This is a genomic window from Thermodesulfobium acidiphilum (assembly GCF_003057965.1).
GTDB lineage: Bacteria > Thermodesulfobiota > Thermodesulfobiia > Thermodesulfobiales > Thermodesulfobiaceae > Thermodesulfobium > Thermodesulfobium acidiphilum.
Map to the genome: position 1 here is coordinate 57672 of NZ_CP020921.1, position 57671 is coordinate 115342.

General features: G+C 35.2%; 51 protein-coding genes and 3 tRNA genes (3 of these 54 running past the window's edge). 39 read left to right on the forward strand and 15 right to left on the reverse strand.

What is annotated here, in order from left to right:
• A protein-coding gene (gene fabZ, locus TDSAC_RS00305) for a 3-hydroxyacyl-ACP dehydratase FabZ (protein ID WP_108307747.1) crosses the window boundary here: on the forward strand, positions 1 to 9 show its 3' portion. Its footprint begins 417 nt before the window's first position; 9 of the gene's 426 nt are visible here — the last part of the coding sequence; the start codon falls outside the window, past its left edge; it ends in the stop codon at positions 7 to 9.
• Positions 1 to 796, forward strand: partial view of an acyl-ACP--UDP-N-acetylglucosamine O-acyltransferase gene (lpxA, locus tag TDSAC_RS00310; protein WP_199919814.1) — the 3' portion only. 44 nt of this gene lie to the left of the window's left edge; 796 of the gene's 840 nt are visible here — the last part of the coding sequence; its start codon lies off the left edge, out of view; it ends in the stop codon at positions 794 to 796. The genes fabZ and lpxA overlap by 53 nt, the downstream gene beginning before the upstream one ends.
• The gene (kdsA, locus tag TDSAC_RS00315; protein WP_108307752.1) at positions 780 to 1589 is read left to right on the forward strand and encodes a 3-deoxy-8-phosphooctulonate synthase; all 810 of its coding nucleotides are present in this window, start codon (positions 780 to 782) and stop codon (positions 1587 to 1589) included. Before lpxA ends, kdsA begins: the two co-directional genes overlap by 17 nt.
• A 54-nt stretch (positions 1590 to 1643) precedes the next feature.
• Entirely contained in the window at positions 1644 to 2615 is a 972-nt protein-coding gene (locus TDSAC_RS00320; RefSeq protein ID WP_108307754.1) for a KpsF/GutQ family sugar-phosphate isomerase, read from the forward strand.
• 70 nt (positions 2616 to 2685) lie between these two features.
• Positions 2686 to 3210 carry a KdsC family phosphatase gene (locus TDSAC_RS00325; protein WP_199919815.1) on the forward strand — a complete coding sequence of 175 codons (525 nt, stop codon included), beginning with the start codon at positions 2686 to 2688 and terminating at the stop codon, positions 3208 to 3210.
• A gap of 128 nt (positions 3211 to 3338) precedes the next feature.
• The gene (locus tag TDSAC_RS00330; protein WP_199919816.1) at positions 3339 to 3710 is read left to right on the forward strand and encodes a hypothetical protein; all 372 of its coding nucleotides are present in this window, start codon (positions 3339 to 3341) and stop codon (positions 3708 to 3710) included.
• Positions 3711 to 3727: 17 nt separating this feature from the next.
• Here the strand turns inward: TDSAC_RS00330 and TDSAC_RS00335 are convergent, their stop codons facing one another.
• The gene (locus tag TDSAC_RS00335; RefSeq protein ID WP_108307761.1) at positions 3728 to 4909 is read right to left on the reverse strand and encodes an SAM-dependent methyltransferase; all 1182 of its coding nucleotides are present in this window, start codon (positions 4907 to 4909) and stop codon (positions 3728 to 3730) included.
• Positions 4910 to 5008: 99 nt separating this feature from the next.
• On the opposite strand from TDSAC_RS00335, the gene TDSAC_RS00340 reads away from it, so the two are divergent.
• Complete coding sequence (locus TDSAC_RS00340) at positions 5009 to 5902, forward strand: sulfite exporter TauE/SafE family protein (protein ID WP_108307763.1); 894 nt, start codon at positions 5009 to 5011, stop codon at positions 5900 to 5902.
• On the opposite strand, the gene TDSAC_RS00345 is transcribed toward TDSAC_RS00340, so the two are convergent.
• A complete protein-coding gene (locus tag TDSAC_RS00345; RefSeq protein WP_108307765.1) occupies positions 5892 to 6575 on the reverse strand; it encodes an MgtC/SapB family protein in 684 nt (227 codons plus the stop codon). The two genes, TDSAC_RS00340 and TDSAC_RS00345, sit on opposite strands and share 11 nt — an antisense overlap.
• A gap of 49 nt (positions 6576 to 6624) precedes the next feature.
• Positions 6625 to 7224 carry a hypothetical protein gene (locus TDSAC_RS00350; protein ID WP_108307768.1) on the reverse strand — a complete coding sequence of 200 codons (600 nt, stop codon included), beginning with the start codon at positions 7222 to 7224 and terminating at the stop codon, positions 6625 to 6627.
• Between the two features lie 175 nt (positions 7225 to 7399).
• Between TDSAC_RS00350 and TDSAC_RS00355 the strand changes: the two genes are divergently transcribed.
• From TDSAC_RS00355 to TDSAC_RS09000, 5 genes are all read left to right on the forward strand, one after another.
• A complete protein-coding gene (locus TDSAC_RS00355) occupies positions 7400 to 8014 on the forward strand; it encodes a peroxiredoxin (protein ID WP_108307771.1) in 615 nt (204 codons plus the stop codon).
• A 2-nt stretch (positions 8015 to 8016) separates the two neighbouring features.
• Complete coding sequence (locus TDSAC_RS00360) at positions 8017 to 10401, forward strand: Lon protease family protein (protein WP_108307773.1); 2385 nt, start codon at positions 8017 to 8019, stop codon at positions 10399 to 10401.
• A gap of 218 nt (positions 10402 to 10619) precedes the next feature.
• On the forward strand, positions 10620 to 11873 hold the full coding sequence (locus TDSAC_RS09150; RefSeq protein ID WP_234405747.1) for a hypothetical protein: 1254 nt from the start codon (positions 10620 to 10622) through the stop codon (positions 11871 to 11873).
• A gap of 92 nt (positions 11874 to 11965) precedes the next feature.
• Positions 11966 to 12109 (forward strand): hypothetical protein, encoded by a 144-nt coding sequence (locus TDSAC_RS08995; protein ID WP_199919817.1) that lies wholly within the window; start codon positions 11966 to 11968, stop codon positions 12107 to 12109.
• Between the two features lie 340 nt (positions 12110 to 12449).
• Complete coding sequence (locus TDSAC_RS09000; RefSeq protein ID WP_199919818.1) at positions 12450 to 12590, forward strand: hypothetical protein; 141 nt, start codon at positions 12450 to 12452, stop codon at positions 12588 to 12590.
• 23 nt (positions 12591 to 12613) lie between these two features.
• Here the strand turns inward: TDSAC_RS09000 and pap are convergent, their stop codons facing one another.
• The 7 genes from pap to TDSAC_RS00400 form a co-directional block, all read right to left on the reverse strand.
• Complete coding sequence (gene pap / locus TDSAC_RS00370) at positions 12614 to 14098, reverse strand: polyphosphate:AMP phosphotransferase (RefSeq protein ID WP_108307776.1); 1485 nt, start codon at positions 14096 to 14098, stop codon at positions 12614 to 12616.
• A gap of 140 nt (positions 14099 to 14238) precedes the next feature.
• Positions 14239 to 16674 carry a U32 family peptidase gene (locus TDSAC_RS00375; RefSeq protein ID WP_108307778.1) on the reverse strand — a complete coding sequence of 812 codons (2436 nt, stop codon included), beginning with the start codon at positions 16672 to 16674 and terminating at the stop codon, positions 14239 to 14241.
• Positions 16675 to 16722: 48 nt separating this feature from the next.
• Entirely contained in the window at positions 16723 to 20352 is a 3630-nt protein-coding gene (locus TDSAC_RS00380) for an AAA family ATPase (protein ID WP_108307780.1), read from the reverse strand.
• On the reverse strand, positions 20339 to 21589 hold the full coding sequence (locus TDSAC_RS00385) for an exonuclease SbcCD subunit D C-terminal domain-containing protein (protein ID WP_108307782.1): 1251 nt from the start codon (positions 21587 to 21589) through the stop codon (positions 20339 to 20341). The genes TDSAC_RS00380 and TDSAC_RS00385 overlap by 14 nt, the downstream gene beginning before the upstream one ends.
• Positions 21590 to 21635: 46 nt before the next feature.
• Positions 21636 to 22652 (reverse strand): TQO small subunit DoxD, encoded by a 1017-nt coding sequence (locus TDSAC_RS00390; RefSeq protein ID WP_199919819.1) that lies wholly within the window; start codon positions 22650 to 22652, stop codon positions 21636 to 21638.
• A 347-nt stretch (positions 22653 to 22999) separates the two neighbouring features.
• Positions 23000 to 23227: an Rpn family recombination-promoting nuclease/putative transposase gene (locus TDSAC_RS00395; protein ID WP_108307787.1), complete on the reverse strand. Its 228-nt coding sequence runs from the start codon at positions 23225 to 23227 to the stop codon at positions 23000 to 23002.
• Positions 23211 to 23417: an Rpn family recombination-promoting nuclease/putative transposase gene (locus TDSAC_RS00400; RefSeq protein WP_199919820.1), complete on the reverse strand. Its 207-nt coding sequence runs from the start codon at positions 23415 to 23417 to the stop codon at positions 23211 to 23213. Before TDSAC_RS00400 ends, TDSAC_RS00395 begins: the two co-directional genes overlap by 17 nt.
• A 372-nt stretch (positions 23418 to 23789) precedes the next feature.
• Here TDSAC_RS00400 and TDSAC_RS00405 point away from each other — a divergent pair, with 372 nt between their 5' ends.
• The 6 genes from TDSAC_RS00405 to TDSAC_RS00430 are packed head-to-tail and all read left to right on the forward strand — an operon-like array spanning position 23790 to position 32489.
• The gene (locus tag TDSAC_RS00405) at positions 23790 to 27371 is read left to right on the forward strand and encodes a nitrate reductase subunit alpha (protein WP_108307793.1); all 3582 of its coding nucleotides are present in this window, start codon (positions 23790 to 23792) and stop codon (positions 27369 to 27371) included.
• A complete protein-coding gene (gene narH, locus TDSAC_RS00410; RefSeq protein WP_108307795.1) occupies positions 27368 to 28804 on the forward strand; it encodes a nitrate reductase subunit beta in 1437 nt (478 codons plus the stop codon). The genes TDSAC_RS00405 and narH overlap by 4 nt, the downstream gene beginning before the upstream one ends.
• 2 nt (positions 28805 to 28806) lie before the next feature.
• Positions 28807 to 30108, forward strand: a complete 1302-nt coding sequence (locus tag TDSAC_RS00415; RefSeq protein ID WP_108307797.1) for an MFS transporter — start codon at positions 28807 to 28809, stop codon at positions 30106 to 30108.
• 6 nt (positions 30109 to 30114) lie between these two features.
• Positions 30115 to 30624 carry a nitrate reductase molybdenum cofactor assembly chaperone gene (gene narJ / locus TDSAC_RS00420; RefSeq protein WP_108307799.1) on the forward strand — a complete coding sequence of 170 codons (510 nt, stop codon included), beginning with the start codon at positions 30115 to 30117 and terminating at the stop codon, positions 30622 to 30624.
• Positions 30611 to 31300: a respiratory nitrate reductase subunit gamma gene (gene narI / locus TDSAC_RS00425; RefSeq protein WP_108307802.1), complete on the forward strand. Its 690-nt coding sequence runs from the start codon at positions 30611 to 30613 to the stop codon at positions 31298 to 31300. Before narJ ends, narI begins: the two co-directional genes overlap by 14 nt.
• A gap of 16 nt (positions 31301 to 31316) precedes the next feature.
• Positions 31317 to 32489 carry an FprA family A-type flavoprotein gene (locus tag TDSAC_RS00430; RefSeq protein WP_108307804.1) on the forward strand — a complete coding sequence of 391 codons (1173 nt, stop codon included), beginning with the start codon at positions 31317 to 31319 and terminating at the stop codon, positions 32487 to 32489.
• A gap of 15 nt (positions 32490 to 32504) precedes the next feature.
• Here TDSAC_RS00430 and TDSAC_RS00435 read toward each other — a convergent pair whose 3' ends face one another.
• Positions 32505 to 32678: a ferredoxin gene (locus TDSAC_RS00435; RefSeq protein ID WP_108307806.1), complete on the reverse strand. Its 174-nt coding sequence runs from the start codon at positions 32676 to 32678 to the stop codon at positions 32505 to 32507.
• 126 nt (positions 32679 to 32804) lie between these two features.
• On the opposite strand from TDSAC_RS00435, the gene TDSAC_RS00440 reads away from it, so the two are divergent.
• From TDSAC_RS00440 to TDSAC_RS00485, 10 genes are all read left to right on the forward strand, one after another.
• On the forward strand, positions 32805 to 33533 hold the full coding sequence (locus tag TDSAC_RS00440) for a Rossmann-like domain-containing protein (RefSeq protein ID WP_108307809.1): 729 nt from the start codon (positions 32805 to 32807) through the stop codon (positions 33531 to 33533).
• Positions 33534 to 33655: 122 nt separating this feature from the next.
• The gene (locus TDSAC_RS00445) at positions 33656 to 34774 is read left to right on the forward strand and encodes a linear amide C-N hydrolase (RefSeq protein ID WP_108307811.1); all 1119 of its coding nucleotides are present in this window, start codon (positions 33656 to 33658) and stop codon (positions 34772 to 34774) included.
• A 111-nt stretch (positions 34775 to 34885) separates the two neighbouring features.
• Positions 34886 to 35641, forward strand: a complete 756-nt coding sequence (locus TDSAC_RS00450) for a class I SAM-dependent methyltransferase (protein ID WP_108307813.1) — start codon at positions 34886 to 34888, stop codon at positions 35639 to 35641.
• A 149-nt stretch (positions 35642 to 35790) separates the two neighbouring features.
• Positions 35791 to 36606, forward strand: coding sequence for an electron transfer flavoprotein subunit beta/FixA family protein (locus tag TDSAC_RS00455; protein WP_108307816.1), 816 nt, complete (start codon positions 35791 to 35793; stop codon positions 36604 to 36606).
• An 11-nt stretch (positions 36607 to 36617) separates the two neighbouring features.
• A complete protein-coding gene (locus tag TDSAC_RS00460; RefSeq protein WP_108307818.1) occupies positions 36618 to 37652 on the forward strand; it encodes an electron transfer flavoprotein subunit alpha/FixB family protein in 1035 nt (344 codons plus the stop codon).
• Complete coding sequence (locus TDSAC_RS00465) at positions 37639 to 38940, forward strand: FAD-dependent oxidoreductase (protein WP_108307821.1); 1302 nt, start codon at positions 37639 to 37641, stop codon at positions 38938 to 38940. The genes TDSAC_RS00460 and TDSAC_RS00465 overlap by 14 nt, the downstream gene beginning before the upstream one ends.
• On the forward strand, positions 38937 to 39209 hold the full coding sequence (locus TDSAC_RS00470) for a ferredoxin family protein (protein ID WP_108307824.1): 273 nt from the start codon (positions 38937 to 38939) through the stop codon (positions 39207 to 39209). The genes TDSAC_RS00465 and TDSAC_RS00470 overlap by 4 nt, the downstream gene beginning before the upstream one ends.
• Positions 39210 to 39345: 136 nt before the next feature.
• Entirely contained in the window at positions 39346 to 41106 is a 1761-nt protein-coding gene (locus TDSAC_RS00475; RefSeq protein ID WP_108307827.1) for an AMP-binding protein, read from the forward strand.
• A 321-nt stretch (positions 41107 to 41427) separates the two neighbouring features.
• Complete coding sequence (locus TDSAC_RS00480) at positions 41428 to 41688, forward strand: thioredoxin family protein (RefSeq protein WP_108307830.1); 261 nt, start codon at positions 41428 to 41430, stop codon at positions 41686 to 41688.
• 4 nt (positions 41689 to 41692) lie between these two features.
• A complete protein-coding gene (locus TDSAC_RS00485; RefSeq protein WP_108307832.1) occupies positions 41693 to 42667 on the forward strand; it encodes a permease in 975 nt (324 codons plus the stop codon).
• A 3-nt stretch (positions 42668 to 42670) separates the two neighbouring features.
• Here TDSAC_RS00485 and tsaA read toward each other — a convergent pair whose 3' ends face one another.
• From tsaA to TDSAC_RS00505, 4 genes are all read right to left on the reverse strand, one after another.
• On the reverse strand, positions 42671 to 43378 hold the full coding sequence (gene tsaA, locus TDSAC_RS00490) for a tRNA (N6-threonylcarbamoyladenosine(37)-N6)-methyltransferase TrmO (protein ID WP_108307835.1): 708 nt from the start codon (positions 43376 to 43378) through the stop codon (positions 42671 to 42673).
• Positions 43379 to 43395: 17 nt separating this feature from the next.
• Positions 43396 to 43471 (reverse strand) — tRNA-Glu (locus tag TDSAC_RS00495).
• Between the two features lie 10 nt (positions 43472 to 43481).
• Positions 43482 to 43555 (reverse strand) — tRNA-Gln (locus TDSAC_RS00500).
• A gap of 6 nt (positions 43556 to 43561) precedes the next feature.
• Positions 43562 to 43637: transfer RNA gene (locus tag TDSAC_RS00505), tRNA-Phe, on the reverse strand.
• Between the two features lie 143 nt (positions 43638 to 43780).
• On the opposite strand from TDSAC_RS00505, the gene gltB reads away from it, so the two are divergent.
• The 11 genes from gltB to der all read left to right on the forward strand — a co-directional run.
• Positions 43781 to 48334 (forward strand): glutamate synthase large subunit, encoded by a 4554-nt coding sequence (gene gltB / locus TDSAC_RS00510; protein ID WP_108307837.1) that lies wholly within the window; start codon positions 43781 to 43783, stop codon positions 48332 to 48334.
• Positions 48335 to 48354: 20 nt separating this feature from the next.
• A complete protein-coding gene (locus tag TDSAC_RS00515; protein WP_108307839.1) occupies positions 48355 to 49827 on the forward strand; it encodes a glutamate synthase subunit beta in 1473 nt (490 codons plus the stop codon).
• A gap of 99 nt (positions 49828 to 49926) precedes the next feature.
• A complete protein-coding gene (gene efp, locus TDSAC_RS00520) occupies positions 49927 to 50496 on the forward strand; it encodes an elongation factor P (RefSeq protein ID WP_108307844.1) in 570 nt (189 codons plus the stop codon).
• Complete coding sequence (accB, locus tag TDSAC_RS00525; protein WP_108307846.1) at positions 50493 to 50948, forward strand: acetyl-CoA carboxylase biotin carboxyl carrier protein; 456 nt, start codon at positions 50493 to 50495, stop codon at positions 50946 to 50948. Before efp ends, accB begins: the two co-directional genes overlap by 4 nt.
• Positions 50949 to 51044: 96 nt before the next feature.
• A complete protein-coding gene (gene accC, locus TDSAC_RS00530) occupies positions 51045 to 52388 on the forward strand; it encodes an acetyl-CoA carboxylase biotin carboxylase subunit (RefSeq protein WP_108307848.1) in 1344 nt (447 codons plus the stop codon).
• On the forward strand, positions 52385 to 52789 hold the full coding sequence (gene nusB, locus TDSAC_RS00535) for a transcription antitermination factor NusB (protein ID WP_108307850.1): 405 nt from the start codon (positions 52385 to 52387) through the stop codon (positions 52787 to 52789). Before accC ends, nusB begins: the two co-directional genes overlap by 4 nt.
• 60 nt (positions 52790 to 52849) lie before the next feature.
• Positions 52850 to 53611 carry an imidazole glycerol phosphate synthase subunit HisF gene (gene hisF, locus TDSAC_RS00540; protein WP_108307853.1) on the forward strand — a complete coding sequence of 254 codons (762 nt, stop codon included), beginning with the start codon at positions 52850 to 52852 and terminating at the stop codon, positions 53609 to 53611.
• 11 nt (positions 53612 to 53622) lie between these two features.
• Entirely contained in the window at positions 53623 to 54915 is a 1293-nt protein-coding gene (purB, locus tag TDSAC_RS00545; RefSeq protein ID WP_108307855.1) for an adenylosuccinate lyase, read from the forward strand.
• A 25-nt stretch (positions 54916 to 54940) separates the two neighbouring features.
• On the forward strand, positions 54941 to 55636 hold the full coding sequence (purC, locus tag TDSAC_RS00550) for a phosphoribosylaminoimidazolesuccinocarboxamide synthase (protein WP_108307858.1): 696 nt from the start codon (positions 54941 to 54943) through the stop codon (positions 55634 to 55636).
• Between the two features lie 22 nt (positions 55637 to 55658).
• Complete coding sequence (ispH, locus tag TDSAC_RS00555) at positions 55659 to 56489, forward strand: 4-hydroxy-3-methylbut-2-enyl diphosphate reductase (RefSeq protein WP_108307860.1); 831 nt, start codon at positions 55659 to 55661, stop codon at positions 56487 to 56489.
• Positions 56486 to 57671, forward strand: the 5' portion of a protein-coding gene (gene der, locus TDSAC_RS00560) for a ribosome biogenesis GTPase Der (RefSeq protein WP_108307863.1). Its footprint extends 92 nt past the window's final position; 1186 of the gene's 1278 nt are visible here — the first part of the coding sequence; it begins with the start codon at positions 56486 to 56488; its stop codon lies beyond the right edge, outside the window. Before ispH ends, der begins: the two co-directional genes overlap by 4 nt.

Here is a 57671-nt window from a genome sequence, read left to right on the forward strand (position 1 = left end):
CCAAAATAATATGATTAGAGTTCATTCTACCTCAATAGTATCGCCTAAAGCTATAGTAGGAGAGGGAGTTGAAATTGGCCCCTTTTGTATTGTTGATGACGATGTTGTAATTGGAGACAATACCCGTTTAGCTAATAATGTCCTACTCAAAAATGGTACTAGAATTGGCAAGAGCTGCTATATATCTACTGGTTCTTGTCTAGGGCAAGAACCTCAGGATTTCCACTTTAAAGGTGAAAAAAGTTTTGTAAGAATTGCTGATAACGTTACTATAAGAGAATATGTAGTTATACACAAGGCTACAGGTGAAGGAGAAGAAACATACGTTGGTGAAAACTCTTATCTAATGTGTTTTACTCACCTTGGTCATAATGCAAAAGTTTATGAGAATTGCACGTTAGCTGCATATGTGGTGCTGGGAGGCCATGTAGTTGTAGAAAGGGAGGCATTTTTAGGTGGGGCTTCTGCATTTCATCAGTTTGTAAGAGTAGGAAGGATGTGTATGGTAGGCGGGCTTGCAAAGGTAGTTCAAGACATCCCCCCGTTTGTGATGTGTGACGGAAATCCTGCAAGGCCAAAGGGATTAAACCTGGTAGCTTTAAGGAGAAATAATTTTTCTCAGGAAAAAATAAGCGCAATAAAAAGAATATATAAGATTTTAGTAGAGGAGGTTCACTCAAAAGAAGAATTGATAGAAATCTTAAAACGTGACTTTTCAAAATATGAGGAACATAAAGATTTTGTTGATTTTATTATAAAAAGCAAAAGGGGTTTTAGGCGTGTTCAAGATAAATGATGTAGAAATTGGCGGTAAAGATTTGTTTTTTATATTAGGACCATGTGTTATTGAAAGCGAAGAACATGTAATAAAAATGGCAAACATTATTAAAGAAATTTCAAAATCACTTAATATACGGGTGATATTCAAGAGTTCTTATGACAAAGCAAATAGGACTTCTCTTTTTTCCTATAGAGGACCTGGAATTAAAGAGGGATTACGAATTTTAGAGAGAGTAAAAAAAGAAGTAGGGTTGCCAATAACTACTGATGTACATAACATAGAAGAAGTGACCCTTGCCTCAAATGTTGTTGATTTAATTCAATTACCTGCGTTTTTATGTAGACAAACTGATCTGCTCGTGTCTGCAGGAAAAGCAAAAAAACCTGTAAACATCAAAAAGGGGCAATTTGTCGCACCCCACTCTATTGGCCCTATGATTGAAAAGGTGAAATCTGCTGGGGAAGAAAGAGTTTGTATTACGGAAAGAGGATATACCTTCGGGTATAATAATTTGGTTGTAGATATGAGGTCAATTCAAATAATGAAATCATTTAATATACCAGTTATATTTGATGCAACTCATAGCGTTCAATTACCTGGCGGCTTAGGGGATTCTTCTGGAGGAGAAAGACAATTTGTTCCTACTCTTGCTCGGGCTGCTGTAGCGGCTGGTGCTGATGGTATATTTATGGAATGTCATGATTGTCCTGAATGTGCTCTTTGTGATGGGCCAAATTCAATACCAGTTAACGAGGTTGAAGGCTTATTAAGGAGTCTTATTGCGATTAAGGGGGTTATAAATTCCTAAGATAATTATGGGGTATTTATTTGATTTAACCCTTTAAATTTTTTGGAGGAACTTATGGACAAAGAAGATATTTTGTCGCTTGCCAAAGAAGTTTGCTTTATTGAAAAAGAAAGCGTGGAGCAACTGTGTAATAAAATTGATAAATCGTTTTTAGATGCCATTGACCTTATTCTTAGTTGTGAAGGAAGAGTAATAATTACAGGAATGGGAAAATCTGGGATCATTGGAAGGAAAATTGCAGCGACTCTTTCAAGTACAGGCACCCCATCTTTATTTTTACATCCTGCTGAAGGTATTCACGGCGATCTAGGCATGGTTACTGGTAAAGATCTTGTAGTTGCGATATCTTATAGTGGTGAAAATACGGAACTTATTACAATATTGCCCGTTTTAAAAAGGATTGGAGTTAAAGTAATTGCTATGACAGGCAATCTAACCTCGACATTGTCTACATTTGCAGATATTGTTCTTGATATAGGCGTAAAAAAGGAAGCCTGTCCTTATAATATTGTTCCCACCTCTTCTACAACAGTAACTTTGGTCCTTGGAGATGCCATTGCAATTTGCCTTTTAAAATTAAGAAATTTCAGGCCTCAAGATTTTGCACTATTTCATCCGGGAGGCGCGCTTGGCAGGAGCTTGATAACCAGGGTGTGTGATCTTATGCACAAGGGTGAAGAAAATCCTGTAGTTTCTCTTGAAACTGTTGTTAGAGAAGCCCTCTTTGAGATAAGCAAAAAGGGTCTTGGGGCAGTTTCTGTTGTAGATAAGAACGGCATATTAAAAGGCATTATAACTGATGGTGATATAAGGAGAAAGATAGAAATTGACGATATGTTTTTGAAGAGGCGCACGGAAGAAGTAATGACAAAAAATCCAGTTTATATTAATAAAAACCGCTTAGCTACTGAAGCGCTTAAGATTTTACAGGATAAAAAAATAAACTTATTGCCAGTTGTAAATAGGAATTTAAAAGTAGTGGGGATGATTCATTTGCACGATATTTTAAAAGCTGGCATAGTGTAGATCTTTTAAACATTTGATAAAATTAACAAATGTGATCAGTTTTTAAATGAGTAAAAAAGGAGTTATACAGATGAGCCTGGAAGATAGGATCAAAAATATTAAATTAATGGGTTTTGACGTAGACGGCGTTCTAACAGATGGGAGCATATTGTTAACACCGGATGACGAAATAAAGATTTTTAACGTTAAAGATGGTCTTGGCATAACGATGGCAAGGAAATTAGGGTTCATAATTATATTTATTAGTGGCAGAAAGTCTTTATCTCTTGAGAAAAGAGCAAAAGAATTAAAAGTAGACTATCTCATAACAGATTGTGATGATAAGATATCAGAACTTAGTAAGATTTTAGAAGAATTAAATATGGATTATGAAAACCTCGCTTATATGGGTGATGACTATAACGATCTTTCACTATTAGAAATTTGTGGCGTTAGCGCATGCCCAGGCGATGCACTTGAAGCTGTGAAAGAGCGCGTAGATATGGTTATTGAAGATTTTGGCGGCAAGGGTGCGGTCAGATCCTTTATTGAGAAGATATTGAGAGTTCAAAACAAGTTAGATCAGGGAATCAAATTTTATTTTAAAGATTATTAAAGGTGTATAAAAAACTTTTGCTAATAATAATTTTAATTTTTGCACTTTTTGCATTTTTAGCCTTATTTACCAATTTTTTAATTCTACACAAAGGCAGTGTTTTAAATAAAAATAATAGCGAAAATTTAATGAGTAGTTTTCAAGATATTCAGCTGCCTTTCAAAATAATGGCCAAAAATGTTTATGATACTCCAAATGAGATTATTGGGGAAGATTTTGAAATGAACTATAACAAGAAGGAGTCACTTTTTATCACCGGGGAAAAGGCTGTTTATGACAAAAAGACTAAGATAATTGATATTATATCTGGAACTATTTCTTTCAACGATTATATAATGTACTTTAAGTCGGGATATTTTAATACTAATAATGATACTTTGAATTGCATGGATTTTAGTCTAAGGGGCAAAGACGAACAAATGAGTTCAAGAACTGCTATTATTGATTTTGCGCACAAAAAACTAGTTGCACAGGATGCAGTAATTAAAAGCCTAAAATAATTTAAATTTAAAAATCTCTAATCTTTGTATAAAAATTCGAAAGTTTCAGGATAGTCGTTATTTATACCTAAAGAAAGCGTAAATTGGTGAATGTCTATAAAACCAAGCTTAAACGAAGCAGCGCAACCTTTAAGGTATATATCCCACATTCTCAGAAAGGTCCTACCAAATTTTTTTTCTATTTCATCTTTGTGAGTTTCATAATTTTTTGACCAATATTCAAGGGTTCTTGCGTAATGTCTTCTTAAACTTTCTACGTGTAAAACTCTAAAGTCATAATCAGGTAAGATATTTATGATTTCTCTGACTGTCGGTATGTAGCCGCCTGGAAAGATGTGTTTGTTCATCCATGAATGTTGACCACCCTCTTCTAAACCTGTGATAGTATGAAGCATAAAAATTCCAGATCGTTTTAACACGCTTGAAGTCTTTTTCATGAATCCTGGTATTCTTTTTTGCCCTACATGTTCAAACATTCCTATGCTTATAATCTTGTCAAATAAATCCTTTTTTGGATCTAACTCTTCATAACTTTCCAACCTTACTTCTACTTTTTCAAAAAGGTTTCTTAACTCTATTTGTTCCTTTATATGAGAAAATTGCTCCTGACTTAGGGTTATACCTGTAACATAAACGCCGTACTTTGTTGCTGCTTCAAAAAGAAGTTCTCCCCAGCCACAACCTATATCTAATAATTTTTCGCCCTTTTGTAAATTTAGCTTTTTAAGCGAATGGGATATCTTGTTTCTTTGTGCTTGCTCTAATGAATCTGTAGGGGTTTTAAAGTATGCACACGAGTAACACATTGAAGAATCAAGCCACAAGGAGAAGAAATCATTTCCAAGATCGTAGTGTTTTTGAATGTTTTTCATATCTTTCTCTTTAGACTTACCTATTCCTAGAGTTGTGTTAAGTGTGGTCATGAATGTGTTTTTTTTCTGAGGTCTGAATATATTTTTATTCGTTTCTAACAGTTCCATCAAGTCTTCAATAGTCCCTTCAATATCAAAATATTCTTCTATATAAAGGTCACCAAGCGTTAGAAGAGGATCGTCTAAAGAAATTAAAGGTGGTTCTTTTAAGAATCTTATAGTTATTTTAGGGTTATTGTTGTATGTCCTCTCTTCGTTGTCCCAATATACAACCCTTATCCCCCCCTGTAATTTTTTCAAAAAAACATCTAAGAGCTCCTTTTTCATAGGTGGCCTCCTTAAAATGTACACTAATTAACTTATATCATTAAAATTCCTTTTCTATTATAATATTATCAAAATATAATAAACAATCAAGGAGGTAATATGAACGTTTATTTTCCTGTGTCTGGAGTTAATGTAAATATTCTTTTACCTCCTGTTGTTGCCTTTGTCATTTCATTTTTTACTTCTATGGGCGGAGTTTCAGGTGCTTTCTTAATTTTACCATTTCAAGTTAGTTTTTTAAACTACACTTCTCCAGGGGTATCTGGGACTAACTTTATCTATAATATAGTTTCGATTCCTGGCGGAGTTTATAGATACTTTAAAGAAGGCAGGATGTTTTATCCTTTAGCTATAGTTCTTACGATTGGGACACTGCCAGGCGTTTTTATTGGCTATTTTATAAGAGTAAGATATCTGTATAACCCTGCTTTCTTCAAGGCGTTTGTTGGAGTTGTATTGCTTTATATCGGATCTCGTTTGCTTTTTGATTTAGTTAGGTCAAAGAGGGTCAAATTTGCGAAGGACTTTAAGTTTAAAATTTTAAGTTCAAATATATTTAAATCATATTTTGAATTTCAAGAAAAAAAATATAGTTTTTCAAACTTTTGGGTCTTTTTATTGTCCTTTTTTGTTGGAATTGTAGGAGGCGCTTACGGCATAGGCGGAGGATCTATTATAGCTCCATTTTGCGTGGCAGTTTTTAAACTGCCAGTTTACATAGTAGCGGGACCAGCACTTTTAGCTACCTGGGTAACTTCAATTTTGGGCGTTTTTTATTATGCTATTAACCCTCTAGGTACTTCAGGATCTGAGCCTGATATTTTCTTAGGTCTTTTATTTGGTTTAGGTGGAGTTGCAGGGACCTATCTTGGGGCAAGGTGTCAAAAACATGTTCCTTCGGAAATAATTAAAATAATTTTGTCTGTTTCAATATTTTTTCTTGCTGTGAAATATATCTTTGACTTTGTATTAAAAGTTCTGTTCACTCCTTAGTTGAAATGCTAAGACTTTTTATGAATTTTATTTCTCTAAGCTCTTCAAAGATTTTTAAAAACGGCTTTTCTGAAACTGCTTCAATCAAAAGGGATACCTTAAGTTCTTCTTTCTCAAAGTTACAGGACATATCGTGCGAGAGCACAACAACTTTGTTTTTAGCAAGAATGCTGGAGAGTTTTGTTTGTGCCTCTTCTTTGTCACACGATTTGATTGAAATGTTTAATATTCTTATTTCTCTCTTTATTAAGCTGCTTAACTTTCTAAGTATGGTTAAAGGTATAAGGGAAGATATCGTACCAAAGGCCACCAACAGATATAATCCTGAACCGATACAAAGACCTAAGATCATATTGAGAAATATCAATGCAGCAGTTGTTAGCCCTTGTACCTCACCCCTGGTTTTAAGTATTACACCTGCTCCCAAAAACCCTATGCCTGTAACTGCTCCAGCAGCGATTCTACCGGGATCTAGTTGGATCCTTACTGCCAAATCGCTAGTATTATTAAAGTAACCCGACGACAAAAGCATAACCAAGGTCCCTGAGAGGCAGACAAGAATATTTGTTCTGATGCCCGCGGCTCTACCTCTAAGTTCCCTTTCAATACCAAATATAGCGCCCACTAAAATAGCTAAAGATAATTTTAATATAATTTCTGGTAAGCTCTGCACCCGCTAAACCCCCTCTTTATAAATTTCCTTTTAAAGATTAAATCTCAGCCTAGAGATTTGAGAAACCTGAAAATACATATGATTTTAAAGCTTCATCCATTACTTTATCTGTAGCATTTATTATTGCCTTTTCCATTGATACTCCTTTGTATGGAGCATTTGAACTTTCTCCCTTTTCTCTGAAATCATAAGTAAGTATGTCGTCTTTATATCTCTCATATTCGATAGTCTTAACGCTTACCTGTGCTGACAATTTATAAGTTACATCCAGTAACGCAGGAGCTTCTCTAATAACGCTTTCTAGTGATAGTCCAATTACATCATCGGCATTTGTCATTATTGCTAAATATTTTAGTGTGTCCTTGCTTGGGAACTCCTTTTTTTCCGGATCATAACCGCTCCTTTTTAGATATTCCATAACTTCTTTTTCTGGTACCAATTCTATATTAGAATTTTTGAGAAAATTATTAAACCTTTTGTTTACCAAATCTAGGAAAAAAGGTTGTTCATCTGTTTTGTTTATTATAGGTAATACTGCAACTCTTATAGGTGGTATTGGAAAAAGCTTTTTTGCTGAAGCATTACTTGAAAACATGACAAAAAAGATAATCAACAAAAATATAAATTTTAATAATTTTAACTTCTTCAAACTAACCTCCTGATAGTCAGATTTCCAAGTTTCAAAGTTCTAGGAAGCCTAAATGTATTCTAACATAAACTTAGTTTATATTTTGTTACAAATTGTTCTTTTTTTGTTAAAATCATCGTATATGTTGTTTTTCTTTTTTTAAGTTTTTTAAAAACTAACGTTTGGAGGTTTAGGAATGTCTTCTCTTGTAGGGTCAAGTTGTCCAGAAGTTTCTGCAATGGCTTATTTTGATAACAAAATTGAGGCGATAGATCTAAGCAATTTTAAAAAGTCCTGGAAATTAATTTATTTCTATCCAGGAGACTTTACTTTTGTTTGTCCTACAGAATTAGCTGAATTGGCTTCAAAAAAATGTGACTTTGATGAACTTAAGGTTAAGGTTTTTGTTATAAGCGTAGATAGTCCATATGTTCACAAGGCATGGGATGATTCTGAACTAAGCAAGATGATAAATACAAGATTCCCTTATCCAATGTTAAGCGATCAGGATGGAAGTATTGGCAAAAGGTTTGGAGTTTACGACGAAAGGACTAAAGTTGACCTAAGAGGCGCATTTATTATAAATCCAGATGACGTTATTCAGGCGGTGACCATATTAGTAACCTCAGTAGGCAGAAGTGTTTCTGAGATAATTAGGCAAATTCAGGCATTACAGTTTGCCCGTGAAAGCAATGAAGTTTGTCCAGCAAGCTGGAAGCCGGGAGAAAAAGCTTTAATACCAGGTGCAGACCTTGTGGGAAGCGTTTATCATTATTGGAAAATAGGTACTATTTCTGACGAAGGAGCATAAAAATGAGAGAACTTTCAGCATCGGATTTAACAGTTGAGGAAATTAAATTAGAATTAATTGGCGAGAGTAAAGACGAGGATGTAAAGTTTTTAGGCCAAGACAGAGCTCTTAAAGCTCTTGATTTTGGTCTAGCTATTAAGGATTTTAGATACAACATATTCGTAGTTGGCCACGAAGGAATGAATAAAAGAGATGTAGTTTTGTCCATACTTAAAAGTAGAGCTAAAGAACTTAATAAACCGGATGACGTAATTTATGTATTTAACTTCAAGAATCCTGATATGCCTAGAGTTTTGTACTTGCCGGCTGGTAAGGGCAGGATTTTTAAAAAGTATATGAATGATTTTGTAGTAAGCCTGAAATCTGATCTTCCAAAGAAATTTGAGTCCAAAGAATATGAAGTTGCAAAAAGGAAGTTAATAGAAGAGTTTCAAAGAAAAAGGTCAAGGATCTTTGCTGAATTTGAAGAGGAAGTATCAAAATATAATTTTGCGATTAGGACCCTTGAGAATGGTGTAATAGAGCTTTTTGCAGTTTCTCCCTCTACTAAGGCTCCATTTACAGAAGAAGAATACAGAGCGCTTTCTGATGAAGATAAAGAAAAAATACAAACAACCGGAGAGATGCTTAATGAGAAAATGAATGAAGCACTTCGTCAGATAAGAGAGGAGGAAAAAAACTTAAGAGAAAAAGCCATATTATTGGATAAAGAATTCGCTGCATCATTTGTAGATAACATTTTAAAACAGGTTAGAGATGAGTTTTATGACAGAGATGACGTTCTTCTTTATTTGGATGAGATTAGATCAGATCTTTTAGACAGAGTTCAAGAATTAAGGGCTAGCGTAGAGCAAAACGCTAATATGCCCTTCTTAATGAGACCTTCAGAACCATCGTTTGACAAATATTTGGTAAATCTTTTTGTTGATAATTCTGAAACTGAAGGTGCTCCAGTCGTTTATTTGTCTAATTCCAGTTATGGCAACCTTTTTGGCAAAATTGAATATAAATTTGTTTATGGTGCTGCGGTTACTGATTTTACACAAATTAAATCTGGGGCTATAAATAAAGCAAATCATGGTTTTCTTATATTGGACGCCCAGGATTTATTAAAAAATATCTTCAGTTATGATGCTCTTAAAAGGGCTCTTAAAGAAGGTAAGGTTAGAATAGAGGATCCATGGGAACCATATAGGGTTGTTAGTTCTGGAGCTCTAAAACCTGAGGCTATAGACCTCGATCTTAAAGTAATTCTTATAGGATCAAGTTTTCTTTATGAGATCCTTAGTCAATATGACGATGAGTTTAGAGAACTTTTCAACGTAAAAGTAGATTTTGATGATGTCTTGAATTCTAATTTAGGTTTAGATAAGTATGTTTCGTTAATAAAAAATATATCTAGAAATGATAGCCTTTTGCCATTAAGCGAATCTGGCATAAACTATATAATTAAAGAATCAGCCAGGATTGCTGGGCAGAAGAATAAATTTTCTTTAAGATCCAGCATGATTAGAAACCTTCTTACAGAAGCAAATTATTTTGCTATTAAATCTGGTAGTTCTGAAATTACTGGTTCACACGTTAGAGATGCAATCAAAAATAAAGTCTTTAGAAATGGAAGAATTGAAGAACGAATTCAGGAAGCCATTCTTGAAGATACCATTATTGTCAGGACTTCGGGCGAGATGATCGGCCAGGTTAATGGTTTGGCGATAATGTCCTTGGGAGGGCATCTGTTCGGCAAGCCTGCTAGAATTACTGCTCAGGTTTATGCAGGCAAGAGAGGAGTTTTGAACATAGAAAGAGAAGTTAAGATGAGCGGCCAAATTCACGATAAAGCCGTGTTCATACTATCGGGCTACCTTGGCTACCTTTTTGGTCAGAAAAGACCTCTTTCTTTTTCTGCATCCATCACCTTTGAACAGTTGTATTCAGGAATTGAGGGCGATTCTGCAACCTGTGCAGAATTTTATGCTTTGATTAGCGCTCTTTCCAATATCCCTTTAAAACAAAATGTTGCCATAACAGGTTCAATGGATCAGTGGGGTGAGGTTCAGCCAATAGGCGGTGTAAACGAAAAGATAGAGGGATTTTTCGATCTGTGCAAAGCAAGGGATGTAAATGACGCAATGGTAATAATACCAGAAAGAAACGTTAACAATCTTATTCTCAGAGACGAGGTTATAGAGGCAGTAAAAGAAGGTAAGTTTAAAATATTTGCAATTTCAAGGGTCGAAGAAGGCCTAAAGATTCTTACGGGCTTAGACGTTGATTCTAAAGACGATAATGGTAATTTCATAAAGAATAGCGTATATTACTTTGTAGAAAAAAGGTTAGAAGAGTTTGCAAAGGTCGGAATAGAGGAAGATAAAAAAAAGAATAGTTAGATTGTGGCTTATTAATAAGAAACAATTTTATCTTTTTAATATTCAAATGTAAATTATTTTATTATAATAAAGTAATTTACATTTTCTACGAGAATGACAATATCACTGTCCGTTAACATAACCCTACATAACACTTGACAAATACCCTTAATTAATTAAGATAATTAAAATTACATTAAATTTACATTAAAATTTACAAAGAAAGGGCAGGAGAGGGAGTGTTTGAAGACAATAAAGGTAATAAGGATTTAAGTTATTTAAGAACAGGTCAATTTGAAACAGAGAGAGGAAATGCTACATATGTAGATTTATCCCTTTATAAAAAAACAGGAATAATAGGGACTATATTATTAGCTATAAGCGCTCCTTTATACTTTAGCAACTATTTTAAAGATTTTAATACCAACGTTATTATTTATAGCGGGTATATATATGCCTTAGCATTCTGGTGTATTTCTCTTGTTAAACTTTCAACAACATTTAACAGTTTAAAGTTTCGAATACAGAGTATTATTATGCTTGTTCTATTTGAAATAGCTGCATTGCTTGTTTTTATTGGCTTAACTTTTCACAAAGACTTAACGGTTTTTATTGCTCCTCTTTTTATTTTTGGCATGATTAGTTTAATCCTCTCTTTTAACATGGTAGCTAAATATACAGGCATAATGCTATACAAAACATTTGCCATTTCCAGTTTCATTGCATATATTATATCTTTATTTTTGTTCTCTTTTCCTGAACTAATGAGACTAATATCCCTTTACGTGTTATGGTCTGTTGTATTTATCATTCTTATAATAGCATTTTACACTACTCCTACAAAGATGAGAGAAGATGAGAACATATATATACCCTCAAAAAAACCTCCTGATACCTTTGATTTCAATAAAACCTCTGAAAGCCTGAAGAGTGCAGTAGAGGATATAGACACAAACCAACCTGTAATGGTCCTAAGATATACATTTTTCAGGACTCTTTCTCTGGTTCTTTTTTACTTGTTTTGTTTTCTTATGTTCCTAGGTGGAACACTAACGGGATTTGGAATTGTTCCTTTGGGGGGCATGGATGATAATTTATACCGCTTTTTGTGTGTAACTTTTGCTCCTTTTGCTACAATTTTTGCTCTCTGGGAAATCATAGATCTGGTGAACACAAAACAAATAGAAGTGTATAGAGATAGAGTTGTTAAAAGGGTAACAATACCATTTCCAATGCAAAGAGATAAGACAGTATATTACAAAGAAGGTAGATACCGAATGAATTCGATGGGCATGTACATCACAGAAGCAAAAGGTATTTCTGCGTATATAAGAGGTTTTAAAGGCTTTTATATATATACCTCCAGGTTTAAAGGTAAAGATGAAACCCGCTTTATTAAATTCTTAGCTCAGGTATCTGGAAGAGATGAGGGAATATTTTGTAGGCCCCTGTCGCATATTGAATTATTTTACCAAAAATTTATGAAGGAGTAATAAAATATTGGACTATTAGCCTTGTTGTTGCTTTACAGAATTTCTAAGATAGGGTCTTATACCTATTTAAGAAAACTCTGAAAGAGGTAAGAATGGAATCAACGGAAAAAATAGATGCGAGATTACTAACTAATATATTAAAAGGTAAATTTTTGCTTGACGATGGGGCACTGACAGCTGAAAAAGCTGAAAATAGAATTTCAGACGGTATGGATCCAAATAGTGCAATAGGATAACTTTGAAAAGGTTATCTTCAGATGGGCAGGAGTTGAGGATATAACGGATAAAGAGCTTGGCGTAAGCTGGGCTATACTAAGCGGTAACGACAAACAAAATAGATTGCTTCACTTTGACAATAGGATAACTCTTAGCTATGAACAGGTTGGAGCAATAGAAAAGTTTTCTGGATATACCTCTAATTGTTAATGACACTATAAATTCCTTCAGGAATACTAGGGTTATCTGGACCGTTTGGTATCATCTAATTGTTAATGGTACTATAAAATCCCCAGGTAGGGAGCGTTTAAATTCCCAACAATAAAATATAAAATACCTCCTATGTTAGGAGGTAAAAATATGAAGGAGATTTGTATGTACTATTCAGTAAAGAGCATGTTTGACTTAGGCAAGAATATATCTCAAATAGCACGTAATTTGCATTTGGATAGAAAGACCGTTTTTATAAAAAACATTGACGAAGGGCTAAAAGTAAGATAATTAAGCCCTTTGCGAAGTTTTCGTTAATTAAATTGTTTTAACTTTTCTTTTATTTTGTTGGTAAAGGTTTCTAAAACCTTTATTCTTGCAAAGTACTTGTCGTTTGCCTCTATTATGTGCCATGGAACTTCTTCTGTGCTAGTTCTAATTAGCATTTCTTCTACAGCAGGGAGATAATCATCCCATTTGCTTCTGTTTCTCCAATCGTCTTCTGTTATTTTCCAGTGTTTGAAGGGATTTTTTTCTCTTTCTTCGAACCTTTCCAGTTGAGTTTGTTTGTCTATATGAAGCCAGAATTTTAGAAGAATTATACCAAAATTTGTGAACTGTTTTTCCATTTGTTTTATTTCCTCATACGCCCTTTGCCATTCAAAATCGTTGCAGAGCTTTTCTACTCTTTCTACAAGGACTCTGCCGTACCACGTTCTATCAAATATGGCGATATTTCCCCTTTCTGGCACGTTTTGCCAGAACCTCCACAGATAATGGTGTGCCAATTCGTACTCATTTGGGGCGCCTATTGGAATTACAGTATACCCCCTTGGATCCATTGCTTCGGTAAGCCTTTTTATGCTCCCTCCCTTCCCCGCTGCGTCCCATCCCTCAAAGGCAACGATTACAGGGATTTTTTCTTTCCACAATCTATATTGAAGCTCATGTATTTGTTTTTGAAGCAAATGGAGTTTTTCAATATATTCTTCGTAAGTCAGAGATTTGTTTAGATCTATTTGAGAAAGAGCGCTCAACTCGTTTACAGGGTAAAAGCTTTCAAGGGCTGGCAATTCACCTCTTTCTTTAATTGTTTTGATTTTAAAATTTATTGCTTCAATAAGAATTTTAAATATTTTTATTGTGGCATAATGCTTATCTGTAGATTCAATTATCGTCCATGGAGCAAAAGCTGTATCAGTTTTTTCAAAAACTGCTTCTGCTGTATCAAGAAACTTTTTGTATTTTTTGTGTAATTTGAGAACATCATCAGTTACTCTCCAGGATTCATCTTTATTCTTTTTCAACTTTTTCAGTCTATCTTTTTGTTCTTCTTTCGAAATATATAGAAAAAATTTTACTATCAGATAACCATCTGAAACAAGTTGACCCTCGAAGGACAAAACTTCATCTAAAAGATATTCTGTAATCTCAGGGGGCGTTTTTTTTAAAACTCTATCTGCTAATAGAGCCTTGTACCAGCTCTCGTTTACAATGCTTATATCTCCTCTCTTTGGAATAGTTTTCCAGAATTTGTAAAAATATGGTCTATTTTCAGTTTCAGATGGGCACTCAAATCTTTTTATTACGTCATATCCTCTTGGATCAAGTGGAAGCATTAACTTATTTATTAAAGTACCCTTTCCTGCAGCCTCAAAACCATCAAAAACTACAATTATTGGCAGCTTCAAATCTCTAGCCTCTCTTTGAAGAGCGCCTAATTCTATACTAAGGCTGTCGAACTCCTTTTTGTACTCTTCTTTGTCTAGAAATTTATTTAAATCAACCTTTTCCAACATCTTACTTATCCTCCTTAAGCGTGTTTGAAAATAATATTAAAGACAAAGTAAACTATTATCCCAAGCAAAAAGTAAAGAAGGAGCCCAAACAAAATAAACCAAAAAAGTCTAAGTATAATCTGCCACAATGGAAGTTTCATTTACTCTACGCCTCTAAAAATATGTCCTTTTGTAAAGTAAAGTTTTTCTTTGTCATCTAAACTGAAATTAGGAAAATTGGGTTTTTTAGATTCGTTCAAAAAGGTTCTAACGACTTTTGGTATAAGATTTTCATTTGTTGCCCTCAGATCGATTCTTAGTTTAAGGTTCAAATCTAAAAGGATATTTTTCTCGTTAATTAAATTTTGGGTATGAGCGTTTAATATGTGAGTTCTGCAGCTTTCGTCTATGAAAACTGGATATTTAACCTTGTTGTCTTTAAGGTAGAAATCTCTATCTTTACACAAAGGTGAACACTGACTCTTTGAAAACAACACACAGCCTTCTGAAATCATCATTTCCAGATTGCCATAAGCAGTAATTTCAATAGGCATATTAGTTTTTAGATTTGAAATTTCATCAAAATTCAATTCATTTGAGACATGCACCATAGATGCTCCTAAATTGCTTATTAATTCTAGCGCATAGGAATTAAAAACATTTAGAGAATGATCTACTACAAAGCTTATCCCTTCTGAAAGAACGAAATCAAGCATGGCTGTATTTGTCACCAAAATAATTGGTTTTTCTTGTTTTTTTATAATCTCAGCTATGAGTTCAAATTCTTTTCTTATAATTCTTGGGGTTGAGATTATCATTTGTCCTCTTGCATCTTCGATCATCTTTTTTGCTTCTGTAAAAATTTCTGGCGTGTAAGGAAATTTTTCTTTATATCCTTCTGGCCCAAATATAATTGTTTTTGCTCCATTTTCTAAAGCTATTTTAAGGTCTTTTATGGAAGACACTCTAAAGATAAAATTAGAATTAATACCTATTTTTTTTGGTTTATTTTTAATTAGTTTCTCAAGATAAAATTCTCTTTCTTTGTTTTGCTCTATTTCTTTTTCCAAAAGAAATTTCTTAATCTCTTTTATAATACTTAAGGGTAACATTAAATTTTTCTTATTTTCAAGGTTTATTTCAAAAGAAAATGGGTGGTCTTGAGTATTTATTTTTTCAGATAGTATTTCTTTCGTAGTAGGATATTTTTTTGCAATTTCTAAACCTGTTTTTTTTATAAATTTCTTTTGTTTGTTGTCAGCTTCTACGATAATTTTGTCTGAATCTAGTTCTATGCGAACCTTTACCTGATATCTCTTAATTGAGCGTCGAAATATTTCATTGGCCCTTTCTTCGAGGATGCTGGCCCTTACTCTGAAAACTCTATCTCCTTCGCGTACCTTTGACATGATATGGTGATTTGATATAAAAACTTTATTGCCTTGTATAAAAAAATCATTTGACTCAAGCGTTATATTGCCGTGAGAAGAAAATATCACAAAGCAGTCATTTGCCTTGCACTCCCTCAAGGGTTCAAAGCACAATTTGTTTTCTGAAATAATTACCCTTCCTATAAACAAGCCTCTGTTGTTAGGTCTTGAGCTGTCCATAAAAGTATTTTCTTTGTTTTTTATTAATTTTATCTGAGAATACTTTCTTTGATGTACAGGTGCTTTTATATTGTAAGTGGTAAAAGTTCTATTAAAGCATTCTGCCAAATCATCTAAATCACTTCTTGAAGGTTCGAATATTTCTTTATTTCCAGATAAATATGTATCTTTTATAAAATCCAAAGCATTTCTGTATATTCTAGTAACGTTTGCAACGTATATCCTTGATTTTAGTCTTCCCTCTATTTTTAAGGATTTTATCTTAGTTTTAACAATTTCTGACAGTATTGGATAAAGGCACAGATCTTTCATGGAAAGAAGATATCCTTTTTCGATCAGATTCTCGCCTTTTAGAAGAGAATACTCCATTCTGCACGGTTGTGCACACTTGCCTCTGTTGCCAGATCTTGCCCCTATTAAGCTACTCATAAGACATTGCCCAGAGTACGAGTAACAAAGTGCTCCGTGAATAAATATCTCTGTATCTATAACTTCGGCAATTTCAGAAATTTCAGATAGGGATAATTCTCTTGCAAGTATAACCCTAGAAACGCCCAAATTCTTTAAAAATTTCGCTCCGTATAAGGATGTAGTTGTAGCTTGTGTGCTTGCGTGAATTTCTAAATCTGGAAACTCTTTCCTAATCCGGTATATTAATCCAAAGTCTTGAACAATTATTGCATCCACCTTGAGATTGTATAGTTGCTCAATTAATTTCATGCACTCATAGAATTCGCTGTCTTTTATTAGGGTATTGACTGTTATATAACATTTTACGTTTCTTTCATGAGCGAATTGAACTGCACTTTTAATCTCTTCGTAATCAAAATTTTTTGCACTGCTTCTTGCTGAAAAATTCTTTGCGCCAAAATATACTGCGTCAGCCCCAGCAAATATAGCAGCCTTTAAAGTGTCAAAATTTCCAGCAGGGGATAATAATTCTGGTATATATATCTTTTTTTTCTCTGAAACATGAATGCTTTCCAAAATTTAATTGACTCCTTTAAAAATATTAATACTTGATTGTATTTTTACTCAGGATTTACTAACTCCAGGGCCTACAATTATACTTTTCCCGCCAGGTTTTGATATAACTTTTATTTGAGTAGCAATTCTTTCCTGTATATATGTAAGGTGGGATATTATTCCTATTGTCTTGTTTTCTTGATTTAAATTAGATATTGCATTAAGCGCTGTTTCTAAGGTTTCCTCGTCTAATGTACCAAAGCCCTCGTCGAGAAACAGTGAATCTACTCTGACATTTTTGCTTGACATAGAAGATAGACCAAGCGCTAGGGCAAGGCTTACAATGAAGCTTTCTCCACCAGATAAATTTTTTGTGCTTCTAATTTCTCCTGCTTGGTAGTTATCTATTACGGAAAAACAAAGCCTCTCTTTTTTATCCTTTGTAAGAATATATCTATCACTAATTCTTTTTAAGTGCCTGTTTGCGTGTTTTATCAATATGTCAAATGTGATTTCCTGAGCAAAGCTCCTAAATTTTTTTCCATCGGATGATCCGATAAGATCATATAATATATCATACTTTTTTAAATTTTTTTCCTTCATTTCTATTTCTTTTATTAATTTGTTATATTTTTCTTTTACTTCGTTATTTGCACTTAATTTTTGCTTCAACATTCCAATATTTTCTCTGATATTTTTTACTTTTTCCCTTTGAAACTCTAAGTCTTTAAACGTTTCTTCCAGAGTTTGGTTGTTTTTTCCAATTAGCTCTTTTATTTGCTCTAGCTCCCTTCTCTTTTCAGATACCTTTGAATCAAGTAACTCCCTTTCTATCTCTATAGCTTTAAGCTCCTTGGATATAATCGCAATCTCTTCATCCGAAATTAGTGACGCTTCGAAATTTTCTATATCTATAAAATTATGTTCTCTTAAGAGACTCTCAAATTCATATTTTTTAAGCTTATACAATTCTTCCATTTCAAGCTTTTTCTTCTTTGTATTTTCAATTTCTCCGTTTAGAAACGATCTGGTATTTTCTAGGTTGTTGAGGGCACTTTGATTATCTTGCAACCTTTTTTCTAAGCCTTCTTTAATTTCCCTTAATTTTTTTTCGCATAGATCGGTATCGTAATTTCTAAGAGTTTTGTATCTTTTTTCTTCTAAATTTTTTATATCTGAAGTAATTTTATTGAATTCTTCTTGATATTTTTTAATTTCTTCTTCAATATTTTCTAAATCAAACTGTAATTTGTTTAAATTTTTTTCTTCATTTTCTAGGTCTGAGTGATATTTTATATGAAATTCTTTAACTTTTAAAAACTCTTCATATCTTTTTTTGAGATCTAAGTATAGGTTATTTATCTCTTTGGGATAAACTGTTTTAATGCCAATTTTTTGCAAAATACATGAAATATTTTTTTCTTGAGAATGCTTTTGACTATTCAATTCTTCCCTTGTGGCTTGTAAATTTGAGACCTCAGCCTTTATGATGTTGAGTTTTTGCTCTTTAGAATTAATAATATTTTTTAGCGAGCTGATATCTTCTTTTAAAGATAAAAGTTCTTTATTCTTTTTATTTATATTATTTTCTAAAGCCTCATATCTTTCAATTAGACTGGCTAAATTATTTATTTCGATTTCATTTTTTTCAATTTCTGTATTTAGGGCTGTAATGTTCACATGGTAGTCAAATTTTTTTTCAATTCCTTCAATCTTTTTAAGAGACTCATTTTTGGCGCTTAGCAACCTTTTTATTTGAATAGCATTGTTTTGAAGTTTATTTTCTTGCAAACTAATTTTGGTACTTATTTCAGAGATATCATCTTTGAGCTTTTTTATATTTTCTGACTTGTTGTTATACTCTTCAATTAGAGAGTAATCGATTAGGGTATTATCCATTTGTTTGTAAGGATGATGAGTAGATCCACAGACCGGACAGGGTCTGCCTTCTTCCAATATTTCTCTTGTCTTTTCAAAATCTTTTAGAAGTTTAAGTTCTTCAAATTTCTTTTTATTCGCTTCTAAAAAATCTTCAATTAATTTCTTTTCGTATTCCTTTTGCTCTCTTTCCCTTTCTAATCTTTCCCTTTCTGTTGTTAAAGATTCAAATTCAGCATACCTTTCTTTGATATCTAGATCTATGCTTTCTAATATTTCAAGATATGGTTTTTTTGTTTTTTCCCTGTCGAGTGCCTTTTTTATCTCGTTGATGTCTTTATATGAAAGCAAGTTCTCTATATCCTTTTGAATAGATGTTATTTCTAATTCAATACTTTCTTTTTCTCGTGTTTTTTGATCTAATTTTTCATATTCTCTTTGCACTTCAAGGGTTAGACTTTCTTCTTCTTTCTCCTTAGATGACAAAATTTTTTCTGTACTAAGAAGCCTGACTTCTAAATCCTTTATCATTTCGAGAAAACTTTTTAAATCAGGAAGGATATCTTTTAATTTCTCAAGGTAAGCATTTTCTAATAAATCTAGGTTAAATGCTTTTATTTCTCTTTTAATTCTTTCTATTCTTTGTTTTGTTAAATCACTTTGACTTAATATTTCCCTTTTCTTTTTCGAGACTTCGTTAACTAATTTTTTGTATATTTCTTCTTGTTTATTTAAGTTTTGTATATTCAAGTCAATTGTCTTTGCCTCGTTTATAAGAGGTTCTATTTTCCCTTTTTTTTCTATAAATTTTTGCGTTTTTAGCTTTATTTCTTCTAAACTTTTTTTTAAATTTTCTAAATCTTTACTTAAGCCTTTTTCTTCATCTTCTTTTTTTTCTAAAGAACGACTTATATCTTTTAGCGAATCTTCCAAATTCTTTAGTTCTTTGTATTCAGGATAGATGCTCCTTGCTTCTTTGGCTTTCTCTAGTTTTAATTTTTGTTGATTACCATCTGAAAGCTTTTTGTTTATGTCTAAAAGGTTTTTTTCTAACATTTTTATTTCGATTGATATATCCTTTTCCTTCTTTTTAGCGTTAAACCTTTCACTTAATTTTTCGAGTTCTTCATTACAAATCTTTTCTCGTAGGGTATAAGAATCTTGCTGAAGTCTTAGTTCTCCTTCTTCTTCGGGGCTTAATATTCTAAGAGTTTCAAGTTCTTTTTTTATTAAACTTAACTGTTCTCTTTCTGTCTTTCTTTTTTCGTAAACCATTATAGATACCTCACTGTAAATCTGTGTACCAGTGATTTGTTCAAGAATTGCTGATCTTTCATCATAATTGGCTTTTAAAAAAGATGCAAAGTCACCCTGTGCCAGAAGGATAGACCTTGTAAACTGATCGTATGTCATCCCTGTAAGTTCAATTATTTTTTCTTCTACTTTGTTTGTTCCTGTTTCTATGATTTTGTTTTCTTTAACCTCTTGTAACTCTCTTTTTGGATGTTGTAACTCTTTGGTTCTTTTTTGCCACCATAGGGCTTTATACAATCCCTTTTGTGTTTCGAAAGTAACCTCAGAAAAGCATTCATCAGTGTTTCTTGACATTAACTCGTTATTATTTTTGGAGATTTTGCCTAGTCTTGGAGTTCTACCGTATAAAGCAAGCGAAATGGCATCCAATATAGTAGATTTTCCAGCGCCAGTTTGCCCAGTAATTAAAAATATAGAATTTGATGTGAATTCAGGATGGGTAAAGTCTATAGTCCATTCGTTGTAAAGTGAATTTATATTCTTTAGCCTTATTTTAAGAATCTTCATTTAGTAAGTCCTTTTCGCTCATAGATTTTAGGATTTCTCTAAAGGCACCTCTCAATTCAACTCTTTGTTCTTCTGATATTAAGTTTTCCTCCAGGCACCTTTCAAAGATTGAAAACAAATCTAAGCTTAGGTCTTCATCTATAATTTCAGAATTATCTTCTGAAGCCTTCTGTAGCCTGTTATTTTTAATTTTTAGTATCTCTATTTTATTTGATCTAGGTAAATACTCTATTTGTTCCTTTAAGTTCGGCACTATTTCTTCGCCTGTATAAATTACTTCTAGATAATATTCTTTATCAGTTGATAATAAAATTTCAATTTTTTGTTTTATTTCCTCAAATGAACCGCTTAAGGAGATTAATTCTTTTTTTCTTGGCACTTCTACACTTTCTACGTTTAAAACTTCATTATAAAATTGAGCGAGGAATACTACTTTTTTCTGCTCATATGGTTTAAAATTCATTGGCAACAAAGAACCAGAATATCTAATTTTTTCATTTTTACCAACACTTTGAGGCGAATGAAGGTGACCGAGGGCGATATAATCGGCTTTTTGCGGCAAAAATTCTACTGGTATCTGGCACAACGATCCAACATAAAGATCTCTTATCCCATCGTTATCTTCTAACTTTGCTGAATTTAAAAATAAGTGCCCCATTACAATTATTGGAACATCCAGCCCCAACTCGTTCTTTTTGTTCTTTGCAACATCAAAGACGTCATCATAGTGCTTTTTGATAGCATTGATAATTTTCATCTCTCTTTCAGTGGTGTCTTCTTCTTCAGAAAATCTTATATCCCTTTCTCTTAAATATGGCACTGCACAGACTATTAGTATGGGTTTGTTTTCATTATCTTTTAAAACTATAACTTCGTCTTCTAACCTGTCAGATATTGATCCTATTACGTGAACGTTTAATGCCTTTAATATCTCTTTTGGCGCTGATAAAAAGGTTGGAGAATCGTGATTGCCAGCAGTGATCACAACGTGCTTGCATTTTGAACGGGTTATATTGTGTAGAAATCTATAATAGAGCTCCTGTGCTTGACTGCTTGGAGTACTTGTGTTAAAGATATCTCCGGATATGAGCACTATGTCAACATCTTTTTCTTCTATTACGCTATATAGCCAATTTAAAGCAACTTCAAACTCGTCATATCTCTTCTTTGAACAAATGGTGTCTCCAATGTGCCAATCAGACGTGTGCAGGACTTTCAATGGCTTTATTTTATTCAAATTTTCTCCTTAAATAAATTTACAATTTAGAAAGTATTTCAAACTCTCAATTTACGTTCACATCTTTCGTCCACTTTAGACCGCTTATATCAATCAATTCTACTTTGTATTTTCCCTTTTTAAGCTCTATATTGTGATTTGGCAAAAATTCTACTTCGGCTTTAGCTCCAAGGGGTACTACTAAACTATATTTATTGGGCTCTACTTTATTTAAGTAAAAGTTTTTAATCTTTGAGCTGTCAACACTTGTTTCATTTGGATCGAAAGTTTCAACGATATTGCCAGAATCATCAGATACAATAATTTGTCTAACAAACGCCCCGTATGTATCTGGCCCATCAACTCTATAAATAAGCAATTTCAAAGACCCGTTGTTGTATAAATTTGCGCTTAAGATTTCTATTTTCGGCACTTTTGAGAGATTGTAGAGTTTACCATATAAGCCATTGTGCAGCGCTTGATATGTAAAAAGAGTTATAGAAACTGCAACCAGACTAAAAATTAATGCAATATTTCTTATCTGAGCACTGTTTAAATCTAATGGACCTGATGTAAGTAACTTTAGAATTTTTGAAGTTCTTTTTCTGAAGAGAAGGTAGTCTATAGAAAATTGTCCGCCTCCAAAACACATAACAACTATTCCAGAGCCAATTCCTGCAATGCCTATTTGCCACTCGTCAACACAAGTTGAACCCAGCCAGCCAGAACCCAGGAGTATGCCAAACGACAATAGAGCTGCTCCGAGAGCAGACAGCCTTGTTAACAGGCCTAAAATTAACCCGATACCTACCAAACCTTCAATAATAGTAAAGGTAAGTAAGAAAATGTAAAGCAAATGAACATGGGTAATTAAAAACTCTATCATCGGTTTAATAAACAGCGCATGCGGCAAAAAGTGATTGAATGCATGTCCTATATATGCTGGTGAATTTGGATCGAGTTTTTCTGGATCGTTTAACGTCCTTCTTAAAAATGCGCTGAAAAATTGCCAACCTAAAATTAACCTGATAGGGGTGAGAAGATTAGATATATTATCAAACGAGACTCTTTTTTCTGATTGCATTGTTAAACTCCTTAAAAAATTATATACTCTCATCTTTGACAGTTAGAGCAAATAAAAATCTCAATAATCGTTAACACTTAAAAGCATTTAAACTTTTTATTTATTGCTAAAAAGTGAGTAATATTTTTGTTTTTTGGTGTAAGTTAATAAGAGATCGATTCTTTGAATTTATAGCAACTCTTCAAGCTTGCTTATGCTGTTAATCTTAAACATAGCCTTCATTATATTTTTTAGTCTCTCTCTATCTGTAATACTTTTAACCTTGCTTTTTAATAATATGATACACCAATGCAAATATTTTTTTCAATTCTTCGTAATTATCTTTACAGTACTTTAAAGCTGCAAGCTTAAAGATCTGATTCTATTGATTTAAATTGATCTGAAAACTCATTTGACATGTTCCACTTCTCTTTTCCTTGATAGAAGATTATAGGAATTATAGGTATCAAGTCCTTATTTTGTTTTAGATTTGCCTCCCGTGTCACTACCATATAGCTTAGTATCTGAAGAAGTACAAATTTATCTAAGCCTGATTTATGTTCAAATATCAGATAAAATTTAGACTTTTTTTCCATTGAACTTGCAATCAAAGGATAGATCTAACTGATACTTCTTGTATCCCTTTGTCAGCTTTTTGTTGTCTATTAGCTTTACAGAATCTAAATCAATGTGTTTTCTAATATCTTTTGGAAAGAACCTGCCTATAAAAGTTCTTGTATCCAAATTCATTTGAAAAAACCATCTTAAAGAACTTCTCATGTGCATCCTTAACGCCCCTTGCATCCTCTAAGAAATCAGCCAAATGATATTATCCCCATTGGTTAGTCTAAAGCAAAATATCATAATTTGGTGAAATTTGACAACTTATTTATAAAAATTTATTTTTAAGACTTTTAGAATTTTCAAGACAATTAAGATTGAGTAAATTTCAAAGAATTAAAACCTTTCCTTCTGCTTACATTGTTTGTCCTCCTTAAAAAAATTATATAATTTATTATGATTTAGTTAATACTGTTATTGCATCATCACTCAGGATTTTGATTTTCTTGATTTAAGTCAATTATTTTTTAAGGCTAAACCTTTATAATGTAAAAAAAGTGAATGCGGGTGAAGATCTTTTGAAAGGTGGGGTATGAATTGGATAATTGGATAGAAGAGAAAAAAGAACCATGTTCGGCTGAAGATGGCTACAGAAAAAGATTTTCTTATGACAAAGTAGTTAGATCTACACATGGGGTGAACTGCACCGGTTCCTGCAGCTGGCAGATTTTTGTAAAAGAGGGAATCATCACCTATGAAATTCAGCAAAACGATTACCCATCTACCCAGGATGGCCTTCCTGAATACGAGCCCAGAGGATGTCCCTGTGGAGCCAGCTATTCCTGGTATGAATACAGCCCTCACAGGATAAAGTATCCAATGATAAGAAGATCTCTATATGAGCTTTACAAAGAAAAGAGAAAGGATCTTGATCCTGTAAACGCATGGGGGGAGATTGTGAAAAGTTCTTCTCTATATAAAAAAAAGAGGGGCTGTGGCTCTTTTATAAGAATTTCTTTTGATGAGGCGGTTGAGATAATTTCTGCAGCAAACATATATACCATAAAAAAATATGGACCAGATAGGGTAGTCGGCTTTAGTCCTATCCCTGCTAAGTCGATGGTCAGTTATGCATCGGGCACTAGATACCTTTCTTTGATAGGTGGAGCAATATTAAGTTTTTATGACTGGTATTGCGATCTGCCTCCCTCTTCTCCCCAGATGTTTGGGGATCAGACAGACGTTCCAAAGTCGGCAGATTGGTACAATTCTACCTATCTTCTTTTGTGGGGGTCAAACGTTCCTCAAACCAGAAGGCCTGATGCACACTTTTTCACAGAAACCAGGTATAAGGGGACAAAGACTGTGGTTATATCCCCCGATTTCAGTGAAGCGTGTAAATTTGCAGACGTTTGGCTCAGCCCAAAACCAGGAAGTGATGCTGCTTTGGGGATGGCCATGGGACACGTTGTATTAAAAGAATTTTTTATTGACAAAAGAAGCGATTACTTTGAGTCTTATTGCAAGCAGTTTTCAGATATGCCTTGCTTGGTAATGCTTGAAAAGGAAGGTGATTTTTTTAAACCTGGAAGATTTCTTAGATCGAGCGATCTTGGTGGTAGAGAAAAATTTGATGAATGGAAAACTGTTATATTTGATAAAAAGATTGGTATATGTACACCAAATGGCAGTATAGGTTTTAGATACCAGGAAAATGGAAAGTGGAATCTTGAGTTAAGAGATTCTTTAACTGGAAAAGAAATAAATCCAGAGCTTAGCTTGATTGATTTTAGAGATATTGATGCAAAAGTTTTGTACCCATATTTCGGAGGGACTAAAGAAGTAATCGTAAGAAAAGTTCCTGCAAAGAAGATAATCATAGACTCCAAAGAATTTTACGTCTCAACTGTATTTGACTTACTTGTAGCTCACTATGGGATTGATAGAGGATTGGGTGATGAAAACGTTGCAAAGAGCTATAACGATCTCAATTGTTATACCCCAGCGTGGCAGGAGAAGATAACAGGTGTAAAGAAAGAAATTGTAATAAAGATTGCCCGCGAATTTGCAGAGAATGCACTTCTCACAAGAGGAAAGTCAATGATAATAATAGGTGCAGGAGTCAATCACTACTACTATACTGATACTATCTATAGGGCGGCTATAAATCTACTTACAATGTGTGGTTGCATTGGGCAATCTGGCGGTGGTTGGGCCCACTATGTGGGACAAGAGAAAGTCAGGCCGCTTGCAGGCTGGTCAACCTTTGCATTTGCGCTTGACTGGTATAGACCCCCAAGACATGTAAACTCGACCTCCTTTTTCTATGTCCACACTGATCAGTATAGATATGAAACCTTGAAGGTTGATGATTTACTTTCTCCTATCGCTAAAAAGGATGCGTATAGCTCTCACCCATTTGATCTTAATGTAAAGGCCATAAGACTTGGCTGGCTTCCAGCTGCGCCATATTTAAATATAAGTCCTCTGGATATATCGGATCTTGCAAAGGCAAAGGGAATAAACATATCAGAATATATTTCTGATGAAGTTAAAAAGGGAAACATCCTATTTTCCTATCAAGATCCAGAAGATGAGAAAAATTATCCAAGAAATATGTTTGTTTGGAGATCGAATATAATGGGTGCAAGCTCAAAAGGGCACGAGTATTTTATAAAATATCTCTTAGGCGCAAAATCTGGGCTGATAGAAGAGGAGTCAGACTTAAGCGATCTTAAAGAAATAAAAGTAAGAGAACCAGTTATTGGCAAGCTGGATCTATTGGTAACTATCGATTTCAGAATGAGCACGACTTGTCTGTATTCCGATATAGTATTGCCCTCAGCTACGTGGTACGAGAAAGAAGATATAAGCACTACTGATATGCACCCATTTATTCATCCCTTTTCACAGGCGGTAGATCCATTGTGGGAGTCCAAAACTGACTATGAGATCTTCAAGGCGATTTCAAAGAAGTTTTCTGAACTCGCTAAGGACAATTTGGGGAAAAGAACCGATACTGTTCTTTCTCCGCTTTTACACGATACGCCATCTGAATTAGGTCAGCCAACTGAAGTGAAAGATTGGAAATTGGGAGAGTGTGATATCTTACCAGGCAAGACGTTTCCTGGCATCACTCAGGTAGAGAGAGACTATCCCAATGTTTATAAACAGTATACGTCCATTGGACCCCTTGTCGAAAAATTAGGAATTGGCGCAAAAGGGGTGTCCTGGTTTTGCAGTGAAGAACTTAATGACTTAAGATCTATTAATTCAGAAAATAATGGTTTAGTTAGTATCTCTTCAGCAAGGAGCGTTTGTGAAGCAATAATGTGTCTTAGCCCTGAGACAAATTCAAGCGTTTCGTTTAAGGCGTGGGAAAACATTTCGAAAAAGACTGGGAGAGATCATTCAAAAGTTTTGCCACCAAAGGATTATGTTCTAAGATTTAGAGACCTTCAGATCCAGCCAAGGAGAACTATCACCTCACCTTGCTGGAGCGGAATTGAGTCAAAAGAGGTTCCATACAGCGCAAACTATTTAAACGTTCACGAGTTAATTCCATGGCGCACCCTTTCTGGCAGGATAGAGATATACCAGGATCACAGATGGATGAGAGACTTTGGCGAAAATTTTGCAATATATAAAGCGCCAGTTAATATTCTTTCTACCGATAAGATCAAACTTGATGAGAACTGCATAACGTTAAAGTTTTGCACTGCACACCAAAAGTTTGGCATTCATACCACATTTATTGATCTCCAGATTATGCAAAACCTCTCAAGGGGCGGGCCTCACGTATGGTTGAGCGAGGCTGATGCAAAATCAATTGGGTTAGAAGATAATGATTGGGTGACTTTATACAACAGAAATGGGACTGTCGTAGCCAGAGCTGTTCTCTCACAGCGCATACCAAGTGGAATGGTAATTATGTATCACGCTCAGGACAAGATTATAAACAATCCTATCTCGGAGAGGACATCAGCCAGGGGTGGCGTGCATAACAGCTTGATAAAGATATTACTAAATCCTTTGCATATGATCGGTGGATATGCTCAGCTCTCCTATTTCTTTAATTATTATGGCACGATTGGTTCGAATAGGGATGACTTCGTGATTGTGAGAAAACTAAATAAGGTTATCTGGACTCAGAAAAGAGAAGGGGGTGATGCCTTATGAAGGTAAGGGCACAGCTTGCAATGGTGCTAAATCTTGACAAGTGTATTGGATGCCATGCCTGTTCTGTCACCTGTAAGAACGTCTGGGCACAAAGATCTGGTTTAGAGTATGCATGGTTTAACAATGTTGAAACAAAGCCAGGCATTGGATTTCCAAAAAATTGGGAGACTCAAAATAGATACAAAGGAGGCTGGGAGCTTTCGGGGAAAAATCTTAAGTTAAAGTCTGGATCAAAGCTAAATGCATTGTTAAATATATTCTCAAACCCAAACCTTCCTACAATTGAAGATTATTCAGAGCCCTTTACATTTGACTATTCTTATCTTAAGAATTCCGAAGAAGATGCCTTCCCAACTCTGAAGCCTGTATCAGCTATTACCCATAAAGAGATCGATATAAAGTGGGGAGCTAACTGGGAAGATGACCTTGGTACCACCTTTGAGAGCAGGTCGAAAGACTATAACTTTAAGGATATTGATTCGTCCTTGTATTCATCGTTTGAAAACACATTTATGATGTATTTGCCAAGGCTTTGCGAACACTGTCTTAATCCTGCTTGCGTTGCTTCCTGTCCATCTGGTGCAATTTACAAAAGAGATGAAGACGGCATAGTACTAATTGATCAAAATAAATGCAGGGGATTTAGAATGTGTGTTAGCGCCTGTCCTTATAAGAAGATTTACTATAACTACAAGAGCGGAAAATCTGAGAAGTGTATACTTTGTTTTCCACGTTTGGAAGTAGGAAAGCCTACTGTATGTTCTGAGAGTTGTGTGGGGCGAATTAGATATATCGGCGTTTTATTGTACGATAGGGACAGAATAAAAGAGGCTGCAGGCTGTGATGAAAAAGAACTTTATAGAAGTCAGCTCTCGATAATACTCGATCCAAATGATAAAGAAGTTATATCAAAAGCCATAGAGGACGGCGTGCCAGAAAACTTTTTAGACGCTGCAAAAATTTCGCCTGTTTACAAGATGATAAAGGAATTTAAGATAGCTTTTCCGCTTCATCCCGAGTTTAGGACTCTGCCAATGGTTTATTATATTCCACCACTTTCACCCATACAGTCAGGACTAATCTCAGAATCGGATGAAGACGTTTTGCCCGATGTCTCGAAATTGAGAATCCCTGCAAAATTTTTGGCAAATATGTTAACTGCAGGGGATGAAAGCCTAATACTTGAAGCCTTGAATAAATTGCTGGCAATAAGGATATACAACAGAAATAAGATTCTTTACAAGGACAATAACACAGATTCCCTCGAAAAATCCAATCTTACTGTTAGCCAGGCAGAATATCTGTATAAGCTTCTTGCCATTGCTGATTACTCTGATAGGTTTGTTATACCGACTCTTCACAAGGAAAACTATGATGATAACTATGTGAAAAAGGGCATCGTAGGATTTCCAAAAAATGATTTTGGAGGGTAAAGATGACAGGTGAAAACGTATTAGTTAAGGGTTCACCTAGCCAGGGTCTATTTGGAGCGACGCTTGGATTTTTCTTTGGATTTGCGGCTGTTGCTCTCTTTGGGCCTACAGCTATAAAGTTTAAGGATATTCTTGGACTTTCTCCTCAAATGCTTGGTCTTTTGGTTGCAATGCCAGCTCTTTCGGGGTCAATTCTCAGGATACCTTTTTCTGCCTGGGTTGACTCTGTTGGAGGGAGAAAGCCCTTTTTGACTTTGATGGTTATTGCAATATTTGGACTTATTGGTCTTTCCGGGCTTGTTTACTTTATCTTTAAAAATCCATCTTATGCCAGTCAAAATAAGATTCTGTTTTATTATCTAACACTGTTTTTTGGACTACTAAGTGGCTGCGGGATTGCAACCTTTTCTGTGGGTATATCTCAAGTCTCGTATTGGTTTCCGCAAAAAAAGCAAGGTTTCGCGTTGGGGACTTATGCTGGAATAGGAAACCTGGCTCCAGGAATATTTTCATTTTTGCTACCAATTAGTCTTGTAAATCTCGGGATAATCAATTCATATTTTATATGGCTCGGATTACTAATATTTGGTACAGTACTTTACTTTATATTGGGAAAAGACTCATATTACTTTCAGATGTTAAAAATGGGACACAGTAGAGAAAAGGCAATGGAATTTGCCCAAAGTTGTGGACAGGAGATTTGTCCTGCTAAGAGTTTGATAGATAGTTTGAAATTGTCTGCAAAAACTTTAAGAACCTGGCTACTCGTAATTCTTTACTTTACCACATTTGGTGGTTTTATGGCCTTAACAGCCTGGTTTCCTACTTATTGGACGCAGTACTTTAAGGTAAGCCTCTTTGTAGCAGGGTCACTAACTGCAACATATTCTATACTTACCTCTGCTATAAGGATATTCGGCGGAGTTATTGCAGACAAGATTGGCGGCATAAATACATCTATAATTTCGCTTGTCCTTATGGCAGTGGGTTCTTTTGGAATATTATTTATTAGGAATATTGATTTTTGTGTATTGTCTATGATTATTATGGCAGTAGGTATGGGAATGAACAACGCTGCTGTATTTAAATTGGTACCAAGAATGGTCTCAAACGCAGTAGGAGGTGCTTCTGGATGGGTTGGCGGATTGGGCGCTTTCGGCGGCTTTGTAATACCGCCTTTACTTGGTGCTTTTGTTGCAAAGAATGGTTTAGAGGGTTATCGAGAAGGATTTTTAGTCTTTCTTTTGCTCGCAGTTTTCTCGATCGTTATCGATATAATTTTAAAGAATATGGCTAAAGAGTAAAATATTATGAATTTTTCAGAATTTATGAAGGCACTTTCTTTTCTCTTTAGATATCCAGATGATATGTATAGATTAGAGATCGAAAAATTTGAATTTAATGCAAAAAATCTAAATTTATACGAATATCTCAAAGAATTTACAGCTTATTACAGAGGCAAATCCACCCTGGATTTGCAGGAATATTACGTAGATATCTTTGATCTCACACCCCAAAATTCTCTTTGTATGTTAGATCACATGCGCTTAAACAACTCTCAAAAAGGTCATGAATTGGTTAAGATAAAATCTCTTTACAATGAATTTGGCTTTAGCCCAAAAAATAATGAATTGCCTGACTACATTCCACTATTCATTGAATTCCTTTCTTGTGTAGAAAAAGAATTTGCTTTAAAGCTTTTGAACAAGTATAAATTGGCTTTTCAAAACCTATATTCTAGGCTTTTTGAATCGAAAAGTCCATATTACAGCTTATTTGAGATCCTTTTAGATAAGGAGGCGTTAGATGAGTTACTTTGATTATCTTACTTTTCTCTTTTATCCCTATGTAGTTTTGAGCATATTTGTATCTGTGAGCATATTTAGATTTTTTTATAGGCCTTATAATTGGAAAACAGCCTCAAGCGAGATCTTTGAGGACAAAATATTAAAGGTAGGAAGCAATCTATTTCACTTTGGTATTTTGGCGTTATTTTTTGGGCACCTATTTGGCCTTCTCACTCCTGAGAGAATTTTTCAACTTGTGGGACTATCAAGTGGCGTCCATCAGATGATAGAAATAATTTTTGGATCCATTTTTGGAATTATAACGGTTGTTGGTGTATTGCTATTAATATTTAGAAGGCTTACTAACCAATTAGTTTTAGCAATGTCAACTTCGATGGACATCTTTGTCCTCTTGTGGATCTTTTTTACACTGTGTTTAGGCATGACGTGTGTAATTTATTCTTTTCTATTTGAGAGAGATGGACATCTTTTACTGTATCTATCTCAATATGTAAAAAATCTCTTAACTTTTAGATTTCAGGCAATAAATTATCTTGTAATGATTCCTGTAATTTATAGAGTTCATATGTTTTTTGGTTTTACTTTGTTTTTAATACTACCATTTAGTAGACTTGTTCATATATTTAGTGGTTTTGCACTCCCTCTTTATCTGTTTAGAAAAGCTCAGATAGTTATAAAAAAAATTTAAAAGGAGGATATTTAAAATGTCTATTAAAAAGATTTCAGAAGGCGTTTGGTCTTTGAGGTCTAATGATTGGGATAGAAGGGTCTTCGATGAGCTAATTTCTTTGCCGTATGGAACTACTTATAATGCATATCTTGTGAAAGGAAGCGATAAATGTGCTCTCATTGACACTACAGACCCTACGAAAACGTATGAACTAATAAACGATCTCAAGAGGCTGAACGTGAGAGTGGATTATGTAATCTCGAATCATGCTGAGCAAGATCATAGTGGATCAATTGGTGACGTATTAAATCTCTATCCTGATGCTATGGTTGTAACTAATTCTAAATGCAAGGACTTTCTGATTGACTTATTGCACATAGATAGCGATAAATTTCTGGTAGTAAAAGAGGGCGACAAACTAGAACTTGGTTTAAAAACCTTACAATTTAAGATAACTCCATGGGTGCACTGGCCAGAGACTATGATTACTTTTTTGGAAGAAGAAAAAATACTTTTTACGTGCGACTTTTTTGGTTCACACCTTGCAACAAGTGAACTTTATGTGACTGATGAATCCCTTGTATATATGGCTGCTAAGAGATATTATTCTGAAATCATGATGCCATTTAGAAATAATGTCAGAAAGAACTTGGAGATTGTAAAGAGTCTTTCCCCAAAAATTATTGCTCCAAGTCATGGCCCTGTTTATCAGGATCCAAAATTTATAGTAAACGCAACCGAAGATTGGATATCGGACAAAGTGAAAAATCTTGTTTTGATACCGTATGTTTCTATGCATGGAAGTACTAAAATATTGGTCGAAAGACTTGTCCAAAGCTTGACAGATCTTAATATTGAAGTGATACAATTTAGTTTAACAAAAACTGATATAGGAGAAATAGCTATCCATATGGTTGATGCTGCAACTATTGTGCTTGCAACGCCTACGGTATTGCTGGGGCCTCATCCTGCAGCTTTATATGCTACTTATTTGGTATCTGCCCTGAAACCAAAAACGAAATACTTTGGTTTAATAGGTTCATACGGTTGGGGGTCAAAAGTTGTGGATATTGTTTCAAATATGCTTTCACCACTAAAGCCACATATAATATCCCCTGTCCTTATAAAGGGTATGCCAAAAGATGAAGATCTAAAAAAGATAGATGATTTAGCTATCCAGATAAGTGGATTGCACAAAAACTTATAAATAGTGTTTGATTTGTTATTCTAACCATATAGCCTCAACCGGACAGGATTCTTTAGCGCTCTGGCAACAATCACTACAGGTTTCTGAGATGACTTTTGCCACAGCGCCATCCATTTTAAATACATCGGGACAAAGCGCTTCACAGGTTCCGCAGCCAATGCACAGAGTTTCGTTTACATAAGCTTTCATTCTTTCACCTCCTTTTAAAGCTTTAAAGTATAGATAAAGGTTATAATATGTTTATAAATCTTACAAATAAGAAATTTTTATTTAAAACTTTAATATCCAATTATTTTTATTCGTGAGGTGAAAAGGATGCTACTTAGTTCTTTGAAAGATAGATGGTGGAGAAGAGTGGTTGATATGGGACTTCAGGGGGAGAGCATAAGCGTAGAAATTAAGGGTCTTACTCCAAAGGAAGCAATTGGAGAACCACAGAGGAATGACTTTCCACTGTTAAAAGGAAAAGAATTATTAATTCAAGCTAAAATCAAAAATTCAATTGGTCAGGCGTTTACCTCAATTCCATCTAAATATGTTGGCCGTCTTGAAGAGATAAATAAATTGAACGAGTCGCAAGAACAAAATAGGGCATTGATAGTTGCAACTATCAATGCTACTTACAGATATCTTGGGCTTTTAAATGATACTGTCCACTGTAGAGATGAAGGGCCTGAACTTTGTGCCAGGAAAGCATTAGAACAATTTATAGAAAACTATAGAAATTTAAAAGTTGCAGTTATAGGATATCAACCGGCATTCATATCAGCTCTTTCAAAGTATTTTAATATGCGAGTGACTGATATGGATCCAGAGAATATTGGGAAATTAAAAAATGGGAGCTTAATTGAATCTTACGAATTGAACAAGGATATAATAAAAGAAAGCGATTTAGTTTTCATGACTGGCTCAACTCTTGTAAACGGTTCAATTGATGAGTTAGTTGAATACAGTTCTGGAAAAGAAATTATTCTGTTTGGAACGACGTGTGCCGCTTTTGCCTATGAATTCGGCTTTAAAAGGCTTTGTTTTCAGAGTAGCTAAGCAATGTTAATTAAAACTTTATAAAAATATTAATCTATATTATAATATAAATATATTATTGAGTATTGTGTTACATAATTTTTCCAATAATCGTATTTCATAAAAAGCTTTGAGAGGATAATTTGTTTTATAAAGCAAGAGGTTTGTTTGTAATAGTTCTGACGCTTTTTGCACTACTGTGCATAGGCTCTATGGCATTTGGGTGTACAGCAGTTGTTTTGCATGGGAAAGATATAATTGCAGCAAGAAACTTTGATTGGACTGATGGACATGCCCTTGTGGCAAGACATGAAAGAGGAATTAAAAAGGAAGCGGATTTTTTACAGGACAACGATGATGATGATTTCAAGAGTGCTGAATGGACTTCAAAGTATGGCAGTATAACTTTTGATGTTGTTGAAACCAGTCTTTTATACGGTCAGATAAGTATTCCTGTAGATGGAATGAACGAAAAAGGCCTTTGGGTTTCATCTTTGTGGCTTGATGACAACGACGGAAAGGCTATAAGTAATTTAGATTTTAAAAAAGTTTCTATAAACAATTGGGAATTGATAGAGTATCTTCTTGATAATTGTGCAGATGTAGATGATGCTTTAACTGCTATCAAGAATATTCAAATAATCAATTTTAATTATGCTGACATGTTAGTTAACCTGCACTATATTATGGCTGACAGTTCAGGTAACACTGCAATAGTAGACATATTGCCTGATAGCAGGGTTATAATTTATAAAAATCCTGAACTTGATATTCTAACGAACAACTTTTACCAATCGAGCTTAGATAACCTAAAGAGATATAAAGGCTTTGGAGGGAAATTAAACTTTCCAAAGGACGCCGAAGCAAATAGCGAAAATAGGTTTGTAAAGGCAGCAATTTTATATAACGATATGAAAATATATCATAAAGATTCAATTTGTGGTGCATTCAAAATCATGAGGGAAACTGCGCAAAATGACATTGGAGAGCTACCTTATGAAGGGATTACTCAGTGGACTGTGGGATATGATCTTACAAAAAAAGAAATTTATTGGTATTCGAGAACAAAGAATGCTAAAAAATTCATAAAACTTTCTGATATTGACTTCTCAAAGCCTCAAAAAATAAAACCTCTTGACATAAACGATGTGCTTGTAGGTGACACTACAGACTATTTTAAAACGGGGGGAAAGACTTCACCGAACAAAAAACATAAATTTTTATTCTTTATTTTTAACTCTTCTTCGGAAGATAATATTTGAATATAATTTATTTTATATTATATAATATTTTGTATGTCAAATCGTATTGACAAAATTAATGAATATATTTTTACTATAAAATTATAAATAACTAAGGGGTAAAATTATTTTTTGAACAAGTGGGATGCAGAAAATTATGATAAGAAAGTAGGTTTTGTTTCCGAATTTGGGAAAGAACTGCTTCAATTGTTATCCCCTATACCCGGTGAGAGCATTTTAGATCTTGGTTGTGGAACTGGCGACTTGACTTATGAAATCTTTAAGTTTGGGGCAGAACCTATAGGGATAGACTGTTCTCCTGCTATGATTGAAAGAGCACGCAAAAAATATCCTGAAATACAATTTTTCGTAGATTTAGCAGAAAGCTTTCGATTAAAAAGCCAAGTTGATGCAGTTTTTTCTAATGCAGCTCTTCATTGGGTGAAAAAAGCCTCTTTAGCAATTGAATCAATTTATCTTGCTTTAAAGGAAGGCGGCAGATTTGTGGCCGAATTTGGAGGTAGGGGCAATGTGGATATGGTTATAAAAGCGATATATGAGGTACTTTCTAAATATAAAATTGATGCAGCTAAACTTAATCCATGGTTCTACCCTTCTGTGGAAGAATATACTTTATTACTTGAGAATCAAGGCTTTAAGGTAATAGAAGCGTATCTATTTGAAAGGCCTACCAGACTCAGAGGAAAAGAGAGAGGATTAAGAGACTGGCTAGATATATTTTTCGGAATATTTTTTGAGGAGTTATCAGTTGATGAAAAAGAAGAATCTTATAAGTCTATAGAAGAAATTCTCAAGCCAGCTTTATTCAGAGATGGGAGCTATTTTGCAGATTATGTACGCATAAGGATTAAGGCTGTAAAAGTATGATTTTTAAAATTTATTTAAGGTAATAAATACTTAAGATCAGAGTAAAAATATAAAATTAAAATAAAATTTACTCTAAAAGTTTTTTAGTATTCTTTAAGCTATTAAATTTTAATAGCTTTTTAAGTAATTTTTATCTGAAGGAGGTTTATGTGCACTCTTTAGTTTTTATTAAACAAGTTCCAGATGCAGCTCAGGTTAGAGTAGACTATCATACTGGGACCCTGATTAGAGACGGAGTTCCTGCAATAATCAATCCTTACGACGCTCACGCTATTGAAGCAGCTGTCCAGATAAAGGACAGATTTGGTGGAATAGTTTCAGTTTTAAGTATGGGTCCTCCAATGGCCGAAGAGGCTTTAAGAAAAGCTTTATCCATGGGAGCGGATAAGGCATATCTTCTTTGTGATAAGGTCTTTGCAGGATCTGATACCTGGGCTACAAGTTATGCTTTGTGGGCAGGGGCACAGGAGGTTATACAGGAGAATGGGCCAGTTGATATATTTTGGGCTGGCAAACAGGCTATTGACGGTGATACCGCTCAAACTGGCCCTGGTTTGGCAACTCGCTTTGATATACCACTTGTGACTTGTGCTATAAAAATAATAGAAGTAAATCCTGAGAAAGGCTATGTGATAGCTCAGAGACAAATCGAAGGAGGTTTTGAAACCCTTCAGGTTACCATACCGTGTATGATTACTACAGAAAAAGAGTTGAATACTCTTAGATTTTCTCCTCTTCCAGATTTAATTAGAGCTGCAAAGTTAGAGATACGCGTGCTTAACTCAAATAATATAAAGATTGATCCAACAAAGTGTGGTTTAAAAAGTTCTCCTACGAAGGTAAAGAGAGTCTTTGTCCCGCCTAAGAGAGAGAGAAAAGAGATTATTGAGGCTAGCGTTAACGATGTGGCAAGAGCTCTATTTGAGAAATTAGAACCCGTTTTAAAAGAAATGGGCAAATTATAGGAGACTGTGTTATGACTCATAATATTAGAGAATATAAAGATGTATGGGTTTTTATAGAACACGATAATGGGAGAATTGAGCACGTTTCTCTGGAGCTATTAACTAAAGGTCGCCAACTGGCAAAAGACTTAGGATGTAAAATTTGTGCCTTTACTGTAGGGGATAAAGTTGAGATTTTTTCAAATAAGTTATCAGAATATGGAGCTGAAAAATTTTATTTTGTTGAAAACCCTGTGCTGAAAGAATATAGAACTGAACCTTACAGGGATAGTCTTCTATATTTAATTGAAAAATATAAACCTGAAATAATATTAATTGGAGCGACCACTCTTGGTAGAGATATAGCAGCGACACTTGCAACCAAACTTGATACAGGATTAACTGCTGATACTACGGCGCTCGATATAGACTTTGAATCAGACGCAAAAAATCTATTAATGACCCGTCCAACCTTTGGTGGGAATCTTATGGCTGTAATATATTGTCCTGACAATAGGCCTCAAATGTCTACAGTAAGGCCTGGAGTTTTCCAGGCAATAAAAGATCCTGTAAACATTGAAAAGATTAGAGAAGAATTTGAGTTCTTTGAGGATAAAATACCAAAAAAAATTTTAGAAAGAGTTAAGACTGAATCTGATAAAGTAAATTTGAGCTTTTACGACGTAATAATAGCAGGGGGTAGGGGAATAGGAAAAAAGGAGAATATAAAGCTTCTAGAAGACCTTGCAAGAACTTTGGGAGGCACATGGGCTGTATCAAGAAAGGTGGTTCAAATGGGTTGGGCTCCATACTCAAGACAAGTAGGTCAAACTGGTCAAACTGTTCATCCAAAGATTTATATAGCTGCAGGAATATCTGGGGCAATTCAACATCTGGCTGGAATGAAATCTTCTGAAATTATTGTTGCCATCAATAAAGATCCTCATGCACCAATATTTGACATAGCAACTTATGGAATTGTAGGAGATGCTATAGAGATTTTACCAAGACTAACTCAATTTTTTAGCGATAAGCTAAAAGCTGGAGGTTCAAATGAGAAAAAATGATTTTGACGTAATAATAGTAGGGGCAGGACCTGCGGGACTCGCTGCTGGCTATGTTTTAGCTAAAGAGGGAATAAACGTTGCTATTATAGAACGTGGTATTTTTCCAGGCTCTAAAAACGTTATGGGTGGCATATTTTACAGAAGTTCTTTGGATGACTTGATACCTGATTTTTATAAAGAAGCACCTTTAGAAAGACATATAGTGGAGCAAAAGATTTGGCTTTTATCAGATGATTCTATGTTTTCTGTAGGGTTAAAGAGCGAAAAATATAACGCTGAGCCGTACAATTGTTTTAGTGTGTTCAGGGCAAAATTTGATAAATGGTTTGCAAAAAAAGTATTGGATGCCTCTGCGATGATAATAAATGAGACAGTAGTGAAAGAACTAATTTTGGATAAAGAGAAAGTAGTCGGTGTAAGAACCGATAGACCAAATGGAGATCTTTATTCTGATGTAGTTATATCGGCTGAAGGGGTTAATTCCTTTTTGCCAAAATATCTTGGTTTGAGAAGAGAGATTAATACAAATAACGTTGCTCTTGGCGTAAAGGAAGTTATAGAGTTGCCAGATAAGGTTATAAACGATAGGTTTGGAGTTTCAAACTCTTCTGAGGGAGTGGCCATAGAGATAACTGGTCCCTATTTTAAAGAAATGAGAGCAATGGGTTTTGTTTATACCAATAGGAATTCTTTGTCTATAGGCATAGGAGCAGTTATAGAAGATCTGGTGAGGCTTAAAATAAATCCTAATGATTTGCTCGAAACTTTAAAAGGCCATCCAGCAATAAAGCCCTTAATTAGCGGTAGCGAAACTAAGGAGTACATGGCTCACATGATTCCTGAGGGGGGATATTATTCAATGCCAAAACTCTATTATGATGGTTTTATGGTTGTAGGAGATGCAGCTATGCTTGTAAACAGCATTCACAGAGAAGGAGCAAATCTAGCAATTGAATCTGGAAAGTTTGCAGCAAAAACATATATTGAAGCAAGAAAGATAGGAGATTTCTCACAGAGGACGCTGAGCGCTTATCAGAAAAAACTTGAAGAATCATTTGTGTTGAAAGACTTAAAGACATATAGAAATTTACCAAAATTGTTAGAAGAAAAAAAGTACCTTATTTCAAAATATCCAAAATTTTTAATAGATGCTATGTATGAAATATATAACGTAGATAGAGTTTCAAAATCAGATAAAATAAAGTTAATCTTAAATAAAGCGAAAAAGGAAATTGGATATTTTAACATTATTAAAGATATATTTAGTGTCTGGAGGAACTTCAAATGAGAATTGAAGATAAGCTTTATTTGATAGGTTACAATATCGACGAAGAAAGCCATCTGGGAGTAAGTGATCCAAATGAGTGCAAGAGATGTCAGGGGAGACCCTGTACGTATATTTGTCCAGCGGGAGTTTATTCATACGACGATGAAGAGGATAAACTCTCTATTAATTATGATGCATGCGTTGAATGTGGCACATGCAGAATTGTTTGCAGTTATATTACTTGGAGATACCCAAGAGGGGGGTTTGGTGTACAGTATAAATTTGGATAGAGCTTTATAAAAAGTTATAAAGAAAATAAAATTTTAGTAAATTCCTTTTTTTACAGTTATCTTAAGATAAAGTTTCCTTTTTTTTATGTTATAATAACAGAATATTCTGACAATTATTTTAGGAGAGGGATAATTTATGAAAAGAGAGTTAGAAGAGTTTTTGAAACTTAGGGATTTTGTCTTGTCTTACCCTGATTATGAACAGTGTAGAAGAGAATTTAAATGGCCTCATTTGACGAAATTTAATTGGGCATTAGATTATTTTGATTTTATCGCATCAAATAACAACGATACTGCTTTATTATTTGTAGATGATGATGGAAAAGAGATCTGGGCAAGCTACGATTTTTTAAGAAAAAGATCTAATCAGGTGGCTAATTTTTTAAAGGAAATTGGACTACAAAAAAGGGATAGAGTGATGGTTATGATGGAAAACTCTGTTTCTCTATTTGAAATCCTTCTTGGAATAATGAAAGCGGGGGGGGTTATAATTCCTGCTGCTACCATGCTTCCTGCTGAAGACGTTGCAGAAAGAATAGAAACTGCTAATATAAAGTTTGTCTTTGTAGATGGTGATATTGTTCCAAAGCTTTCTAAAATTGAAGTTATTGCAAACAAATATCTAAATGCTGTTGTCAATGTAGGGAATCATTCAAACTCAGTTTTTAATAATAGTAAAGGAAAGTCCCCTATTTGGATAAATTACATTGAAGTTGACAATTTCAAAGAAGAGTATTCCCCCTCCTTTATCACATATTCAACTGATGAAATGTACTCATTCTTTACCTCAGGTACTACTGCAAAGCCAAAGTTAGTTACACATAATCATAACTATCCTGTTGGCCATCTAACAACTCTTTACTGGGTGGGATGTACAAGAGGTGATATTCATTACAATATAAGTGCTCCTGGCTGGGCAAAACACGCTTGGAGTAGCGTTTTTGTTCCCTGGAACGCTCAGGCGACGGCTTTTATCTATAAATATAAGGGTAGATTTAATCCGAAAAATATTTTGTCTAAGATAGAAAAATATAAAATTACTACGCTTTGTGCACCACTTAGTGTATGGAAACTCTTTTTGATTGAAAATCTAAAGAGTTATAAATTTTCTTTAAGAGAGATTGTTAGCGCAGGCGAGCCTCTTAATCCCGAAGTTATAAAGAAAGTCAAAGAATACATAAATCTTAATTTAAGAGAAGGTTATGGCCAGACTGAGAGCACTCTTATGATTGGAAATTTTAAGGGGGAGCACACTAAAAAAGGTTCAATGGGCAAAGCTGCCCCCGGATATAATTTGAGCATTTTGAGTAATCAGCTAGATCTTAAAAATGAAGGTGAAGATGGACAAATAGGTGTCAATATCTATCCTATTAAACCTCTTGGGATTTTAAATGCCTACAATGATTCGGCTAAAAATGAATCGGTTTTTAAGGGCGGTTATTATCTTTCAGGCGATACCGCTTATGTAGATAAGGATGGTTATTTTTATTTCGTTGGTAGAACTGATGATGTGTTTAAGAGTCTTGACTATAGAATCAGTCCTTTTGAGGTTGAAAGCGAAATTATGGAACATCATGCAGTTCTTGAAGTTGCAGTAGTGCCTACCACAGATGAAAGAGAGATGATAGTTCCAAAAGCTTTTATAGTTTTGAAGCCTGACTACATTCCTTCTCGCGAAATGGCACTCGAATTGTTTAGATTTATCAGGAAACATATAGCTCCTTATAAAAGACCTCGCTTTATAGAATTTTTGGATTCATTTCCAAAGACAGTAAGCGCAAAGATAATAAGAAAGGATCTGAGAGAATACGATCAAAAGATAAAAAAGAAGAAAATTAAAGCTGAACACGAATATAGAGAAAAGGACTTCCTGGAGGAGATAAGGGGTAGCGTATAAAATTTAATTATTAATTAACAATATAATAAAAGGAATTATTTTTACTCCATTCTGCTTCGCTACAAACTTTACAGCATCTTCTGGCCTCAAACCTAGAAGGCGCCTTATTTTTTTAGGTTTGGCTGCTTGAACTTTCTTTGTTAAAGCCGATCCGTTTGAGTTTTTAGCATGCTCCTCCTTTATTTATTGTAATACTATGTTACATGTAACCCTAAATCTTTTGTATGACAAAATCAGGCAAAATTATATAAATACTTGACGAAATTTATTATATAATTATAATATACATAATTAATAATGTATTTATTAGGAGGTCAAAAGGTGATTATAAAGATTTTAGGAACAGGATGTACGAATTGTAATAGGTTATATGACAACACAAAAAAGGCTATTGAGATGGGACAGATTCCAGCAACTATTTATAAAGTTGAGGATGTAAAAGAGATAATGAAATATAAGGTTATGACTACCCCAGTTCTTGTGGTGGACGAAAAGGTCGTTTTCAAGGGAAAGGTTCCTTCGCCTGAAGACATACTAAAAACAATATTTAACGAAATGTTAAATAAAGATAAGGACAGTTAATCTTATGCAAATATTTACCTGGTTTGCTGATTACGTAGTTTATAACTTTTTGCATCTTGAGAAGGGACATCATCTTACTAACGCTGTTCACTTTTTTATTGAGGATACTTCCAAAATATTTTTTTTGCTTCTGGTTATTATATTTATAATAACCTATATAAGAAGCTATTTGACTCCAGAGAAAGTCAGATCGCTTCTTGTAAAAAAGGGTAAAAATATTTATTTTGCTCACCTTTTAGCCGATCTTGTGGGAATAATAACTCCATTCTGTTCTTGTTCTGCTGTGCCACTGTTTATTGGATTTGTTGAAGCTGGAGTACCACTGGGCGTTACTTTTACATATTTAATAGCTGCTCCCACTGTCAATGAAGTAGCACTAGTTCTTTTGTATGGCTTATTCGGTTGGGAGATAGCTGCTATATATATACTTTCAGGAGAAGTTATCGCATTTTTTGGTGGCATTATAATAGGGGCACTGAAACTTGAGAAATATGTAGAGGGTTATGTTTATGAGAATGTCTCGACAGATATAGATTTAGAAGTAGAAGAAATTAAGATAACTTTTAAAGAGAGGGTAAAGGAAGCTTTTGAATACACTATAAATCTTATAAAAAAGATTGGGATATGGGTGATTATAGGTATAGGTATGGCATCTGGAATGCACGGATGGGCACCTACTGGCTTTTTGGCTCAGATTGCAGGACCGAATAACCCTTTTGCAGTTTTAGTAGCAGTTTTGATAGGAATTCCGCTTTACTCAAACGCTGCTGGCATGATACCTGTAGTCTCAGAGTTAATTAGATTGGGAGTTCCTATTGGTACAGCTTTAGCCTTTATGATGTCTGTAACTGCAGTATCTCTTCCTGAAACAATACTTTTAAGACAAGTTATAAAACCACCTCTTTTAGCTATATTTCTTGGAATAGTGACGGTATCTATAATCTTTACAGGGTATCTTTTTAATTTCCTGATACCATAAAAGTTATAGGGGTGAGGGGATAATTTCTAATTTGTTGCATTTGTCAAATTCGTACTCGAGTCTATCAGAGTGTATGGTTGCTCCACTAATAAGCACCACTGCCTCGAGAAATTTTAGACTACCTTTTACTTTGTATCTTGTTTTCTTGCTTCTTATTACCGTATTTTTATTTATAAGTTCGAGAAAAAATTCTATAGCTTCAATTGAGTCTTGAGAAATGTTGCCAAGGGACTTCTTTATAAAGCCGATTAAAAGCTCTCTTCTCTCCTCAACGCTTAACTTTGTAAAGATGAAGCTCTTTTCCTGTGTAGCGCTTAGGATAATTTCATTAAAAGGAGAATATGATTTTATATCGAGTATTGGTGTTTCGTCATAGAAGTCTAGGCCTGAAACTTTTAAAATATTTTGCTCTCTTTTTATTAGTTCTACAGTATCTAGCGCAATAGGGTTGGGTCTAACAGGACTTCTTAGAGAAAATACGCCCGTCAGAGGTTGGCTAAAATCTCCTCTTGGATAAACCAAAAGAGGCTTATCTGAAGGAGTTCCAAAGAGCGCTACTAATACTAAAAAAGAATTATTTTCTATACCTCTAAGTCCAGCTTCAAACTCTTCAAACACATGGATCTCACCACTATAGCCGTCCGGTGGAATTTTTGAACCCTTTTTCAGGTTCGATACTACTCTTCCAATCACTTTAAAAAATTCATTCATTTTTCCCCCTAAAAAAATGGTAGCCCTATGGGGATTCGAACCCCAGTTACCGAGCTGAGAACCCGGCGTCCTGGTCCACTAGACGATAGGGCCACAAACTAACTGGCTGGGGAAGATGGATTCGAACCACCACTACATGGTCCAGAGCCATGCGTCCTACCGTTAGACGATTCCCCAATAAAATGGTGCCGAGGGCCGGAATCGAACCAGCGACACGAGGATTTTCAGTCCTCTGCTCTACCTACTGAGCTACCTCGGCAAACCTTATATATTTATACATTATTTTAATTTAAAATGCAAGCCTTGACATAACGAGATGATATTACACTATTCACTTTTTGTAATTATTTATATAAAATAAAGCCATTTACATACTTGAAGAAATGAGGAGAAAGAAACCTGATGGGAAAGACTTTTGCAAATGGTTTGTACGAACCCTTTTATGAACACGATGCATGCGGAATAGGTTTTATTGCCAACATCAAAGGTAAAAAATCTTTTCAGATTGTTCAGAGTGCTCTGGAAATATTGGTTAATCTGGATCACAGAGGGGCAAGAGGATGTGAAGAGAATACAGGTGATGGTGCGGGTCTACTAGCTCAAATTCCTCATAAATTTTTTAAGAAGATTTTTCCAAATCTTCCACAAGAGGGAGACTATGCAGTAGCTCAGATATTCTTTCCTGGAGATGAAGAAAAGATAAGGGTTCTCGAATCAAAGTTTGAAGAAATTGTTGAAGAAGAGGGCCTAAAGCTTATTTTTTGGAGAAGGCTTGAAACAGATAATTCAACATTGGGAAACGTTGCGAAACTTAAAGAACCAGTAGTAAAACAAGCATTTATTAAAAGATCTGATTTAATAAAAAGAGGCATTGATTTTGAAAGAAAGCTCTATCTTATTAGAAAAAGGGCTGAAAAAGAGATAAAGTATGCTGATGAAGACAATTTGCTTTTTTATATATGTAGCCTCTCTTCAAGAACAATAGTTTATAAAGGGATGCTTACGCCGCAACAGGTACCAGAGTATTATAAAGATCTTAGGGACCCTGACTTTGAAAGTGCAATTGCGGTGGTTCATTCAAGATTTTCCACGAATACCTTCCCTTCCTGGGAAAGGGCTCATCCATATAGATATATAATTCACAATGGCGAAATAAATACTCTTAGAGGGAATATAAACTGGATGAAGGCAAGAGAGAAGCTTTTTGCTTCTAAAGTCTTTCCTGAAATTACTAAATGTTTGCCTGTTATTAATGAAGACGGTTCTGATTCTCAGATGTTCGATAATTGTCTTGAAATGTTGTACCTGACGGGTAGAAGTTTGCCACATGCGGTTATGATGATGATACCGGAACCATGGCAAAACCACGAAAGTATGGATGAGAAAAAGAGAGCTTTTTACAAATATCACAGTTGTTTAATGGAACCATGGGATGGTCCTGCTTCAATAGTCTTTACAGATGGACTAATTGTAGGAGCTGTTTTAGATAGAAATGGTCTTAGACCATCAAGATATTATGTAATGGATGATGACACAATAGTACTTTCTTCAGAGGTTGGTGTGTGCGATATAGATCCTGAAAAAATTGTTCTCAAGGATAGGCTCAAACCCGGAAGAATGCTTTTAGTTGATACCGTTGAGGGTAGAATAATCTCTGATGAAGAGCTAAAAAAGAGCATTTCCGAAGAGAAGCCGTATTCTTCATGGCTTGATAAATATATGATTGCCCTTGATGACTTAGTGATTAAAAATACATCTCTCTCACAAAGTAATTCAAATTTATCCCTGACTCAATTGCAGCTTGCTTTCGGATATACATATGAGGATATAAAAAAGATAATTGAACCAATGGCACTTCAGGGAGTTGAACCTGTTGGGTCAATGGGTTATGATTCTCCACTTGCAGTGCTTTCTAATCAAGAACAATTGCTATATAACTATTTTAAACAACTCTTTGCCCAGGTTACAAATCCGCCGCTAGACGGTATTAGAGAAGAGATAATAACGGCTTCCGAGATGCTTCTTGGAAGCGAAGGAAATCTTATCGAGCCAAGACCAGAAGATTGCAGACGTCTTTTGTTAAAAAATCCAATACTTACAAACACAGATATGCTGATGATAAAGTCTCTCGATCATGAGAACCTGAAATCTGAAACAGTTTCAATATTATTTAATCGAGATTCTGATCTAAAGACTTCTCTTGATAACCTTTTTGAAGTAGTAGACGTATTAATTGGAAAGGGAGTAAACGTTATAGTGCTTTCTGATAAAGGCGCCAGTTTTGATTTCGTCCCAATTCCTGCTCTTCTTGCTCTTTCAGGGCTGAATCATCATCTTATAAAAAAGGGCACCAGAACGAAGGTTAGTATAGTTCTGGAGTCAGCAGAGCCAAGAGAAGTCCACCACTTTGCATGTTTAATTGGTTATGGGGCCAGTGCTATAAATCCCTATCTTGTCTTTGACACGCTAAAAGATATGTGTGAAAGATCACTTTTAGAAATAGAATACGATTTAGCTGTAAAAAATTACGTAAAAGCAGCTTTGAAAGGTGTGATGAAGGTAGCCTCCAAAATGGGCATTTCAACTCTCCAAAGTTATATGGGCGCTCAGATATTCGAGTGCGTAGGAATTGGCAAGGAGGTGATCGATAAATATTTTACAGGAACGCCGTCAAGAATTGGCGGAATAAATTTGGATATAATTAAACAAGAAACCCTATTAAGATACAACAAAGCCTTTTTACCAAACAATCAGATACTACCCCCAGGAGGTATTTATCAGTATAGGGATGATGGTGAATACCACGCTTATAGGCCAGAAACTATATATCTTTTACAAAGGGCTGTTATAGAGGGCGATTATAAAAAATTTAAAGCCTTTACCGCCTCTTTACACGAAGGGTGCGGCGCTATTCAGAACTTGAGAGGACTTTTTAGATTCAAAAAACAAAACAACTCAATACCTATTGATGAAGTTGAGAGCGTTGAATCCATTGTAAAGAGATTTAAAACTGGTGCTATGAGCTACGGTTCAATTTCAAAAGAAGCACATGAGACACTTGCTATTGCTATGAATAGAATAGGTGGTAAGTCAAATACTGGAGAAGGCGGTGAGGATCCATCTAGGTATATTCCAGATGAAAACGGTGATTCAAGAAATAGTGCTATTAAACAAGTTGCATCAGCAAGATTTGGTGTTGATAGTTTGTATCTTGCAAATGCATCCGAAATTCAAATAAAAATGGCTCAAGGAGCAAAGCCTGGTGAAGGAGGGCAACTCCCTGGTCAGAAAGTTTATCCATGGGTAGCAAAAACAAGATATTCAACTCCTGGAGTAGGCCTTATTTCACCTCCCCCACACCACGACATATACTCTATCGAAGATCTGGCTGAGCTCATTCACGATCTCAAGAACGCCAATCGAAAGGCGAGGATCAACGTAAAACTTGTTTCTGAGGTGGGAGTTGGCACTATTGCTGCTGGAGTGTCTAAGGGAAAAGCAGATGTGGTGTTAATATCTGGATATGATGGTGGAACGGGTGCGTCTCCACGATCCAGCATACGGCATGCAGGACTTCCCTGGGAGTTAGGGTTGTCTGAAACTCATCAAACGCTTGTTTTAAACAATTTAAGGGATAGAATAACCGTTGAGGTAGACGGGAAACTTATGTCTGGTAGAGATATTGCAATTGCAGCAATGCTGGGGGCTGAAGAATTTGGATTCGCTACCTTGCCACTTGTAGCGCTTGGATGTGTGATGATGAGAGTTTGTAATCTTGATACATGTCCTGTAGGTATTGCAACCCAGAATCCAGAGTTAAGAAAGTATTTCAAGGGGAAGCCTGAATATGTAATTAATTTAATGTATTTTTTGGCAACAGAGCTTAGGGAAATTATGGCTCAAATGGGATTTAGAACTGTAAATGAGATGGTAGGAAGAACTGATTGTCTTGAGGTTATAGAAACCGATCACTGGAAAGCCAAAACGCTTTGTCTGGATCCAATTCTGGCAAAACCACCAGTTGGTCCTTTAGTTGGAAGATATTGTACTAAAAGACAGGATCATTCAATTGAAAAGTCCCTGGATTATAGAATATTGTTGGATAGATGTAAAAGAGCAATAGAAAATAAAGAACCAGTTGAAATTTCTCTACCTATCAAGAATACCAATAGGGTGGTAGGGACAATTCTCGGTAGCGAAATAACTTCGAGATATGGTCTAAATGGCTTACCTCCAGATACTATAAAAATAAATTTTGTAGGTTCTGCCGGTCAAAGTTTTGGAGCATTTTTACCTAAAGGGATAACTCTTGTTCTTGAAGGCGATTCAAATGATTACATAGCAAAGGGTTTAAGTGGTGGCAAGATAATAGTTTATCCACCGAAGAATTCAAAATTTGTCGCTCATGAGAACATAATTATAGGGAATGTTGCGTTTTATGGAGCTACGTCAGGAGAGGGATATATAAGAGGAGTTGCGGGAGAAAGGTTCTGTGTGAGAAATTCAGGGGCAAACGTCGTTGTTGAGGGCGTAGGCGATCACGGTTGTGAATATATGACTGGCGGTATTGTGATTTGCTTAGGAAAAACAGGAAGAAACTTTGCTGCCGGAATGACTGGTGGAATAGCTTATGTGTATGATATAGATGAGAGTTTTAAAGCAAAAATAAATATTAATACTGTTTACGTAGAATCTATAAAAGATTTGTCTGAAGAAGAAAAGGTTCGATCTATGATTGAAAAACACGAGCTGTATACAGATTCTTCTCTTGCCAGACAAATTCTGTCAAATTGGGAACAAAATAAGAAGAGGTTTGTAAAGATAATACCAAAAGATTATAAGAGGATGCTTCTTGCAATTGAGAAAGCTTATAATGCTGGCTTTAGTGGAGATGAAGCTTTGATGGAGGCTTTCTATGAAAATATCAAGGATATGTCAAGAATTTCTGGTAACTAATCATTGTTTAGGAGGTATTTATGGGCAAGATTGGCGCCTTTCTTGAACAAAAAAGAATAGCCCCTTCTGAAAGAGATCCTCTTGAGAGGATTAAAGATTTTAACGAGTTTAGGATACCTATGAGCGAAGAAGAAGTAATTATTCAGGCATCAAGGTGTATGGATTGTGGAATACCTTTTTGTCATTCAGGAGTCCTTCTTGGAGGAATGACTGCAGGATGCCCACTTCACAACCTTATTCCCGAGTTTAACGATCTAATTTATAAAAAGGCATGGGAAGAGGCATATAAAAGGCTAATTTTTACCAATAACTTTCCTGAATTTACCGGCAGAGTTTGTCCGGCTCCTTGTGAGGGTTCTTGTACAGAAGGTTTAAATTGGGAGAGCGTAACTATTAAGAATAACGAACTTTCTATCATAGAAAGGGCTTTTTCTGCGGGTTTTGTTAAGAAAAAGGTTATTAAAAGAACCGGTAAAAGAGTAGCTGTAGTTGGATCGGGTCCATCTGGTCTGGCTTGTGCTGATACCTTAAACTCTTATGGTCACGAAGTTTCGGTCTTTGAAAGAGCAGATAGAGTTGGTGGACTTCTTATGTATGGCATACCAAACATGAAGCTTGACAAAAAAATCGTAATGAGAAGGATCAGCTTAATGCAAGAAGAGGGCGTAAAATTTTTTACAAATGAAGAAATTGGTATAGATATACATTTAAAAGACCTTGTAGAAGAGTTTGACGCTGTGGTTCTTTGTTGTGGTGCGACAAAGCCCAGAGATCTAAGAGTTCCCGGGAGAGAACTAAACGGAATCTACTTTGCTGTGGATTTTTTGAGATCAAATACAAAATGTCTTTTGGATAACGATTATTCAACCTTAATATCTGCAAAGAACAAAAATGTAATTATAATAGGTGGTGGAGATACAGGCACAGATTGTGTGGCTACAGCTATCAGACATGGGTGTAAAGACGTTATACAAATAGAAATACTTCCTGAACCCCCAAAGATTAGATCTCAAAATAATCCATGGCCAGAGTGGCCAAAAGTTTTAAAAGTTGATTACGGACAAGAAGAAAGAATAGCTCTCTTTGGAAAAGACCCGAGAATTTATCTTACCACTGTTACGAGTTTTGAACCTAAAGAAGACGGCATTAATCTTGGCTGGGTTAACACAGTTAAAGTAAAATGGGAGAGAGATAACAAAGGCAATTTTATACCAAAGCACATTGATGGTAGTGAAGAAAAGTTAAAAGCTGATATGGTCTTGATTGCTATGGGTTTTTTGGGTCCGGAGGATAAAGCTATTAAGGGGCTTTCTATTGAGCAAGATCATAGATCTAACGTCAAAGCACAGTTTGGTGATTTTAAAACAAACGTAAAAAAAGTGTTTGCAGCAGGGGATATGAGAAGAGGCCAAAGCCTTGTTGTTTGGGCTATAGCAGAAGGAAGGGGTGCTGCCAGGAGCGTAAATGAGTTTTTAATGAGAGAAATAAAATAATTGGTTTTTGTAGATTTTTGTTAAATTTAAAATAATATAGTTTAATATAATATTATTATCACTAATAATTTTGAAAACTAAAAAATAGGGAGTGTAGATATGGCTGAAATTTCAATGAATGACTTAAAAAATTCTACAAACATTTTAATTGACGGAGCTGTGTATCAGGTTGTTTACTTTCAACATGCTAGAAAAGCACAAGGTGCTGCATATGTCAGAACAAAGCTAAAGAATCTAAAGACTGGAGCTGTCCTTGAAAAGACCTTTAGATCTGAAGACAAGATAATAGAAGCAGATGTCGAGAGAAGACCATTTCAATTTCTTTACAAGTCGGGTGATACGTACCACTTTATGGATTTAAATAATTATGAGCAGTGGGAGTTGAACAAAGACATTTTGGGAGATGCTGTAAACTATCTTAAAGAAGAGCAAAGCGTTGACGCAATAGTTTATAATGGCATGCTTTTAAATATTGAACTTCCGACTACTGTTGATCTGGAAGTGGTTGAGACCGAGCCGGGAGTAAGAGGCGATACCGCACAAGGTGGTTCAAAGCCTGCTACCCTTGAGACTGGAGCAGTGATAAGTGTGCCTTTGTTTATTAACGTGGGAGATGTGGTAAGAGTGGATACCCGAACAAATCTTTATATTGAAAGGGTAAAATCATGATTAACTTTGATCTTGAGGAAATAAAAGAGCTAATAAAGGCTATGCAGGAAAACTCGATTACTGAGCTTTGTTTAGAATCCGAAGGCATAAAATTAAATCTTAAAAGAGAAGGCAGTCATAAAGTCGTAGCTGATACTGGCGCTCCTAATTTCTCTACTTCTGATGAAATCAAAAAAGATAGCCTGGAGCAAAATTCTAAATCTCGATCAGATGGAGTTTTTATAAAATCTCCGATGGTTGGCACATTTTATAGATCCCCTTCACCTAACTCCCCCCCTTTTGTAGAGGTTGGAGACTACGTAAAAAAAGGTCAGGTTGTATGTATTATTGAGGCAATGAAACTTATGAACGAAATAGAATCTGAAGTAGAGGGAGTTATAAAGGAAATACTCGTAGAAAATGCTATGCCTGTTGAATTTGGCCAGCCTTTGATGGTTGTTGAACCGCAATAAAATTATTTAATTCTTTATTTGATATTTTAGAGGTGAATCAATGTTTGAACTAAGGTTGCTATTTGTAAAATTTACTTATTTTAATTATTTTGCTTTATGAAAAGAATACTGATCGCGAACAGGGGAGAAATTGCCCTAAGAATTATTAGAGCTTTGAGGGAATACGGGTACTTTTCTGTCTTAGCTTATTCTGAGGTTGATAAAGAAAGCCTTGCAGTAAAACTGGCAGACGCAAGCATATGCATAGGGCCTGCAAGTGCAAAGGGAAGTTACTTAAATATACCGGCTATAGTCTCTGCGGTTGAGGTTACTGGCTGCGATGCTGTGCATCCAGGCTATGGGTTTCTTGCTGAATCTCCTCAATTTGCAAGGGTTTGTAGGGATGCTGGGATTACCTTTATAGGACCATCTCCTGAGGCTATGGAAAAGGTTGGAGATAAGTCTGTTGCAAGATCTGTGGCTATGAGTGCTGGAGTTCCAGTAGTTCCTGGTTCAACTGGATTTGTTTCCTCAAAAGAAGATCTATTTAGACTTGCAAAAGAGATAGGATTCCCGCTAATATTAAAAGCTGCGGCAGGAGGTGGTGGAAAAGGTATGAGAATAGTCCAGAGTTTTAAAGAACTGGAAGATTCCTTTGAAACTGCCTCAAATGAAGCCAAAACAGCATTTGGAAACAGTAATTTATATCTTGAAAAGTATGTTTCAGAGCCAAGACATATAGAGATTCAATTTGTAAGGGACAAATTTGGCAACTGTGTCTCTCTTTTTGAAAGGGAGTGTTCAATCCAGAGAAAACACCAAAAGCTTCTTGAAGAGAGTCCCTCATGTATTATCAGCCCAAAATTGAGAAAAGATTTAAGTGAGGCTGCTCTTGCTATTGCCAACCAGGTAGGCTATGTGGGAGTGGGTACAGCAGAATTTTTGGTTACTCCTGAAGAGATGTTTTATTTTATTGAAATTAATGCAAGGATACAAGTTGAACACCCTTTAACAGAGATGGTAACTGGCATCGATCTGGTAGAATTACAGCTCTTGATTGCTGAAGATAGACCAATTCCATTTTCTCAGGCCGACGTAAAGATTATCGGACATGCTATAGAGTGTAGAATTAATGCAGAGGATCCTCGTAATAACTTTTGTCCATCTCCGGGGAAGGTTACTCAATTTATTCCTCCAGGTGGCCCTGGCATAAGGTGCGATACGCATCTTTATTCGGGATTTGAGATCGTTCCTTACTATGATTCGCTCATCGCAAAGGTTATCGCATACGCTCCTACCAGAGAGAAGGCCATAAACAGGATGGAAAGGGCGTTATATGAGATGACAATAGAGGGAATTTCAACTACCATAGACTTTCACAAAGAAGTCTTGAAGAATGCCTTTTTTATAAAGGGAGATTATTATACGAATTTCGTTCAAAGAAGAATGGGCATAAAGTGAAAAAATCCTTAAGATATTTAAGAGAGATAGTTTTAAAGATTTTATATGAACTTGAGATAAACAGTCAAAGTACGATTGGCTCTCTTATGCAAAGGTATGGCGAACACATTCAACAAGAAGACTTTGAGTTTATAAGGATAAGAGCTGAGGGAATAATTGAAAATAAAGAAGCTATTGATAAATTATTAGACGAATTGTCTGTTGATTGGCCAACGGAAAGGATGGTTGTAACCGACAGACTTATTATGGAAATTGCAGTTTTTGAAATAAATTTTTTAAAATTATCTCCTTCGATTGCGATTAATGAAGCTGTAGAACTCTCAAAACTTTATGGAACTGAGAAATCATATAAGTTTGTAAACGCTATACTATCTAAAGTAGCAAGCATTAGCAAGCCTTAGAATTTTAGTTTAGCCTATATTTAATTTTTTGTGATTTACAATAATTATGAGGAGGACCTTATGCTCTCAAAGAGAATTATACCCTGTCTTGACGTGAAGGGTGGGAGAGTTGTAAAAGGGATAAGTTTTATAAATCTAAGAGATGCTGGCGATCCCGTACTTCTTGCAAGAACTTATGATAGAGAAGGGGCCGATGAGCTGGTTTTTTTAGACATTACAGCTTCAAAAGAAAAAAGGGACATAATGTTAAAAGTTGTCCAGGACGTAGCAAAGGAAGTCTTTATTCCCTTTACCGTTGGCGGTGGCATAAAGTCTCTTAAAGATATGGAAGAACTTCTTATGGCTGGTGCCGATAAAGTCTCGATAAATACTTCAGCTGTTTTTGATCCTGAGCTCATAACAAAAGGCGCTACTACGTTTGGAAGGCAGTTCATGGTGGTGGCTATAGATGCAAAAAGGGACAACAACTCGTTTAGAGTTTTTACGCACGGTGGTTCAAGGCCTACAGATCTTGATGCTGTTGAATGGGCAAAAGAAGTGGAAGATAGAGGCGCGGGGGAAATATTGCTAACCAGTATGGATCAGGATGGAAGAAAAACTGGTTATGATATTGAACTTACAAAAAGGATATCTGAAGCTGTAAATATTCCTGTTATAGCTTCTGGCGGAGCGGGCACAATTGAACACGTAATAGACGTTTTCAAAAAAACCAGGGCTTCGGCAGCGCTTCTTGCCAGTGTTCTGCATTTTGGTGAGATTAGAATTAAAGATATAAAGATAGCTATGCAAAAAGAAAAAATACCGGTAAGGTTAGACTGGTAAGGGAGGCATTTATGGAACTTAATAGATATGCTCAGAGAGAGATGAAGGCTATATTCTCTGAAGAAAATAAGATTAACCTGTGGCTAGATATTGAAATGGCGGTTTTAAAGGCATGGGAAACAGAAGGAGTTATTCCTGAAGGTACGTACAAAGCCATTCGCTCAAATGCAAAAGTGGATATTAAAAGAATAAAAGAGATAGAAAGCGTTGTTCATCACGAAATTATTGCATTCCTCACCGTCCTTGCAGAAAATGTTGGTGAAAAAAGTAGATTTATTCATCTTGGGCTTACATCTTCTGATATTCTTGACACTGCAACTAGCTTGCAGATAAAAGAGGCAAACAACCTTATCTATCAAGAGTTAGAGAAACTGGAATCTGTTTTGAAAGATCTGGTTATAAAGACCAAAGATATTTTATGTGTGGGCAGAACTCATGGAGTTCACGCTGAACCCATTACCTTTGGATTCAAACTTGCCGGTTATTTACTTGAACTGAAAAGAAATAAAGAAAGGCTTCAAAATGTTTCAAAAGAGGCCGCAGTGGGGAAGATTTCTGGTGCAGTAGGAACTTATGCTCACCTTAACCCAAATATAGAGCGACTAACCCTTGAACAACTTGGACTCAGACCCCTGGAAGTATCCACTCAGATAATACCAAGGGATATATTCGCAAACGTATTTTCTGCATGGGCATTGATTGGAGCATTTATAGAAAGACTTGCCCTTGAAATCAGACATTTGCAGAAAACTGAAGTATTAGAGATGGAAGAGCCTTTTTATGAAGGCCAAAAGGGTTCTTCTGCTATGCCTCACAAGAGAAATCCAATACTTTGTGAGAGACTTGACGGGATGTCAAGAATACTTAGAGGCAACCTTATAGTATCTCTTGAAAATACTGCACTCTGGCATGAGAGAGATATATCTCACTCCTCTGTGGAAAGGATGATCATACCAGAAAGCGCTATATTGACTCATTATATGATTAAGACTATGATTAAAATTCTAACTGATTGTAAAATATATCCAGACAATATGATGGAAAACCTTAACTTTAGAGGCAAGCTTATATGTTCTCAAAGGCTCCTTCTCGAACTTGTAAGAAAGAATATGTTAAGAGAACAGGCATACAAAATAGTTCAGGCGCTTGCAATGAAGGCGTTTAACGAAAAGATGAATTTTGAACAAATAGTTAGAAGCGATCCAGAAATAAAATCATATTTAAGCGAAGAAGAACTAAATGGTGTATTCGATTACAAATATTTTGTCCGTTATGTAGACGAAATAGTTTCAAGAGTAATATAACTAAACTCTTAAGGGAGATGATTTTGTGGAACTTTTGTATGAAGGAAAGGGAAAGCAAGTATTTTTGACAGAAGACCCTGATCTGGTTGTTTTTCGATTCAAGGATGAAGCGACGGCATTTGATGGAGTGAAAAAAGAATCCTTTGGCGGCAAAGGAGAGATATGTGCAACTATTACAGAAATTCTAATGAATCTTCTTGAAAAGGGTGGCGTAAAGACACACTTTGTAAAGAGAATCTCCCAAAATGAAATGTTGGTCAAAAGGTGCACAATGCTGCCTATAGAAGTAGTAGTACGTAACTATTCTGCCGGTTCGATTGCAAAGAATCTTGGACTTAAGGAAGGCATAAAATTTCCGTTCCCTATTAAAGACCTTTTTTACAAAAGTGATGAGCTTCACGATCCTATGCTAAACGACGATAGAGCAGTTGCGCTTGGATTCTTAACCTTTGATGATCTTGACGTGCTGTACAAGAATGCACTCAAGGTGAATGAAATTCTTTCTAACTTTCTTTTAGAAAAAGGAATTATACTTGCCGACTTCAAGCTTGAGTTCGGAAAGTTTAAGGATTCAATATTATTGGCTGACGAGATTACTCCTGATTCGATGAGACTATGGGATAAGGATACTCTTGAGCCTTTTGACAAAGATAGGTTCAGATTTGATTTAGGTGATTTGCTTGCTGGCTATAGGCTATTTTTAGAAAAGATAACCAGCTAAGTTTTAAAAATAGTTTAAGGCTATGACGATAAAAAGAGCCTCTTCTTTAGGTTTTTGTTATGGGGTCAGGCTTGCTCACCAGAAGGTTCTGGATGCGCTAAAGAAATATCAAAGAGTTAATACGCTTGGGCCACTAATACACAACGAGCGTGAAGTGGATAGACTTTCCCAATTGGGCGTTACTATAATAAACTCCCTTGATGAGGTTAACGCTCCTGTGGTAGTATTAAGAACTCATGGAGTAAGACGAGACACTCTTGAGAGAGCCAGGAAACTGGGTATAGAAGTAATAGACGCAACGTGTCCTCATGTGGCAAAGGCACAAAGTATTGCACATAAGTTCTATAATGAAGGGTATCGCGTAGTAATTTTAGGAGAAATTGAGCATCCTGAAGTGCAGTCGATTTTAAGCTATGCGCCGGATGCAACTGTAGTAAACGAAAATCTCGAAAAGTTTAGCTTTGACAAAAGAGTTGTGGAGAGGGTGGGATTACTCTCCCAGACAACACAGCCAATTGAGAAGTTAAAGTTAATTGCATCAAGGATGGTGGAACTATCCCAGGAACTAGTGGTAGCGAATACAGTTTGTTTTGCTACCAGAAAAAGGCAGGAGGCGGCAAAGGAGTTAGCAGGTGAAGTCGAGGCTATGATCGTAATAGGTGGAAAAGCCAGTTCAAATACAAAAAAGTTGTTTTTAGCTCTGAGTTCATATAATATTGACGTATATCAGGTTGAGGGTGTTGCCGATCTGCCCGAAAGCGTGTCAAGATATAAGAGAATTGGAATTACTGCAGGGGCATCTACGCCTGAGTGGATTATTGAAGAGGTAGAAAGTAGGTTAAAGAGTTTATGAAAAGACTTCCTGTTGTAGTTCTAGCGGGTAGGGCAAATGTAGGGAAGTCTACGCTTTTTAATAGATTGCTCAAACAAAGCTATTCAATGGTTTCATCTGTACCCGGAACTACGAGAGACTTTCATGAAGGCATTTTTAGATATACCGATTCAACAGCTATAACTTTAGTGGATTTGCCAGGCGTTCTCGAAGGAGATTATTTTTCTGAACTTGCTTTCGAAAAGTCTAAAAAAATTATCGAAAAGTCTGATCTGATTGTTCAGATAGTAGAAGCAAAGGGCCTTACCAACGTGGACGAAGAGATAACTTTATATTTGAGAAAATTTAATAAACCCATGATTCTTGCAATAAATAAATGCGAAGGGAAAGTTGATTTATCGGATTTTTATTTACTTGGGATTGAAGATATGGTAGAGATAAGTGCCTATCACGGCCTGAATATATATCAGCTTGAAGACTTAATATTTAGCAAATTAACAGGACAAAAATTCGAAGAGTCCAGCCCTATTGTATTTGGTATATTTGGTGCTCCGAACGTAGGAAAATCATCTCTTGCCAATGCAATTCTTGAGGAGGAGAGATTTATAGTTTCAAACTTTGCAGGCACAACAAGAGAAGTAGTAGCAAAACCATTTAGAAGACTTGGTAAAAGCTGGCTTTTATTGGATAGCGCAGGCATAAAGAGAAGAAAGTCTTATGACAAAGAGCTCGATGGATTGAGCGTTTCAAGAAGTATATCTGCTATGAAGGCTCCTATGGGAATTCTTGTTATAGATGCAAGTCGTCTGGTTACTCATCAAGACAAAAGGATTGCCAGTTTGATGATCGAAAGAACTGGCGCTTCAATAATCTTTCTAAACAAAAAAGATCTTATTCCTCACTCTTCTCTTGGAGTCGTATATAATAACGTAAAAAGCGATCTAAAGTTTATGGACTCTCCTCTATTATTTGGGTCTGCTTTAACAGGAGAAAGCGTTCACCTTGTATTAGAAAATCTTAAAGATCTCTGGGAAAGGGCCATGACCTCTTATAGCAAAAAGGATATTTTAGAGGCAATACGGGAAGCAGTCTTAAGGAGGCCTATAACATTAGAGAACAAAACACTTGTAATAAGAAATGTTAGGTTTGAGTCAAAGTTTCCCCTGGAAATTCATATCAAATCAAACGTTCGTTCAGATCTTG

Excerpts from the sequence above, each read along its gene's own strand:
- TDSAC_RS00400 (WP_199919820.1), bottom strand. The coding sequence starts at position 23,417 with ATGCACATGAGAAGTTCTTTAAGATGGTTTTTTCAAATGAATTTGGAT.
- TDSAC_RS00440 (WP_108307809.1), top strand. The coding sequence starts at position 32,805 with ATGCTACTTAGTTCTTTGAAAGATAGATGGTGGAGAAGAGTGGTTGAT.
- TDSAC_RS00475 (WP_108307827.1), top strand. The coding sequence starts at position 39,346 with ATGAAAAGAGAGTTAGAAGAGTTTTTGAAACTTAGGGATTTTGTCTTG.
- narJ (WP_108307799.1), top strand. The coding sequence starts at position 30,115 with ATGAATTTTTCAGAATTTATGAAGGCACTTTCTTTTCTCTTTAGATAT.
- TDSAC_RS00335 (WP_108307761.1), bottom strand. The coding sequence starts at position 4,909 with ATGAAAAAGGAGCTCTTAGATGTTTTTTTGAAAAAATTACAGGGGGGG.
- TDSAC_RS09000 (WP_199919818.1), top strand. The coding sequence starts at position 12,450 with ATGAAGGAGATTTGTATGTACTATTCAGTAAAGAGCATGTTTGACTTA.
- TDSAC_RS00360 (WP_108307773.1), top strand. The coding sequence starts at position 8,017 with ATGAGAGAACTTTCAGCATCGGATTTAACAGTTGAGGAAATTAAATTA.
- TDSAC_RS00355 (WP_108307771.1), top strand. The coding sequence starts at position 7,400 with ATGTCTTCTCTTGTAGGGTCAAGTTGTCCAGAAGTTTCTGCAATGGCT.
- ispH (WP_108307860.1), top strand. The coding sequence starts at position 55,659 with ATGACGATAAAAAGAGCCTCTTCTTTAGGTTTTTGTTATGGGGTCAGG.
- accC (WP_108307848.1), top strand. The coding sequence starts at position 51,045 with ATGAAAAGAATACTGATCGCGAACAGGGGAGAAATTGCCCTAAGAATT.
- TDSAC_RS00325 (WP_199919815.1), top strand. The coding sequence starts at position 2,686 with ATGAGCCTGGAAGATAGGATCAAAAATATTAAATTAATGGGTTTTGAC.
- TDSAC_RS08995 (WP_199919817.1), top strand. The coding sequence starts at position 11,966 with ATGGAATCAACGGAAAAAATAGATGCGAGATTACTAACTAATATATTA.
- gltB (WP_108307837.1), top strand. The coding sequence starts at position 43,781 with ATGGGAAAGACTTTTGCAAATGGTTTGTACGAACCCTTTTATGAACAC.
- pap (WP_108307776.1), bottom strand. The coding sequence starts at position 14,098 with ATGTTGGAAAAGGTTGATTTAAATAAATTTCTAGACAAAGAAGAGTAC.
- TDSAC_RS00415 (WP_108307797.1), top strand. The coding sequence starts at position 28,807 with ATGACAGGTGAAAACGTATTAGTTAAGGGTTCACCTAGCCAGGGTCTA.
- TDSAC_RS00330 (WP_199919816.1), top strand. The coding sequence starts at position 3,339 with ATGAGTAGTTTTCAAGATATTCAGCTGCCTTTCAAAATAATGGCCAAA.
- purB (WP_108307855.1), top strand. The coding sequence starts at position 53,623 with ATGGAACTTAATAGATATGCTCAGAGAGAGATGAAGGCTATATTCTCT.
- TDSAC_RS00340 (WP_108307763.1), top strand. The coding sequence starts at position 5,009 with ATGAACGTTTATTTTCCTGTGTCTGGAGTTAATGTAAATATTCTTTTA.
- efp (WP_108307844.1), top strand. The coding sequence starts at position 49,927 with ATGGCTGAAATTTCAATGAATGACTTAAAAAATTCTACAAACATTTTA.
- TDSAC_RS00380 (WP_108307780.1), bottom strand. The coding sequence starts at position 20,352 with ATGAAGATTCTTAAAATAAGGCTAAAGAATATAAATTCACTTTACAAC.
- narI (WP_108307802.1), top strand. The coding sequence starts at position 30,611 with ATGAGTTACTTTGATTATCTTACTTTTCTCTTTTATCCCTATGTAGTT.
- TDSAC_RS00470 (WP_108307824.1), top strand. The coding sequence starts at position 38,937 with ATGAGAATTGAAGATAAGCTTTATTTGATAGGTTACAATATCGACGAA.
- TDSAC_RS00320 (WP_108307754.1), top strand. The coding sequence starts at position 1,644 with ATGGACAAAGAAGATATTTTGTCGCTTGCCAAAGAAGTTTGCTTTATT.
- TDSAC_RS00430 (WP_108307804.1), top strand. The coding sequence starts at position 31,317 with ATGTCTATTAAAAAGATTTCAGAAGGCGTTTGGTCTTTGAGGTCTAAT.
- TDSAC_RS00395 (WP_108307787.1), bottom strand. The coding sequence starts at position 23,227 with ATGGAAAAAAAGTCTAAATTTTATCTGATATTTGAACATAAATCAGGC.
- narH (WP_108307795.1), top strand. The coding sequence starts at position 27,368 with ATGAAGGTAAGGGCACAGCTTGCAATGGTGCTAAATCTTGACAAGTGT.
- TDSAC_RS00465 (WP_108307821.1), top strand. The coding sequence starts at position 37,639 with ATGAGAAAAAATGATTTTGACGTAATAATAGTAGGGGCAGGACCTGCG.
- accB (WP_108307846.1), top strand. The coding sequence starts at position 50,493 with ATGATTAACTTTGATCTTGAGGAAATAAAAGAGCTAATAAAGGCTATG.
- TDSAC_RS00515 (WP_108307839.1), top strand. The coding sequence starts at position 48,355 with ATGGGCAAGATTGGCGCCTTTCTTGAACAAAAAAGAATAGCCCCTTCT.
- tsaA (WP_108307835.1), bottom strand. The coding sequence starts at position 43,378 with ATGAATGAATTTTTTAAAGTGATTGGAAGAGTAGTATCGAACCTGAAA.
- TDSAC_RS00485 (WP_108307832.1), top strand. The coding sequence starts at position 41,693 with ATGCAAATATTTACCTGGTTTGCTGATTACGTAGTTTATAACTTTTTG.
- TDSAC_RS00435 (WP_108307806.1), bottom strand. The coding sequence starts at position 32,678 with ATGAAAGCTTATGTAAACGAAACTCTGTGCATTGGCTGCGGAACCTGT.
- hisF (WP_108307853.1), top strand. The coding sequence starts at position 52,850 with ATGCTCTCAAAGAGAATTATACCCTGTCTTGACGTGAAGGGTGGGAGA.
- TDSAC_RS00460 (WP_108307818.1), top strand. The coding sequence starts at position 36,618 with ATGACTCATAATATTAGAGAATATAAAGATGTATGGGTTTTTATAGAA.
- TDSAC_RS00390 (WP_199919819.1), bottom strand. The coding sequence starts at position 22,652 with ATGCAATCAGAAAAAAGAGTCTCGTTTGATAATATATCTAATCTTCTC.